At 70.6% G+C, this 56,812-nt stretch carries 56 protein-coding genes (2 of these 56 only partly in view); 41 read left to right on the top strand and 15 right to left on the bottom strand.

Features of this window, described 5'->3' with window-relative positions:
• From ftsW to ACZ7M2_RS01855, 9 genes are all read left to right on the top strand, one after another.
• Positions 1 to 916, top strand: the 3' portion of a protein-coding gene (ftsW, locus tag ACZ7M2_RS01895) for a putative lipid II flippase FtsW (RefSeq protein WP_471593748.1). Its footprint begins 452 nt before the window's first position; the window shows 916 of its 1,368 coding nt (coding positions 453-1,368); the start codon falls outside the window, past its left edge; the stop codon is at positions 914 to 916.
• Positions 917 to 922: 6 nt separating this feature from the next.
• On the top strand, positions 923 to 2,014 hold the full coding sequence (murG, locus tag ACZ7M2_RS01890) for an undecaprenyldiphospho-muramoylpentapeptide beta-N-acetylglucosaminyltransferase (RefSeq protein WP_054231490.1): 1,092 nt from the start codon (positions 923 to 925) through the stop codon (positions 2,012 to 2,014).
• Positions 2,015 to 2,039: 25 nt separating this feature from the next.
• Positions 2,040 to 2,834: a cell division protein FtsQ/DivIB gene (locus ACZ7M2_RS01885; protein WP_471593747.1), complete on the top strand. Its 795-nt coding sequence runs from the start codon at positions 2,040 to 2,042 to the stop codon at positions 2,832 to 2,834.
• A gap of 275 nt (positions 2,835 to 3,109) precedes the next feature.
• Entirely contained in the window at positions 3,110 to 4,303 is a 1,194-nt protein-coding gene (gene ftsZ, locus ACZ7M2_RS01880; protein WP_471593746.1) for a cell division protein FtsZ, read from the top strand.
• Between the two features lie 26 nt (positions 4,304 to 4,329).
• Positions 4,330 to 5,037, top strand: a complete 708-nt coding sequence (gene pgeF, locus ACZ7M2_RS01875; protein WP_471593745.1) for a peptidoglycan editing factor PgeF — start codon at positions 4,330 to 4,332, stop codon at positions 5,035 to 5,037.
• Between the two features lie 6 nt (positions 5,038 to 5,043).
• Positions 5,044 to 5,763: a YggS family pyridoxal phosphate-dependent enzyme gene (locus ACZ7M2_RS01870; protein WP_471593744.1), complete on the top strand. Its 720-nt coding sequence runs from the start codon at positions 5,044 to 5,046 to the stop codon at positions 5,761 to 5,763.
• A 129-nt stretch (positions 5,764 to 5,892) separates the two neighbouring features.
• Positions 5,893 to 6,534, top strand: coding sequence for a cell division protein SepF (locus tag ACZ7M2_RS01865; RefSeq protein WP_054231485.1), 642 nt, complete (start codon positions 5,893 to 5,895; stop codon positions 6,532 to 6,534).
• Between the two features lie 51 nt (positions 6,535 to 6,585).
• The gene (locus ACZ7M2_RS01860; RefSeq protein ID WP_075026383.1) at positions 6,586 to 6,870 is read left to right on the top strand and encodes a YggT family protein; all 285 of its coding nucleotides are present in this window, start codon (positions 6,586 to 6,588) and stop codon (positions 6,868 to 6,870) included.
• 46 nt (positions 6,871 to 6,916) lie between these two features.
• The gene (locus tag ACZ7M2_RS01855; protein WP_143601379.1) at positions 6,917 to 8,167 is read left to right on the top strand and encodes a DivIVA domain-containing protein; all 1,251 of its coding nucleotides are present in this window, start codon (positions 6,917 to 6,919) and stop codon (positions 8,165 to 8,167) included.
• Between the two features lie 255 nt (positions 8,168 to 8,422).
• On the opposite strand, the gene ileS is transcribed toward ACZ7M2_RS01855, so the two are convergent.
• A complete protein-coding gene (ileS, locus tag ACZ7M2_RS01850) occupies positions 8,423 to 11,566 on the bottom strand; it encodes an isoleucine--tRNA ligase (RefSeq protein ID WP_471593743.1) in 3,144 nt (1,047 codons plus the stop codon).
• 629 nt (positions 11,567 to 12,195) lie between these two features.
• Here ileS and ACZ7M2_RS01845 point away from each other — a divergent pair.
• The 5 genes from ACZ7M2_RS01845 (at position 12,196) to ACZ7M2_RS01825 (ending at position 17,097) form a co-directional block, all read left to right on the top strand.
• A complete protein-coding gene (locus ACZ7M2_RS01845; RefSeq protein ID WP_471593742.1) occupies positions 12,196 to 13,155 on the top strand; it encodes a TraR/DksA family transcriptional regulator in 960 nt (319 codons plus the stop codon).
• Between the two features lie 92 nt (positions 13,156 to 13,247).
• Entirely contained in the window at positions 13,248 to 13,856 is a 609-nt protein-coding gene (lspA, locus tag ACZ7M2_RS01840; protein WP_471593741.1) for a signal peptidase II, read from the top strand.
• A gap of 116 nt (positions 13,857 to 13,972) precedes the next feature.
• Entirely contained in the window at positions 13,973 to 14,917 is a 945-nt protein-coding gene (locus ACZ7M2_RS01835) for an RluA family pseudouridine synthase (RefSeq protein WP_471593740.1), read from the top strand.
• Positions 14,914 to 15,402: a GNAT family N-acetyltransferase gene (locus ACZ7M2_RS01830; RefSeq protein ID WP_352046583.1), complete on the top strand. Its 489-nt coding sequence runs from the start codon at positions 14,914 to 14,916 to the stop codon at positions 15,400 to 15,402. The genes ACZ7M2_RS01835 and ACZ7M2_RS01830 overlap by 4 nt, the downstream gene beginning before the upstream one ends.
• Positions 15,403 to 15,510: 108 nt before the next feature.
• Entirely contained in the window at positions 15,511 to 17,097 is a 1,587-nt protein-coding gene (locus ACZ7M2_RS01825; RefSeq protein ID WP_471593739.1) for a Na+/H+ antiporter, read from the top strand.
• Positions 17,098 to 17,348: 251 nt separating this feature from the next.
• On the opposite strand, the gene ACZ7M2_RS01820 is transcribed toward ACZ7M2_RS01825, so the two are convergent.
• Positions 17,349 to 18,500: a mechanosensitive ion channel family protein gene (locus ACZ7M2_RS01820; protein ID WP_471593738.1), complete on the bottom strand. Its 1,152-nt coding sequence runs from the start codon at positions 18,498 to 18,500 to the stop codon at positions 17,349 to 17,351.
• Positions 18,501 to 18,599: 99 nt separating this feature from the next.
• Between ACZ7M2_RS01820 and ACZ7M2_RS01815 the strand changes: the two genes are divergently transcribed.
• Positions 18,600 to 19,169 carry a dienelactone hydrolase family protein gene (locus ACZ7M2_RS01815; RefSeq protein ID WP_352046580.1) on the top strand — a complete coding sequence of 190 codons (570 nt, stop codon included), beginning with the start codon at positions 18,600 to 18,602 and terminating at the stop codon, positions 19,167 to 19,169.
• Positions 19,170 to 19,293: 124 nt separating this feature from the next.
• Here the strand turns inward: ACZ7M2_RS01815 and ACZ7M2_RS01810 are convergent, their stop codons facing one another.
• The 5 genes from ACZ7M2_RS01810 to ACZ7M2_RS01790 all read right to left on the bottom strand — a co-directional run bounded on the left by ACZ7M2_RS01810 (position 19,294) and on the right by ACZ7M2_RS01790 (position 24,534).
• Positions 19,294 to 19,647: a hypothetical protein gene (locus ACZ7M2_RS01810; protein WP_075026377.1), complete on the bottom strand. Its 354-nt coding sequence runs from the start codon at positions 19,645 to 19,647 to the stop codon at positions 19,294 to 19,296.
• Positions 19,648 to 19,744: 97 nt separating this feature from the next.
• Positions 19,745 to 21,415 (bottom strand): alkaline phosphatase D family protein, encoded by a 1,671-nt coding sequence (locus tag ACZ7M2_RS01805; protein ID WP_471593737.1) that lies wholly within the window; start codon positions 21,413 to 21,415, stop codon positions 19,745 to 19,747.
• 92 nt (positions 21,416 to 21,507) lie between these two features.
• Positions 21,508 to 22,317: a thioredoxin domain-containing protein gene (locus tag ACZ7M2_RS01800; protein WP_471593736.1), complete on the bottom strand. Its 810-nt coding sequence runs from the start codon at positions 22,315 to 22,317 to the stop codon at positions 21,508 to 21,510.
• A 94-nt stretch (positions 22,318 to 22,411) separates the two neighbouring features.
• Entirely contained in the window at positions 22,412 to 23,098 is a 687-nt protein-coding gene (locus ACZ7M2_RS01795; protein ID WP_471593735.1) for a hypothetical protein, read from the bottom strand.
• Between the two features lie 92 nt (positions 23,099 to 23,190).
• Positions 23,191 to 24,534, bottom strand: coding sequence for a DUF2252 domain-containing protein (locus ACZ7M2_RS01790; RefSeq protein ID WP_471593734.1), 1,344 nt, complete (start codon positions 24,532 to 24,534; stop codon positions 23,191 to 23,193).
• Between the two features lie 324 nt (positions 24,535 to 24,858).
• Between ACZ7M2_RS01790 and dnaE the strand changes: the two genes are divergently transcribed.
• The gene (gene dnaE, locus ACZ7M2_RS01785; RefSeq protein WP_471593733.1) at positions 24,859 to 28,398 is read left to right on the top strand and encodes a DNA polymerase III subunit alpha; all 3,540 of its coding nucleotides are present in this window, start codon (positions 24,859 to 24,861) and stop codon (positions 28,396 to 28,398) included.
• A 102-nt stretch (positions 28,399 to 28,500) separates the two neighbouring features.
• Here dnaE and ACZ7M2_RS01780 read toward each other — a convergent pair whose 3' ends face one another.
• Complete coding sequence (locus ACZ7M2_RS01780; protein WP_167552113.1) at positions 28,501 to 28,677, bottom strand: hypothetical protein; 177 nt, start codon at positions 28,675 to 28,677, stop codon at positions 28,501 to 28,503.
• A 234-nt stretch (positions 28,678 to 28,911) separates the two neighbouring features.
• Between ACZ7M2_RS01780 and ACZ7M2_RS01775 the strand changes: the two genes are divergently transcribed.
• From ACZ7M2_RS01775 to ACZ7M2_RS01760, 4 genes are all read left to right on the top strand, one after another.
• Complete coding sequence (locus ACZ7M2_RS01775) at positions 28,912 to 30,129, top strand: NYN domain-containing protein (RefSeq protein WP_352046572.1); 1,218 nt, start codon at positions 28,912 to 28,914, stop codon at positions 30,127 to 30,129.
• Positions 30,130 to 30,296: 167 nt separating this feature from the next.
• Complete coding sequence (locus tag ACZ7M2_RS01770; protein ID WP_352046571.1) at positions 30,297 to 31,319, top strand: ABC transporter ATP-binding protein; 1,023 nt, start codon at positions 30,297 to 30,299, stop codon at positions 31,317 to 31,319.
• A gap of 151 nt (positions 31,320 to 31,470) precedes the next feature.
• Positions 31,471 to 32,292, top strand: a complete 822-nt coding sequence (locus ACZ7M2_RS01765) for an ABC transporter permease (protein WP_471593732.1) — start codon at positions 31,471 to 31,473, stop codon at positions 32,290 to 32,292.
• A gap of 34 nt (positions 32,293 to 32,326) precedes the next feature.
• Positions 32,327 to 32,992, top strand: a complete 666-nt coding sequence (locus ACZ7M2_RS01760) for an AAA family ATPase (protein WP_471593731.1) — start codon at positions 32,327 to 32,329, stop codon at positions 32,990 to 32,992.
• A 280-nt stretch (positions 32,993 to 33,272) separates the two neighbouring features.
• Here the strand turns inward: ACZ7M2_RS01760 and ybaK are convergent, their stop codons facing one another.
• The 4 genes from ybaK to ACZ7M2_RS01740 all read right to left on the bottom strand — a co-directional run bounded on the left by ybaK (position 33,273) and on the right by ACZ7M2_RS01740 (position 37,323).
• Positions 33,273 to 33,776, bottom strand: coding sequence for a Cys-tRNA(Pro) deacylase (gene ybaK, locus ACZ7M2_RS01755; RefSeq protein ID WP_054231469.1), 504 nt, complete (start codon positions 33,774 to 33,776; stop codon positions 33,273 to 33,275).
• A 13-nt stretch (positions 33,777 to 33,789) separates the two neighbouring features.
• On the bottom strand, positions 33,790 to 34,530 hold the full coding sequence (locus ACZ7M2_RS01750; RefSeq protein WP_471593730.1) for an LON peptidase substrate-binding domain-containing protein: 741 nt from the start codon (positions 34,528 to 34,530) through the stop codon (positions 33,790 to 33,792).
• Between the two features lie 11 nt (positions 34,531 to 34,541).
• Positions 34,542 to 35,573, bottom strand: coding sequence for a hypothetical protein (locus tag ACZ7M2_RS01745; protein ID WP_471594499.1), 1,032 nt, complete (start codon positions 35,571 to 35,573; stop codon positions 34,542 to 34,544).
• A 172-nt stretch (positions 35,574 to 35,745) separates the two neighbouring features.
• Positions 35,746 to 37,323, bottom strand: coding sequence for an oxidoreductase (locus tag ACZ7M2_RS01740; protein ID WP_471593729.1), 1,578 nt, complete (start codon positions 37,321 to 37,323; stop codon positions 35,746 to 35,748).
• Between the two features lie 192 nt (positions 37,324 to 37,515).
• On the opposite strand from ACZ7M2_RS01740, the gene hisD reads away from it, so the two are divergent.
• The 10 genes from hisD (at position 37,516) to ACZ7M2_RS01690 (ending at position 45,217) form a co-directional block, all read left to right on the top strand.
• A complete protein-coding gene (gene hisD / locus ACZ7M2_RS01735) occupies positions 37,516 to 38,838 on the top strand; it encodes a histidinol dehydrogenase (protein ID WP_471593728.1) in 1,323 nt (440 codons plus the stop codon).
• Positions 38,835 to 39,950 carry a histidinol-phosphate transaminase gene (locus ACZ7M2_RS01730; RefSeq protein ID WP_471593727.1) on the top strand — a complete coding sequence of 372 codons (1,116 nt, stop codon included), beginning with the start codon at positions 38,835 to 38,837 and terminating at the stop codon, positions 39,948 to 39,950. Before hisD ends, ACZ7M2_RS01730 begins: the two co-directional genes overlap by 4 nt.
• The gene (hisB, locus tag ACZ7M2_RS01725; protein WP_054217455.1) at positions 39,947 to 40,540 is read left to right on the top strand and encodes an imidazoleglycerol-phosphate dehydratase HisB; all 594 of its coding nucleotides are present in this window, start codon (positions 39,947 to 39,949) and stop codon (positions 40,538 to 40,540) included. The genes ACZ7M2_RS01730 and hisB overlap by 4 nt, the downstream gene beginning before the upstream one ends.
• A gap of 4 nt (positions 40,541 to 40,544) precedes the next feature.
• Entirely contained in the window at positions 40,545 to 40,709 is a 165-nt protein-coding gene (locus ACZ7M2_RS01720; protein ID WP_054231464.1) for a hypothetical protein, read from the top strand.
• Positions 40,700 to 41,347 carry an imidazole glycerol phosphate synthase subunit HisH gene (gene hisH / locus ACZ7M2_RS01715; protein ID WP_352046563.1) on the top strand — a complete coding sequence of 216 codons (648 nt, stop codon included), beginning with the start codon at positions 40,700 to 40,702 and terminating at the stop codon, positions 41,345 to 41,347. The genes ACZ7M2_RS01720 and hisH overlap by 10 nt, the downstream gene beginning before the upstream one ends.
• Entirely contained in the window at positions 41,344 to 42,069 is a 726-nt protein-coding gene (priA, locus tag ACZ7M2_RS01710) for a bifunctional 1-(5-phosphoribosyl)-5-((5-phosphoribosylamino)methylideneamino)imidazole-4-carboxamide isomerase/phosphoribosylanthranilate isomerase PriA (protein WP_067363806.1), read from the top strand. Before hisH ends, priA begins: the two co-directional genes overlap by 4 nt.
• Positions 42,066 to 42,479 carry a RidA family protein gene (locus ACZ7M2_RS01705; RefSeq protein WP_471593726.1) on the top strand — a complete coding sequence of 138 codons (414 nt, stop codon included), beginning with the start codon at positions 42,066 to 42,068 and terminating at the stop codon, positions 42,477 to 42,479. Before priA ends, ACZ7M2_RS01705 begins: the two co-directional genes overlap by 4 nt.
• The gene (hisF, locus tag ACZ7M2_RS01700; protein WP_352046561.1) at positions 42,476 to 43,231 is read left to right on the top strand and encodes an imidazole glycerol phosphate synthase subunit HisF; all 756 of its coding nucleotides are present in this window, start codon (positions 42,476 to 42,478) and stop codon (positions 43,229 to 43,231) included. Before ACZ7M2_RS01705 ends, hisF begins: the two co-directional genes overlap by 4 nt.
• Before the next feature lie 133 nt (positions 43,232 to 43,364).
• Positions 43,365 to 43,955, top strand: coding sequence for an ArsR/SmtB family transcription factor (locus ACZ7M2_RS01695; protein WP_471593725.1), 591 nt, complete (start codon positions 43,365 to 43,367; stop codon positions 43,953 to 43,955).
• Positions 43,956 to 43,969: 14 nt separating this feature from the next.
• Positions 43,970 to 45,217, top strand: coding sequence for an MFS transporter (locus ACZ7M2_RS01690; RefSeq protein ID WP_471593724.1), 1,248 nt, complete (start codon positions 43,970 to 43,972; stop codon positions 45,215 to 45,217).
• 9 nt (positions 45,218 to 45,226) lie between these two features.
• Here the strand turns inward: ACZ7M2_RS01690 and ACZ7M2_RS01685 are convergent, their stop codons facing one another.
• Positions 45,227 to 45,862 (bottom strand): TIGR03085 family metal-binding protein, encoded by a 636-nt coding sequence (locus tag ACZ7M2_RS01685; RefSeq protein ID WP_471593723.1) that lies wholly within the window; start codon positions 45,860 to 45,862, stop codon positions 45,227 to 45,229.
• Between the two features lie 119 nt (positions 45,863 to 45,981).
• On the opposite strand from ACZ7M2_RS01685, the gene hisI reads away from it, so the two are divergent.
• From hisI to lgt, 11 genes are all read left to right on the top strand, one after another.
• Complete coding sequence (gene hisI, locus ACZ7M2_RS01680; RefSeq protein WP_471593722.1) at positions 45,982 to 46,407, top strand: phosphoribosyl-AMP cyclohydrolase; 426 nt, start codon at positions 45,982 to 45,984, stop codon at positions 46,405 to 46,407.
• Between the two features lie 11 nt (positions 46,408 to 46,418).
• Positions 46,419 to 47,906, top strand: coding sequence for an anthranilate synthase component I (locus ACZ7M2_RS01675; RefSeq protein WP_471593721.1), 1,488 nt, complete (start codon positions 46,419 to 46,421; stop codon positions 47,904 to 47,906).
• Between the two features lie 96 nt (positions 47,907 to 48,002).
• The gene (locus ACZ7M2_RS01670) at positions 48,003 to 48,656 is read left to right on the top strand and encodes a TIGR02234 family membrane protein (protein WP_471593720.1); all 654 of its coding nucleotides are present in this window, start codon (positions 48,003 to 48,005) and stop codon (positions 48,654 to 48,656) included.
• Between the two features lie 169 nt (positions 48,657 to 48,825).
• Positions 48,826 to 49,077 carry an HGxxPAAW family protein gene (locus ACZ7M2_RS01665; RefSeq protein ID WP_352046554.1) on the top strand — a complete coding sequence of 84 codons (252 nt, stop codon included), beginning with the start codon at positions 48,826 to 48,828 and terminating at the stop codon, positions 49,075 to 49,077.
• 114 nt (positions 49,078 to 49,191) lie between these two features.
• A complete protein-coding gene (locus ACZ7M2_RS01660; protein ID WP_471593719.1) occupies positions 49,192 to 49,644 on the top strand; it encodes a DUF2752 domain-containing protein in 453 nt (150 codons plus the stop codon).
• Between the two features lie 158 nt (positions 49,645 to 49,802).
• Positions 49,803 to 50,612 carry an indole-3-glycerol phosphate synthase TrpC gene (gene trpC, locus ACZ7M2_RS01655; protein WP_352046552.1) on the top strand — a complete coding sequence of 270 codons (810 nt, stop codon included), beginning with the start codon at positions 49,803 to 49,805 and terminating at the stop codon, positions 50,610 to 50,612.
• Between the two features lie 67 nt (positions 50,613 to 50,679).
• Positions 50,680 to 50,904 carry a tryptophan biosynthesis modulator TrpM gene (trpM, locus tag ACZ7M2_RS01650; protein ID WP_471594498.1) on the top strand — a complete coding sequence of 75 codons (225 nt, stop codon included), beginning with the start codon at positions 50,680 to 50,682 and terminating at the stop codon, positions 50,902 to 50,904.
• A gap of 195 nt (positions 50,905 to 51,099) precedes the next feature.
• Positions 51,100 to 52,392, top strand: a complete 1,293-nt coding sequence (gene trpB, locus ACZ7M2_RS01645; RefSeq protein WP_382190626.1) for a tryptophan synthase subunit beta — start codon at positions 51,100 to 51,102, stop codon at positions 52,390 to 52,392.
• Positions 52,389 to 53,204 carry a tryptophan synthase subunit alpha gene (gene trpA, locus ACZ7M2_RS01640; RefSeq protein WP_471593718.1) on the top strand — a complete coding sequence of 272 codons (816 nt, stop codon included), beginning with the start codon at positions 52,389 to 52,391 and terminating at the stop codon, positions 53,202 to 53,204. The genes trpB and trpA overlap by 4 nt, the downstream gene beginning before the upstream one ends.
• Positions 53,205 to 53,321: 117 nt before the next feature.
• Positions 53,322 to 54,098, top strand: coding sequence for a DsbA family protein (locus ACZ7M2_RS01635; RefSeq protein WP_471593717.1), 777 nt, complete (start codon positions 53,322 to 53,324; stop codon positions 54,096 to 54,098).
• A gap of 191 nt (positions 54,099 to 54,289) precedes the next feature.
• Complete coding sequence (gene lgt, locus ACZ7M2_RS01630; protein WP_471593716.1) at positions 54,290 to 55,360, top strand: prolipoprotein diacylglyceryl transferase; 1,071 nt, start codon at positions 54,290 to 54,292, stop codon at positions 55,358 to 55,360.
• A 58-nt stretch (positions 55,361 to 55,418) separates the two neighbouring features.
• Here lgt and ACZ7M2_RS01625 read toward each other — a convergent pair whose 3' ends face one another.
• Both ACZ7M2_RS01625 and ACZ7M2_RS01620 read right to left on the bottom strand, forming a co-directional pair.
• Positions 55,419 to 56,255 (bottom strand): HpcH/HpaI aldolase/citrate lyase family protein, encoded by an 837-nt coding sequence (locus ACZ7M2_RS01625; RefSeq protein WP_471593715.1) that lies wholly within the window; start codon positions 56,253 to 56,255, stop codon positions 55,419 to 55,421.
• Positions 56,252 to 56,812, bottom strand: partial view of a CaiB/BaiF CoA transferase family protein gene (locus ACZ7M2_RS01620; RefSeq protein ID WP_471593714.1) — the 3' end only. Its footprint extends 660 nt past the window's final position; 561 of the gene's 1,221 nt are visible here — the last part of the coding sequence; the start codon falls outside the window, past its right edge; its stop codon occupies positions 56,252 to 56,254. Before ACZ7M2_RS01620 ends, ACZ7M2_RS01625 begins: the two co-directional genes overlap by 4 nt.

Raw genomic sequence — 56,812 nt, 5'->3', positions numbered from 1 at the left:
GATCCAGCCCAGCGAGTTCGGCAAGCTCGCGCTCGTGCTCTGGGGTGCCGACCTGCTCGCCCGCAAGCAGGACAAGGGCATGCTCGCGCAGTGGAAGCACATGCTGGTGCCGCTCGTCCCGGGCACCTTCCTGCTGCTCGGGCTGATCATGCTCGGCGGCGACATGGGCACGGCGATCATCCTCACCGCCATCCTCTTCGGCCTGCTGTGGCTGGCCGGGGCGCCCACGAGGCTGTTCGGCGGCGTGCTGGCGGTCGCCGTGACCATCGGTTTCATCCTGATCAAGACGAGCCCCAACCGGATGTCCCGGCTCGCCTGCATCGGCGCCACCGAACCCGGCCCGAACGACACCTGCTGGCAGGCCGTGCACGGTATCTACGCGCTGGCTTCCGGCGGACTGTTCGGTTCCGGCCTCGGTGCCAGTGTGGAAAAATGGGGACAACTCCCGGAAGCGCACACCGACTTCATCTTCGCCATCACCGGGGAGGAACTCGGCCTCGCGGGGACGCTGTCGGTGCTCGCCCTCTTCGCGGCTCTAGGCTATGCGGGTATCCGCGTGGCCGGACGCACGGAGGACCCCTTCGTGAGGTATGCCGCGGGAGGCGTGACCACCTGGATCACGGCCCAGGCCGTGATCAACATCGGTGCGGTGCTCGGTCTGCTGCCGATCGCCGGAGTCCCGCTCCCGCTGTTCTCCTACGGAGGGTCCGCCCTGCTGCCGACCATGTTCGCCATCGGGCTGCTGATCGCCTTCGCACGCGACGAGCCCGCTGCGCGGGCGGCGCTTGCGATGCGGCAACCCCGCTTTGGTAGAAAGCGTGCTGCGGTGAGAGGCTCCGCGGGGGCCGCGGGGCCTCGGAGATGGAACACGATGCGACGGCGTGCCTCGGCGGCGCGTTCGTCCGGAGAGCGGTGAATTTCGGTGCATGTCGTACTCGCCGGCGGGGGGACCGCCGGCCACATCGAGCCCGCGCTCGCCCTCGCGGACGCCCTGCGCAGGCAGGACCCGACCGTGGGGATCACGGCCCTGGGCACGGAACGCGGACTTGAGACCCGGCTCGTACCGGAGCGGGGCTACGAACTCGCGCTGATCCCCGCCGTTCCGCTGCCCCGCAAGCCCACCCCCGAGCTGATCACCGTCCCGGGGCGGCTGCGCGGCACGATCAAGGCGGCCGAGCAGGTCCTGGAGCGCACCAAGGCGGACGCGGTCGTCGGCTTCGGCGGCTATGTGGCGCTGCCCGCCTACCTCGCTGCCAAGCGCCTCGGCGTGCCGATCGTGATCCACGAGGCCAACGCCCGGCCGGGCCTCGCCAACAAGATCGGTTCCCGGTACGCGGCGCAGGTCGCCGTCTCGACCCCGGACAACAAGCTGCGCGGCGCCCGCTACATCGGTATCCCGCTGCGCCGCTCGATCGCCACCCTCGACCGGGCCGCCGTACGCCCCGAGGCGCGCGCCGCGTTCGGTCTCGACCCCTCGCTGCCGACCTTGCTGGTTTCCGGCGGCTCCCAGGGCGCACGGCGCCTCAACGAGGTCGTCCAGCAGGCGGCTCCCTACCTCCAGCAGGCCGGTATCCAGATCCTGCACGCGGTCGGCCCGAAGAACGAACTGCCGCAGGTCCACCAGATGCCGGGAATGCCCCCGTACATCCCGGTACCGTACGTGGACCGGATGGACCTCGCGTACGCGGCGGCCGACATGATGCTCTGCCGCGCGGGCGCGATGACCGTCGCCGAACTCTCCGCCGTCGGGCTGCCGGCCGCCTACGTCCCGCTGCCCATCGGCAACGGCGAACAGCGGCTGAACGCCCAGCCGGTGGTCAAGGCCGGTGGCGGGCTCCTTGTCGACGACGCGGAGCTGACGCCTGCGTGGGTTCAGCAGAACGTGCTGCCCGTGCTCGCCGACCCGCACCGGCTGTACGAGATGTCCCGCGCCGCCAGCGAGTTCGGCCGCCGGGACGCCGACGACCTGCTCGTCGGCATGGTGTACGAGGCGATCGCCTCTCGCCACCGCTAGGACCGCATGAGGGAAGGCAGGGAGCGTGGCCGGACCGACGACCGCCGAGCGCGGTGAACGGCAGAAGTTGGAGTCCGGCTCGCCCCGCCGCAGGCGGTTGCGTCGCCTTCGTATGCTCATCATCCTTTTGATCGCGGTGGTGTTGGCGACGGCGGCCGTGCTCTGGCTGCTCTACGGCTCGCCGTGGCTGCGGGCCGAGAAGGTGTCGGTCTCCGGGGTGCGGGTCCTGACGGACCGGCAAGTGCGCGACGCGGCCGACGTGTCGGTCGGATCGCCGCTGATTTCCATCGATACCGACACCATTGAGGCGCGATTGCGCCGGAAATTGCCCCGAATTGACTCGGTTGATGTCGTCCGTTCCTGGCCGCACGGAATCGGGCTGAAAGTGACCGAACGCACCCCGGTACTCATTCTCGAAAACACCGGAAACGGCGGCAAGTGCGTCGAAGTGGACGCCAAGGGTGTGCGTTTCGCGACGGTTTCGGCTGCCCCGAGGGGTGTGCCCACACTGGAATTGGCCGTGCCCGCGAAGTCCAGGGCGGCCGTTCTGCGCCGCTTCCCGGTCGACCGGCTGGTGCGCGAGGCGGTGGGGGTGGCCGGGGACATTCCGGCCGCTGTCCGTCGCGACACCCGGATCGTCAAGGTCCGTTCGTACGACTCGATCTCGCTGGAGTTGAGCGGCGGACGCAGCGTCGAGTGGGGGAGCGGCGAGAAGGGCGGCGCGAAGGCCAGGACGCTCACCGCTCTCATGAAAGCAGCTCCGGGGGCCCGGCACTTCGATGTGAGTGCCCCCATCGCGCCTGCGTCATCGGGGAGTTGACGCACATCAGCGCAGGCCAGCACCCTGGTTGGGCAGCGCTACGGCTGATCACATAGGGTGAAAAGAAAAACGGGAGGTTCGGCGTGTTCGTTGAACGTGCGCCACTTGTCGACTTAGTGTCCTGTTCGGAAGAGTCCAAGGAACAGACACACTGGTAACCCTAAACTTCAGCGTTAGGGTTCGGGTCGGCGTTCGGACCGTCCCATTCGGCATCAGTCGTCGGATCGCGAGCGTGCGAGGCGACGACACGTAACTCGAGGCGAGAGGCCTTCGACGTGGCAGCACCGCAGAACTACCTCGCAGTCATCAAAGTCATCGGTGTCGGCGGCGGTGGTGTCAATGCCATCAACCGGATGATCGAGGTCGGTCTCAAGGGCGTCGAGTTCATCGCCATCAACACGGACGCGCAAGCTCTGTTGATGAGCGACGCCGACGTCAAGCTCGACGTCGGCCGCGAACTCACGCGCGGACTCGGCGCCGGAGCCAACCCGGCCGTCGGCCGCAAGGCGGCCGAGGACCACCGCGAGGAGATCGAGGAGGTCCTCAAGGGGGCCGACATGGTCTTCGTGACGGCCGGTGAAGGCGGCGGCACCGGCACCGGCGGCGCGCCCGTCGTGGCCAACATCGCCCGCTCGCTCGGCGCCCTCACCATCGGCGTGGTCACCCGCCCCTTCACCTTCGAAGGACGGCGTCGCGCCAACCAGGCCGAGGACGGCATCGCGGAACTCCGCGAAGAGGTCGACACCCTCATCGTCATCCCGAATGACCGGCTGCTGTCCATCTCGGACCGCCAGGTCTCCGTCCTCGACGCCTTCAAGTCGGCGGACCAGGTCCTGCTGTCCGGTGTTCAGGGCATCACCGACCTCATCACCACGCCCGGTCTGATCAACCTCGACTTCGCCGACGTCAAGTCCGTGATGTCCGAGGCGGGTTCCGCGCTCATGGGCATCGGCTCGGCCCGCGGCGACGACCGCGCCGTGGCGGCGGCCGAGATGGCGATCTCCTCGCCGCTCCTGGAAGCCTCCATCGACGGCGCACGCGGCGTCCTGCTCTCCATCTCCGGCGGCTCCGACCTCGGTCTGTTCGAGATCAACGAGGCTGCCCAGCTGGTCAGCGAGGCCGCACACCCCGAGGCCAACATCATCTTCGGTGCGGTCATCGACGACGCGCTCGGCGACGAGGTGCGGGTCACCGTGATCGCCGCAGGCTTCGACGGCGGCCAGCCGCCGGCCAAGCGGGACAACATCCTCGGCTCCACCTCCGCCAAGCAGCGCGAGGAGCCCGCGCCGATGCGGGCCGCCGAGAGCCGCCCGTCCTTCGGCTCGCTCGGCAGCGTCACGCCGAAGGAGGCCCCGGAGCCCACCCCGGAGCCGGTCAACGAGGTCCAGGTCGCTCCGCCGGTCCCGCCGTCCCGCGCCTACTCGGACAGCGCGGCCGAGGAGCTGGACGTGCCGGACTTCCTGAAGTGATAGGACATCGCTCCGAAACGAGCACCGTGAGCGGCGCGCACTTCGCCTTCACCGACCGGTGGGGCGGGGTGAGCGCCGTTCCGTACGAGGAGCTCAACCTCGGCGGAGCGGTCGGCGACGACCCCGACGCCGTACAGACCAATCGTGAACTGGCCGCCAAGTCGCTCGGACTGGACCCGGCCCTGGTCGTCTGGATGAACCAGGTGCACGGGCCGGACGTGGCGGTGGTCGACGGACCGTGGCTCTCCGCGGAGATCCCGTCCGTCGACGCGATCGTGACCGCGCGGCGCGGGCTCGCCCTCGCCGTCCTCACCGCCGACTGCACGCCCGTGCTGCTGGCCGACCCGGTCGCCGGGATCGCGGCCGCCGCCCACGCGGGACGGCCCGGCATGGTCGCCGGGGTCGTCCCCGCCGCCGTACGGGCCATGGTGGAACTCGGCGCCGAGCCCGAGCGGATCGTCGCCCGCACCGGACCCGCGGTCTGCGGCCGGTGCTACGAAGTGCCGGACGAGATGCGCGCCGAAGTCGCCGCCGTCGAGCCGGCGGCGTTCGCCGAGACCAGCTGGGGCACTCCCGCGGTCGATGTGACCGCCGGAGTGCACGCACAGCTGGAACGGCTCGGGGTGTGCGACCGGGCGCAGTCGCCGGTGTGCACGCTGGAGTCGGACGACCACTTCTCGTACCGACGGGACCGCACCACCGGGCGGCTCGCGGGCTATGTCTGGCTGGACTGATGGGGCATGACGGAACGTAAGGCTCAACTCGCCGAAAATCTGGCGAAAGTGGAAGAGCGCATCACGGCGGCCTGTGTGGCCGCCGGGCGCAAGCGTGAAGAGGTGACCCTGATCGTGGTCACCAAGACCTACCCCGCCGGCGATGTGCGGATCCTGTCGGAGCTCGGTGTGCGCAACGTCGCCGAGAACCGGGACCAGGACGCGGCGCCCAAGGCCGCGGCTTGCTCGGATCTGCCCCTCTCGTGGCATTTTGTCGGTCAGTTGCAGACCAACAAGGTCCGTTCTGTGGTCGGTTACGCGGATGTGGTGCAGTCCGTGGATCGTGCCCGGCTTGTCACGGTCCTGTCGACGGAAGCGGTGCGGGTGGAGCGCGAGGTGGGCTGCCTCATCCAGGTCGCACTGGACGCGCAGGAGAGCGGCCGGGGTGAGCGGGGAGGCGTCGGAGTCGGCGGAATCGAAGAGTTGGCCGACCTCATCGCCGGGGCACCCGGGCTCCGGCTCGACGGACTCATGACCGTCGCACCGCTCACCGGGGCGTACGCCGGGCGCCAACAAGCGGCGTTCGCGCGGCTGATGGATTTGTCGACTGCTATGCGCCGCACGCATCCGGCTGCGAACATGGTGTCTGCAGGGATGAGTGCGGACCTCGAGCAGGCCGTGGCGGCCGGAGCGACACATGTACGCGTCGGTACGGCGGTACTCGGAGTCCGACCCGGGCTCGGGTAACGTCGCCAAGAAGTCGGACCACAGCAGAAAATATGGTCATTACCGCCACTGGCGGGCATAACGACCTCGTGGATCGCGGGCACTTGGCAATTCGTCAGCCGATCCACCACAGAGCGGAGGACTCAGAGCATGGCCGGCGCGATGCGCAAGATGGCGGTCTACCTCGGCCTCGTGGAGGACGATGGGTACGACGGCAGGGGTTTCGACCCCGATGACGAGTTCGAGCCCGAGCTCGACCCGGAGCCCGAGCGTGACCGGCGGCGGCACGAGCCGCCCCACCAGTCGCATCAGGCACATCAGTCCCAAAGGGATGAATCGGTACGGATGGTGCAGCCTCCGGCGCCTCGCGATCCGGTGCCGCATTCCGCTTCGCTCACTGCGGAATCCAGCCGTCCGGCGCGCATCGCGCCCGTGGCATCCATCACACAAGAACGCGCAAGCCTGGAGAAGAACGCACCGGTGATCATGCCCAAGGTCGTGTCGGAACGAGAGCCGTACCGGATCACCACGCTTCACCCGCGGACCTACAACGAGGCCCGTACCATCGGGGAACACTTCCGTGAGGGCACCCCGGTGATCATGAATCTGACTGAGATGGATGACACAGATGCGAAGCGACTTGTCGACTTTGCGGCCGGTTTGGTGTTTGGTCTCCACGGCAGCATCGAGCGGGTGACGCAGAAGGTGTTCCTGTTGTCGCCTGCTAACGTCGATGTCACGGCGGAGGACAAGGCCCGCATCGCAGAGGGCGGGTTCTTCAACCAGAGCTGAGACGCAGGACCGGATCAAGGCAAGGAAACAGGGGAGAGGGAAGCACGGATCATGAGCGTGGTCGGGCAGGTTCTCTACGTCGCGCTGACGTGTTTCCTCGTCGTGTTGATTTTCCGGTTGGTCATGGACTACGTCTTCCAGTTCGCCCGCTCATGGCAACCCGGCAAGGCGATGGTGGTCGTTCTCGAGGCCACCTACACTGTCACCGATCCACCGCTCAAGCTTCTGCGGCGGTTCATTCCGCCGCTGCGTCTCGGGGGCGTGGCGCTCGACCTGTCCTTCTTCGTACTGATGATCATCGTCTACATCCTGATCTCCGTCGTGAGCCGGCTGTGAACGATACGGTCTTGCCGAATGCCGACGACTACGTTGAGGTGAAGAGATGCCGTTGACCCCCGAGGACGTGCGGAACAAGCAGTTCACGACCGTCCGCCTCCGAGAAGGCTATGACGAGGACGAGGTCGATGCCTTCCTCGACGAGGTCGAAGCCGAACTGACGCGACTGCTCCGCGAGAACGAGGACCTGCGCGCCAAACTGGCGGCGGCCACGCGCGCGGCTGCGCAGAACCAGCAGCAGGGCATGCGCAAGCCGCCCGAGCAGCAGGACCAGCAGGGCCCGCCGCAGGGCATGCGAGGTCCCGGTGCGCCCGTACCCGCCGGCATATCGGGCCCGCCGCAGCAGCAGATGGGTGGCCCCATGGGTGGCCCGCCCCAGCTGCCGAGCGGTGCGCCGCAGCTGCCCGCGGGCCCCAGCGCCCAGGGCGGCCAGCAGGGCCAGGGCCCCATGGGTCAGGGTCCGATGGGCCAGGGCCCCATGGGTCAGGGTCCGATGGGTCAGGGCCCCATGGGTCAGGGTCCGATGGGTCAGGGTCCGATGGGGCAGGGCCCCATGGGTCAGGGCCCCGGTCAGCAGATGCAGCAGCAGATGCCGGGCCAGATGCAGCCTCAGATGCAGCAGCAGATGGGTGGCCCGATGGGCGGCCCCATGGGTGGACCCATGGGCGGTCACGGCCCGCAGATGCCGCAGCAGGGTCCCGGTGGCGACAGCGCCGCGCGTGTCCTCTCGCTGGCTCAGCAGACCGCCGACCAGGCGATCGCCGAGGCCCGCTCCGAGGCCAACAAGATCGTCGGCGAGGCCCGCAGCCGCGCCGAGGGTCTCGAGCGTGACGCCCGTGCCAAGGCCGACGCGCTGGAGCGGGACGCGCAGGAGAAGCACCGTGTCGCGATGGGCTCCCTGGAGTCCGCCCGCGCCACGCTGGAGCGCAAGGTCGAGGACCTGCGTGGCTTCGAGCGCGAGTACCGTACGCGTCTGAAGTCCTACCTGGAGTCGCAGCTGCGCCAGCTGGAGACGCAGGCGGACGACTCGCTCGCCCCGCCGCGCACTCCGGCCACGGCCTCCCTGCCGTCGCCCTCCGCGCCCTCGATGGCTCCGGCCGGCGCGAGTGCGCCGTCGTACGGCGGTCAGGGCATGGGCGGTGCCCCGGCACCGGCGGCGCCCTCCTACGGCGGGCAGCAGCAGATGTCGCCGGCCATGACCCAGCCGATGGCTCCGGTACGGCCCCAGGGGCCGTCGCCGATGCAGCAGGCCCCCTCGCCGATGCGTGGGTTCCTCATCGACGAGGACGACAACTGACGGCCTTGAGTACGCCTTAGGCGTCGGCAGCGTTCAGGGCGGAGCCCCGGATCTTTCCGGGGCTCCGCCCTTTTGCCGTGCCGTTTCGGGCGGGGAGGTTTCGGGCGCGCGTGCGGTTCCTTGGGGCATCTGTACGGGGTACGCAACGCCGAAGGCCGGGGCCCACCAAGATCTTTGGTGGGCCCCGGCCTTCGTTCTTCGGCTGCGGGCCGGTGGGGGCTGGTCGCGCGGTTCCCCGCCCCCCTGGGGCAGGTGCTACGCCTTGCGGAGGCGGAAGGTGAGGGACAGGCCCTCGTCGGTGAACGGGGCGCCGTAGGTGCCGTCGGCCTCGCCCTGGGCGAAGTCGGTGGCGAGGACCTCGTCGGCGATCAGCGCGGCGTGCTCGTTCAGGGCGGCGATGACGGCCGGGTCGGTGGACGTCCAGCGCAGAGCGATCCGGTCGGCCACGTCGAGGCCGCTGTTCTTGCGGGCCTCCTGGATCAGCCGGATCGCGTCACGGGCGAGACCCGCCTGCCGCAGCTCCTCGGTGATCTCCAGGTCCAGAGCGACCGTGGCACCCGAGTCGGACGCCACCGACCACCCCTCGCGCGGGGTCTCCGTGATGATGACCTCGTCCGCGGCCAGCGTCACCGTCTCGCCGTCGACCTCCACCGAGGCGGTGCCCTCGCGCAGGGCGAGGGAGAGGGCCGCCGCGTCCGTCTCGGCGATCACCTTGGCGACCGCCTGGACGCCCTTGCCGAAGCGCTTGCCCAGCGCGCGGAAGTTCGCCTTGGCCGTGGTGTCGACCAGCGAGCCGCCCACCTCGGAGAGGGAGGCGAGGGAGGTGACATTCAGCTCTTCGGTGATCTGCGCGTGCAGCTCCCCGTCGAGCGACTCGAAGCCGATCGCCCCGACCAGCGCGCGGGACAGCGGCTGGCGCGTCTTGACGCCCGACTCCGCGCGCGTGGCGCGGCCCAGCTCCACCAGACGCCGGACGAGGACCATCTGCCTCGACAGCTCCGGGTCGATGGCGGACAGGTCCGCCTCCGGCCACGAGGACAGGTGTACGGACTCGGGGGCGCCCGGCGTCACGGGGACGATCAGGTCCTGCCAGACCCGCTCGGTGATGAACGGGGTCAGCGGGGCCATCAGCCGCGTGACCGTCTCCACGACCTCGTGCAGGGTGCGCAGCGCGGCCTTGTCGCCCTGCCAGAAGCGGCGGCGGGAGCGGCGCACGTACCAGTTCGAGAGGTCGTCCACGAACGCGGAGAGGAGCTTTCCGGCACGCTGGGTGTCGTACGCCTCCAGTGCCTGGGTGACCTGATCGGTGAGCGCGTGCAGCTCGGACAGCAGCCAGCGGTCGAGGACCGGGCGGTCGGCCGGGGCCGGATCGGCCTCGGAGGGGGCCCAGTCGGAGGTGCGGGCGTACAGGGCCTGGAAGGCGACCGTGTTCCAGTAGGTCAGGAGCGTCTTGCGCACCACCTCCTGGATGGTGCCGTGGCCGACGCGGCGGGCCGCCCAGGGGGAGCCGCCGGCCGCCATGAACCAGCGCACCGCGTCCGCGCCGTGCTGATCCATCAGCGGGATCGGCTGCAGGATGTTGCCCAGGTGCTTGGACATCTTGCGGCCGTCCTCGGCGAGGATGTGGCCCAGGCACACGACGTTCTCGTACGACGACTTGTCGAAGACGAGGGTGCCGACCGCCATGAGGGTGTAGAACCAGCCGCGGGTCTGGTCGATGGCCTCGGAGATGAACTGCGCCGGGTAGCGGCTCTCGAAGAGCTCCTTGTTCTTGTACGGGTAGCCCCACTGCGCGAACGGCATCGAACCCGAGTCGTACCAGGCGTCGATGACCTCCGGCACGCGTGTCGCCGTCCGCCCGCAGCCGTCCTGCGGGCACGCGAAGGTGATCTCGTCGATGAACGGGCGGTGCGGGTCCAGGTTCGACTGGTCGGTGCCCGTCAGCTCGGAGAGCTCGGCGCGGGAGCCGACACAGGTGAGGTGGCCTTCCTCACAGCGCCACAGCGGGAGCGGGGTGCCCCAGTAGCGGCTGCGGGACAGCGCCCAGTCGACGTTGTTGTTCAGCCAGTCACCGAAGCGGCCGTGCTTGACGGACTCCGGGAACCAGTTGGTCTTCTCGTTCTCCTGGAGGAGACGGTCCTTGATGGCGGTGGTGCGGATGTACCAGGACGGCTGCGCGTAGTAGAGGAGCGCGGTGTGGCAGCGCCAGCAGTGCGGGTAGCTGTGCTCGTAAGGGATGTGCTTGAAGAGCAGACCGCGCTGCTGGAGGTCCTCGGTGAGCTTTTCGTCCGCCTTCTTGAAGAAGACACCGCCGACGAGCGGAACGCTCTCCTCGAAGGTGCCGTTCGGGCGGACGGGGTTCACCACCGGCAGTCCGTACGACCGGCAGACCTTGAGGTCGTCCTCGCCGAAGGCGGGGGACTGGTGGACCAGACCCGTGCCGTCCTCGGTCGTCACGTACTCGGCGTTGACCACGTAGTGGGCCTCGGCCGGGAACTCGACCAGCTCGAACGGACGTTGATAGGTCCAGCGCTCCATCTCGGCGCCGGTGAAGGTCTCACCGGTGGCCTCCCAGCCCTCGCCGAGCGCCTTCTCGACGAGCGGCGAGGCGACGACGAGCTTCTCCTCACCGTTCGTCGCGACGACGTAGGTGACCTCGGGGTGCGCGGCGACCGCGGTGTTGGAGACCAGCGTCCACGGGGTCGTCGTCCACACCAGGAGCGAGGCCTGGCCGGCCAGCGGACCGGAGGTGAGCGGGAAACGGACGTACACGGACGGGTCGACGACCGTCTCGTAGCCCTGTGCCAGCTCGTGGTCCGACAGACCCGTCTCGTCGCGCGGGCACCACGGGGCCACGCGGTAGTCCTGGACGAGCAGACCCTTGTTGAAGATCTCCTTGAGCGACCACCACACGGACTCCACGTACTCGGGGTCCATCGTGCGGTACGCGTCGTCCAGGTCGACCCAGTAGCCCATGCGGTTCGTGAGCTCGGTGAACGCGTCGGTGTGACGGGTCACGGACTCGCGGCACTTGGCGTTGAACTCGGCGATGCCGTACGCCTCGATGTCCTGCTTGCCGGTGAAGCCGAGCTCCTTCTCCACCGCGAGCTCGACCGGGAGGCCGTGGCAGTCCCAGCCGGCCTTGCGGGCCACGTGATAGCCGCGCATGGTGCGAAAGCGCGGGAAGACGTCCTTGAAGACGCGCGCCTCGATGTGGTGGGCGCCCGGCATGCCGTTCGCGGTGGGCGGGCCCTCGTAGAACACCCACTCGGGGTGGCCCTCGGACTGCTCAAGGCTCTTGGCGAAGATCTTCTGCTCGCGCCAGAAGTCGAGCACGGCGTGCTCGAGCGCGGGCAGGTCGACCTGGGCGGGCACCTGGCGGTACGTCGGCGTTGTCATCAGCGAGCTTCCTCCGGCGGACTTTCTGCCTTCCGTCCGGAGGGACGAGAGCCTGAGCAGCCATCTCCTGGATGCTGCGGACGCCGTGCGCGGCGCGCTCCCGCGGTACCACCCTCCTTGGCTCCCCGGTGCGTGCTGTGCACCAGTGAGCCCCCTCATTGGGGTCGCGATGCCGGTTCTACCGGCCGCTGCTCACTCGCTGCGGCTTTCTTCCGGCGGCTCCGGGGTGATCTTCGCGTCGCGCTCGCCCCCGGGCTTCCACCGTCCCCGGGTCGCTCCTGGCCGCGTACGCCGCTACTCGTCCCCATCCACGCTTCTCGCTGCGCCCAGTGTACGGCGCCGCGCGGACAGCGGCCGACCGGTTTTCCGGGGTGCGCCGCCGGGGACGTCCGGGGCGTCCCGCGGCCTGCGCGGTGACCCGAACGGCGAGGCACGGGCGTCCGGATCCTGGGACGCCGGACCTGGCGGATTACCTGGCGGGGAGCTGGGCACAACGCATGCAGGTTCCTCGCGAGGGACCCGCGGGGCGGACGAAACGTTGGTGCGCCCGGTTGCCGCGGACAAGAAGTCGATTTATCGTCCCAGCACGATTTGCGCGCAAAATCACAATATGTGAAGGAGCCGCGGCCATGGTGGCGAAGAAGACCGCCGTACAGCAGTCGGCGTCCAGCAGATCCACGGGTCCGGCGGCCAAGGACGTGGGTGGCAAGAAGAGCGCGTCGGTGGCGCCCGCGGCGCATGCGGCCAATCCGGTGAACACCGCCACGAAGACCGCCGCGAAGCCGCCCACCGAGACGGCCACGAAAGCCGCTGTCGGCAAGAAGGCGGCGGCCACCGGGAAAACGGCCGCTACGAAGGGAGCCACCAAGAAAGCGGTCGCCAAGAAGGCGGGCGCCAAGAAATCCGTGGCCAAGGAAGCGGTGACCAAGGATGCGGTGACCAAGGAAACGGTCGCCCGGAAGGCGGTGGCCAAGAAGGCCGACGGCAAGAGCGTGGCCAGGAAGAGCAGCGGCACGGCAAGGAAAAGCACCAGCACGGCGAAGAAGTCGGTCGCTTCCGCGGCCGAAGGCGCGGCCAAGGCCGCGAAGACGACGGGAGCCACGACGGTGGTTGCGAAGAAGACTCCTGGCACGGCCACGGCGGCGCAGAACCCCACCGCTGTCCCCAAGGCGCGGATCGCCGCGGTGGAGCCCGGCGAGCTCGCGGTGCGCCCCGGTGAGGACCCCTGGACCCCGGAGGAGGTCGCGGAGGCGCGCGCCGAACTCCAGTCCGAGGCGCTGCGGCTGAGCACCGAGATCTCGTCGTCCGAAGAGGCGATCGCGGGCCTGATGCGCGACTCCGGCGACGGAGCGGGCGACGATCAGGCGGACACCGGCACGAAGAACATCACACGCGAGCACGAGATGGCCCTGGCGGCCAACGCGCGCGAGATGCTGGAGCAGACCGAGCGAGCCCTGGAGCGGCTCGACGCGGGCACCTACGGGCTCTGCGAGAACTGCGGCGATCCCATCGGCAAGGCGCGGATGCAGGCCTTCCCGCGAGCCACCCTGTGCGTCGAGTGCAAGCAGAAGCAGGAACGCCGCTACTGATTCGCGCGGGAGGGCTCCTGCGCACGTGGGCGCCGGGGGGTGTGCCGTACCCTCGTCCTCAGTCAGGCACCTAGGTCGAGGGACTCACTCACGTGGCAGAGGCGGAGCGCATCATCGGTACGCCGGATACCCCAGGAGCGGGGGGCGCCGAGCCGGAGCAGTCCGGCGTGGAAGGGACCGTGGAAGGGACCGGGGCCCCGGCCGAGGGGCCCAGGGGCAGGCGCAGGGTCGCCGTCCTGTTCACGGTCGCCGCCCTGGCGTACGCCCTCGACCTGGTCAGCAAGCTGATCGTGGTCGCGAAGCTGGAGCATCACGCGCCGATCCAGATCATCGGGGACTGGCTGAGGTTCGAGGCGATCCGCAACGCGGGTGCGGCCTTCGGCTTCGGCGAGGCGTTCACGATCATCTTCACGGTGATCGCCGCGGCCGTGATCGTGGTGATCGCGCGGCTCGCGCGCAAGCTCTACAGCCTGCCCTGGGCGATCGCGCTCGGTCTGCTGCTGGGCGGTGCCCTCGGCAACCTGACCGACCGGATCTTCCGCGCGCCCGGGATCTTCGAGGGCGCGGTCGTGGACTTCATCGCGCCCAAGCACTTCGCGGTCTTCAACCTGGCCGACTCGGCGATCGTCTGCGGCGGCGTCCTGATCGTGCTGCTGTCCTTCCGCGGGCTCGACCCGGACGGCACGGTCCACAAGGACTGACCGGCCGCACGGAGTGGCGTACGGGACGTCTGGAAGGACGTCTGGAGGCAGGTCCACGGGCACTGCTGTTCGGGCGGTGGTCCGGCGGTGTCCGACCCGTCCGGCATACTCGACGGGTGAGCACCATTCCCGAGATCCGCAACCTGCCCGTGCCCGACGGCCTGGAGGGCGAGCGCGTCGACGCCGCCATCTCCCGCATGTTCGGCTTCTCCCGCACGAAGGCCGCCGAGCTCGCCGCGGCGGGGAAGGTCACGGTCGACGGCTCGGTGGTCGGAAAGTCCGAGCGGGTGCACGGCGGCGCCTGGCTCGAAGTGGAGATGCCGCAGGCTCCCGCCCCCGTGCAGATCGTCGCCGAGCCCGTCGAGGGCATGGAGATCGTGCACGACGACGACGACATCGTCGTGATCATCAAGCCGGTCGGTGTCGCCGCGCACCCGAGCCCCGGCTGGAGCGGTCCGACGGTGATCGGCGGCCTCGCGGCGGCCGGATACCGGATCTCGACCTCGGGTGCCGCCGAGCGGCAGGGCATCGTGCACCGGCTGGACGTCGGCACCTCCGGGCTGATGGTCGTGGCCAAGTCGGAGCGCGCGTACACCTCACTGAAGCGGCAGTTCAAGGAACGCACGGTCGACAAGCGCTACAACGCGCTGGTCCAGGGGCACCCCGACCCGATGAGCGGCACCATCGACGCACCCATCGGCCGGCACCCCAACCACGACTACAAGTGGGCGGTGACGGCCGAGGGCAAGCCGTCCGTCACGCACTACGACCTGATCGAGGCGTTCCGGGCGGCCAGCCTGCTCGACATCAAGCTGGAGACCGGCCGCACCCATCAGATCCGTGTCCACATGGCGGCCCACCGCCACCCCTGCGTGGGGGACCTGACCTACGGCGCGGACCCGACGATCGCCAAGCGGCTCGGTCTGACCCGGCAGTGGCTGCACGCGGTGCGGCTCGGCTTCGAGCACCCCGGGGACGGGCAGTGGGCGGAGTTCGAGAGCGGCTACCCCGAGGACCTGCAGAAGGCGCTCGACAAGGTGCGTGAGGAGAGCTACGCGTGAGCGGCTCGGACGGGGCGCGGGACGGCGCCTACGTGGTGCGCGTGGCCGAGGACGCCGCGGACCGTGAGGCGTGCTTCGCGGTGCGCAAGGAGGTCTTCGTCGGCGAACAGGGCGTCCCCGAGGACATCGAGTACGACGCGTACGACGCCGGTGCCCTGCATGTGCTGGCGATCCGCGAGGACGGGGTGCCGCTGGGCACCGGACGGCTCCTGTACGGCTCGGAGGCCGCCGCGAAGACCGACGGCGACCTGACGGTCGGCTCGCTCGGCCGGCTCGCCGTGACGAAGGCGGCGCGCGGGCTCGGCGTCGGCGTGGCCCTCGTACGGGCCATCGAGGACGCGGCACGCGCGCGTGGCCTCGCGGCGGTGGACCTGCACGCGCAGACGCAGGCGATGGGGTTCTACGAGCGGCTCGGGTACGTGGCGTACGGCGAGGAGTTCCTCGACGCCGGGATCGACCACCGGGCGATGCGCAAGGCCGTGTGAGACGGGGTTCGTCGCACGCGGGTTGCCGGGCGGGCATTGTCGTAGGCGCGTGGCAGGCTTGAGGTCTGGCTCTTCCTTGATCGCCTAGACCTTGCCGGAGCGCTGACCGTGGATCAGTTGGCCCTGTTGTTCGTGCTGCTGCTCGGGGCCGTGGTGAGCGTCCCGGTGGGGGACCGGTTCGGGCTGCCGGCGCCTGTCCTGATGACGCTCCTCGGGATCGTGCTGGCCGTGCTGGACTTCGTGCCCAACGTGGACGTCCCGCCGGAGCTGATCCTGCCCCTGCTGCTGCCTCCGCTGCTGTACGCCTCGGTGCGACGCACCTCGTGGAGACAGTTCGCCGCCAACAAACGGCCGATCTTCCTGCTCGCCGTGGCGCTGGTGTTCGTCACCACGGCGGTTGTGGCCTTCGTCGCGAGCGCCATCGTGCCGGGGCTGCCGATCGCCGCCGCCGTCGCCCTGGGCGCGCTGGTGGCGCCGCCCGACCCGGTCGCCGCGACAGCCGTCGCGGGGCAACTGGGGCTGCCCCGCCGACTGGTGTCGATCCTGGAGGGCGAGGGGCTCTTCAACGACGTGACGGCCATCGTGCTCTACCACGTCGCGATCGCCGCCGCCGTGAGCGGCACCTTCTCGCCGTGGCGGGCCGGGCTCGATCTCGTGCTGTCCGCCGTGGTCGCGGTCGCCATCGGGCTGGCGCTGGGGTGGGCGGCGAACAAGCTGATGTCGCTGCTCGGTGACGCCACGCTGCAGATCGGGATGACGCTGCTGGTGCCCTTCGCGTCGTACGTCCTTGCGGAGGAGCTGCACGGGTCGGGGGTGCTCGCCGTGCTCACCACCGCGCTGTTCCTCGCGGAGTACGCCACCGATGCCGACGACGTCTTGACGCGGCTCGCCGGGTACACGTTCTGGGACGTGGTGGACACGCTGGTCACCGGGGTCGCGTTCGGGCTGATCGGGCTCGAGCTGCACAACGCGATCAGGACGGCGTCGGGGCGGTGGGGCGAGATGCTGGGCTGGGCCGCCGCGATCGTCGCCGTCGTGGTGTTCGTACGGCTGGCGTATCTGATGCCGGCGACGTGGCTCACGAAGCGGCTGCACGCGAAACGGGACTACGACGAGGAGATTCCGACCTCGTGGCGGGAGACCGTGATCATGTGGTGGTCGGGGATGCGGGGAGTCGCCTCCGTGGCCCTCGCGCTGGCCATTCCGCTGAAGATGGACGACGGGTCGCCGTTTCCCGACCGGGACGAGATCATCTTCATCGCGTTCGGGGTGATCATGGCCACGCTGGTGCTCCAGGGGCTCACGCTGCCGTGGCTGGTGCGCAGGCTCGGGGTGCGGGCCGACGAGAGCGTCGAGAAGGCGTTCGAGAAGGAGCTGGCGGTTCGGGCGGCGAAGGCGGCGAAGCGGCGGCTCAAGGAGATCGAGGAGGTGGAGGAGCTGCCGGAGGAGCTGTCCGAGCAGCTGATTCGGCGGGCCTTCGACATCGGGACGCGGATCAGTCCGGATCTGGGGGACGAGGAGCGGCGGGAGGCGCATGAGCAGCGGGCTCGACGGGTGAAGCGGTTGCGGCGGATTCAGGGGGAGATGTTGAGCGCGGCGCGGCATGAGGTGTTGTCGGCGCGGAGTGAGCCGGGGGCGGATCCGGAGATCGTGGACCGGGTGCTGCGGCACCTGGACGTACGTAGTTTGCGTTGAGAGTGTTCTCCCGCCCACGCACCGCCCGTTTCCACCCTGCTGACAAGTGACGGTCGCTTGTGGGGGTGATGCGCCGTCGGCGGCTGCGGGGGAGAGGCACACGGATACTCTGCGCCGCCTGCCGCCTGCCGCCTGCCGCCTGCCGCCTGCCGCCTGCCGCCTGCCGCCTGCCGCCTGCCGCCTGCCGCCTGCCGCCTGCCGCCTGCCGCCTGCGGGGGGTGCGAGGGTGCGGGGGTCGGGTCCTGGGGTGGTCAGGCTCGGCCTGGGCCCGTTCGTGGGGGGTCGGGGGTGTGGGGGGTCGTGGGGGCGGCTATCGCGCCGTCGGTGTCGTCGTGGTCCGGACGGTGGGGGCGGCCGTTGGGCCAGCTCAGGGGCAGGATCGCCTCGGCCGTGTTGACGCGGGGGAGGGCGTAGGGGTGTATGTCGGTGAGCCAGCGGATCATGCGCTCGCGCACCGTGACCCGTACCGTCCAGATGTCGTCCGCGTCCTTCGCGGTCACCAGGGCGCGCACCTGCATGGTGTTGGGGGTGGAGTCGGTGACGGCGAGGCCGTAGTCGCGGCCGTCCCAGGCCGGGCACTCGCGCAGGATGTCGCGGAGCTGCTCGCGCATCGCCTCGACGGGTGCCGAGTGATCGACGTGGAAGAAGACGATGCCGGTCATCTGGGGGGTGCCGCGGGACCAGTTCTCGAAGGGCTTGGATGTGAAGTACGAGACAGGCATCGTGATCCGGCGCTCGTCCCACGTGCGTACCGTCAGGAACGTCAGTGTGATCTCCTCGACGGTGCCCCACTCGCCGTCCACCACGACCGTGTCGCCGAGGCGCACCATGTCGCCGAAGGCGATCTGCAGCCCGGCGAAGAGATTCGCCAGCGTGGACTGGGCGGCGACACCGGCGACGATGCCGAGGATGCCGGCCGAGGCCAGCAGCGAGGCACCGGCCGCGCGCATCGCGGGGAAGGTGAGCAGCATCGAGGCGACGGCCACCACGGCGACGACCGCGGACACCACCCGTTGGATCAGCGTCACTTGCGTGCGCACCCGGCGCACCCGCGCCGGGTCGCGGTGGGCGTTCGCGTAGCGGGTGTAGGAGGTCTCGACGATCGCCGTCGCGATGCGGATCACGAGCCACGCGGCGGACCCGATGAGGATCAGGGTCAGGGCGCGGCCGACGCCGACCCGGTGTTCCACGAGCAGCTTCGCCTGGTCGTACGAGCCGCGCAGCAGGGCGGCGAACAGCACGAGCTGGAAGGGGACCCGTGCGCGGCGCAGCAGGCCCCACAGGGAGGTCTCTTGGTGTCGGGCGTCGGCCTTGCGCAGTACGCGGTCCACGGCCCATCCGATGAGCAGCGTGAGCACGACCGAGCCACCGACGACGATCAGGGGACGCAGTACGTTCTCCATGCCTGAGACCGTAACCGGCTTGGGGCCGCCCTGAACATGTCGCCCTGGTCCCCGGTCCTCGATCCGGGGCTGTCAGTCCTGGCTGGCACCATGGGGCGCATGAACATCATGCTCTTTCACTCGACCTACGGGCCCCGGCCCGCGGTGCGCGCGGCGGCCGACCGGCTGCGTGCCGCGGGGCACGAGGTGTGGACGCCGGACCTCTTCGAGGGCCGCACCTTCGAGACCGTGGAGGAGGGCATGGCCTTCAACGACGGGATCGGCAAGGAGGAGCTGCTCAGACGCGCCGTCCTGGCCGCCGCCCCCTATTCCGAGCGCGGCCTGGTGTACGCGGGGTTCTCGCTCGGCGCCTCCATCGCGCAGACCCTGGCGCTCGGCGACGAGAAGGCCCTTGGGCTGCTGCTCCTGCACGGCACGTCGGACATCGCCGAGAGCGCGTCGGTGGACGAGCTGCCGGTCCAGCTGCACGTCGCGGAGCCGGACCCGTTCGAGACGGACGACTGGCTGAGCGCCTGGTACCTGCAGATGCAGCGGGCGGGGGCGGACGTGGAGATCTACCGGTACGCCGGTGCCGGGCACCTGTACACCGACCCCGGCCTGCCCGACTACGACGAGGAGGCCGCTGAGGCCACCTGGCGGGTGGCGCTCGGCTTCCTGGACTCGCTGTAGCGGTCCGCCGCACCGGGGTGACAGGCTTCCAACAGACGGGCCCGGGTCATCTGTTGGATGACCCGGGCCCGTCTGTTCCACTTAGGTCACCTGCGACTACCGGCGTTGTGGAACGTCGGAGAACCTAGCCCGGGAAGCACTCCTTGGGCGGGTGCACCAGCGACGGGAAGTGACCGGACCACACCCAGGACGTCGGCTTGGAGTCGTAGATCCTGAACCACCGCTCCCCCGAGGGGGTCTTGGTGGTCGAGCACTGGATCCGCAGGGTCGTGCCCCGCGGCTCCGTACGGTACCTCGTCGACGAGGAGGTGGGCTGGGCGTATATGGGAGAGCTCTCGGCCGTCGTCAGGTTGACGAACGCCGGTGCCGCTGCCGCCGTGGCTTCCTGCGCCTCGGCGGATGTGGCGGTGAGTCCGGCGAGCGCCAGGGCGGCGCCGAGCACTGCGGTCTTCGTCAGGACACTTTGGGGGGTGGCCATGTGACTCCAATCGTGACAGAACTGACGGACCGTCGGTATGACGATCAGACAATGCGCTCGACGCTATCAAGATCTTCCCCACGCCCGGAATTGATTTCTATACCGGGTCGTAGGTGCGCTCGACCTTCTGGGTTCCGGTGCGCGTGCGGTACGAACGAGCCCAGGACGAGGTCGCGTTGGCGTTCGTGCGGTCGGACAGGACGTAGTAGTCCATCTGCGCGCGGTCGGCGGTGATGTCCAGGACGCCGTATCCGTGGCGGTCGGTGTCGACCCAGTGGACGTGCCGGTTGGCGATCTGGATGAGCGGGGCGGCGATCGCGGAGACCGTGCCCTCGGGGACCTTCACGATGTCGTCGAGGTTGTCGGAGGTCACCGAGGTGATCACGAACTCGGTGGCGGCCGACGCGGACAGCGGGTACGTCCCGGCGTCCACCGGCACGTCGTTGGCCCAGGACATGTGGATGTCGCCGGTGAGGAACACCGTGTTGCCGATCGCGTTCGAGCGCAGATGCGCGAGGAGTTCACGCCGGTCGTCGGTGTAGCCGTCCCACTGGTCGGTGTTGACGCCGATGCCGTCCTGCGGCAGGTCCAGCAGCTTGGCGAGCGGCTTGAGCAGGTCGGCGGTGAGCGAGCCGATGACGAACGGCGCGATCATCACCGAGTTGCCGACCAGCCGCCAGGTGGTGTCGGACGCCTTCAGCCCGGCCTTCAGCCAGTCGAGTTGGGCCCGGCCCGTGATCGTACGGTCCGGGTCGTCGACCGTGCCGCTGGCCGTGGACGCCTGCTGGGAGCGGAAGGACCGCAGGTCGAGCAGGGAGAGGTCGGCGAGCTTGCCGAAGCGCAGCCGGCGGTAGGTGGTGCCCGCGATCGCCGGGCGTACCGGCATCCACTCGAAGTAGGCCTGCTTCGCGGCGGCCTGACGTGCCGTCCAGGTGCCCTCGGCGCCCTCGGTGTGGTTGACGGCGCCGCCGGACCAGGCGTTGTCGGCGAACTCGTGGTCGTCCCAGATCGCCACGACCGGCGCCTTGTGGTGCAGGGCCTGGAGGTCCGGGTCGGTCTTGTACTTGCCGTGCCGGGTGCGGTAGTCGGCGAGGGTGATGATCTCGTTCGCGGGGGAGTGCGGCCGGACGACCGTGCCGCGCGCCGCGTACTCGCCGGACTTGTACTCGTAGATGTAGTCCCCGAGATGCAGCCAGGCGTCCAGGTCGTTCCGGGCCGCGAGATGGCGGTACGACGAGAAGTAGCCCGCCTCCCAGTTGGCACAGGTGACGACGCCGAAGCGCAGGCCCGCCACGGCGGCGTTGGCGGCCGGGGCGGTGCGGGTGCGGGCGACGGGCGAGTCGGTGCCGCCCGCGGAGAAGCGGAACCAGTAGTCCGTGGCCGGTTCCAGGCCGCGGATGTCCGCCTTCACGGTGTGGTCGGAGGAGGCCGTCGCGGTGAGGGAGCCCTTGGAGACGATCGTGGTGAAGGCCTTGTCCTTGGCGACGGTCCAGCTGACTTCGGTGTCGGGGCCGACGCCGGAGCCGGGTATCGCCGCGGAGGTGGGCGTCACCCGGGTCCACAGCAGGATGCCGTCCGGGAGCGGGTCGCCGGAGGCGACGCCGTGCAGGAAGGCGGGGGCGTCCGCGGCGGCGCGGGCCGGCAGGGCGGCGACGAGCGGGCCGGCCAGGACAGCGGTCGCCGCCGCGGCCTTGACGACCGTACGGCGGCGGGGCGAGGGAGAGTTGAGGCCCTGGGACGCCTCGGATGATCTGTATCGACTGGTCACGACCGAACAGGTTACTGATCGGTACGCGCGAGAGCGGGCGAACCACGAAAGTTCGCCCGCTCTTCACGCGGAGGCCGGATTCCCCGTCGGCGTCAGCCCTTGAGGGCCGCGTCCACCACCTTGTCGAAGTCGGCCACCGTCAGGAGCGGGGTGCCGCCGTTGAGCTGCTTGCCGTCCATGACGAAGCCCGGGGTGCCGGTCACACCCTCCTTGTTGTCGTCGAAGGTCTTCGACATGGCCATCGCCCAGGCGTCGTAGGTGCCCTTCTTCACCGCGTTCTGGAACGCGGTGTTGCCCTTCAGCGAGGGAACGGTGTCGGCGACCTTGAGGAGGTAGGCGTCGTCCTTGAACTTGTCGGTCGTCTCGTCCGGGTGCCACTTCGTCGAGTACAGCGCGGTCTTGTACTCGAGGAACGCCTCGGAGCTGACGTTCAGCGCGGCGCCCAGGGCGCTCAGCGCGTTCTTGGAGCCCTGGCCGTTGTCCTTGTCGTCGATGAACGTGGCGCCGACGTACTGGAACTTGAACTTGCCGTCGTCGATGTCCTTCTTCACGGTCGAGCCGACGGTCTGCTCGAACTGGGCGCAGACCGGGCAGCGCGGGTCCTCGTAGACCTTGAGGGTCTTCTTGGCGGTGCTCTTGCCGATGACGACGGTGGTGCCCTTGGTGCCGGTGGTGTTGGCCGGGGCGACGACCTTGGCGTCCTTCAGGCCCGCCCAGTAGCTCGGCTTGTTGTTCTGCACGACCGCGTAGCCGACGCCGCCGGCTATCGCGAGGACGGCGACGATGGAGCCGGCCACGATGGCCTGGCGCTTGACCTTGTCGCGCTTGGCCTGGCGCTCGCGCTCGAGGCGCAGCTTCTCCCGGGCCGCCGTCTTCGCCGCCTGGCTGTTTCGCTTGCTCATGTTGGTGATCTCCATGGGGGACGCGTACACGTCGTACGCGGGATACGTAGGGGGGACTGCCGGTGCTCAAGGGCTGTCGCGCAGAAGCGATGGTTCAGGCGAAAGCGGCCGAGAGCGGCGGTCCACGCCGTCCCAGGGAGTGGACGAACAGGCGGGTGCGGGCGCCCGCGCTCCGGCGCGCGGGGCGCGGCAGCCGGCGTACCGGGGCGAGCCGTACGGTCACCGCGGCGACCGCGATCAGCAGGGGCCGGAAGGTGGCCGCGGCCACCGCGCGCAGCAGCTGGTCCAGGGCGCGGTCGCCGCGGCGCAGCCAGGCGGCCGCGAGCAGCCCGACGCTGACGTGGGCGGCGAGCAGCAGCCAGGCGGCGGCCGGGTCGGTCTGCGCGAGCAGGGTGGCGGCACGGTCGCCGCTGCCGCCGGTCACGTGGGCCAGCGGGGTGCCCACGCTGCCGCCGCCGCACAGCACGTCGAAGCCGACCGAGCGCAGCGGGCCCGCGACGGGGCCGCCCGCCCTGCCGTAACAGACGTGCTGGCCCGTGGTGAACACGGTGTCGGCGGTCAGCTCCAGCGGGATGAGCAGGGCGGCGATCCGGCCGAAGCCGCGCTCGCGGCCCGCCAGCGCGTAGGCGATGACGAAGACGGCCGCGGCGATCGCCGCCAGGGTGCCCAGTGGCAGCGGGACCCGGGACAGCAGTACGTGCGACGCGGTGGAGAGCGTCACGACGACAGCCGTGAACAGTGCCGCGCGCACGGCTCTGAGCTGGGTCCCGGGTATGTCCATAGCGGAGCCGAGTGTCCCACGTGCTCCCGTAAGGGCCCCCTAAAGGGTTCCTATGTGTTACGGGAGCGTTGTGGGTCCGTCGTCCGGGGTGCCTACAGGCCCGGGATCCGGCCGTTGCGGAACAGGTCGACGAAGATCTGGTGGTCGGCACGCGCGCGTGCGCCGTAGCTGTGCGCGAAGTCCACCAGGAGGCCCGAGAAGCCGTCCTCGTCGGCGGCGATCGCCGCGTCGATGGCCCGCTCGGTGGAGAACGGGACCAGCTCCGAGTGGCCGCTCTCGTCGTCGGCCGCGGCGTGCATGGTGGCCGTGGCACGGCCGAGGTCGGCGACGACCGAGGCGATCTCCTCCGGGTCGTCGATGTCGCCCCAGTCCAGGTCCACCGCGTACGGCGAGACCTCGGCGACCAGCTGGCCGGCGCCGTCCAGCTCGGTCCAGCCCAGCCACGGGTCGGCGTGCGCCTGCAGGGCACGCTGGGAGATCACCGTGCGGTGGCCCTCGTGCTGGAAGTACTCGCGGATCGAGGAGTCCGTGATGTGCCGGGAGACGGCCGGGGTCTGGGCCTGTTTGATGTAGATCACGACATCGTTCTCCAGGGCGTCGCTGTTGCCCTCCAGAAGGATGTTGTACGAAGGCAGTCCGGCGGAGCCGATGCCGATGCCGCGGCGGCCGACGACGTCCTTCACCCGGTAGGAGTCGGGGCGGGCCAGGGAGGACTCGGGGAGCGTCTCCAGGTAGCCGTCGAAGGCCGCGAGCACCTTGTAGCGGGTGGCCGCGTCGAGCTCGATGGAGCCGCCGCCGGGCGCGAAGCGGCGCTCGAAGTCGCGGATCTCGGTCATCGAGTCGAGCAGCCCGAAGCGGGTCAGCGAGCGGGCGTCACGCAGCGCGTCCAGGAGCGGGCCCTCGGCCGTGTCCAGGGTGAAGGGAGGCACCTCGTCGCTCTTGGCGCCGGTGGCCAGGGCGTGGATGCGCTCGCGGTAGGCCGCCGCGTACACCTGGACCAGCTCGGTGATCTGGTCGTCACTGAGCGCCTTCGCGTACCCGATGAGGGCCACGGAGGCGGCGAAACGCTTGAGGTCCCAGGTGAAGGGGCCGACGTAGGCCTCGTCGAAGTCGTTCACGTTGAAGATCAGGCGGCCGTTGGCGTCCATGTACGTGCCGAAGTTCTCGGCGTGCAGGTCGCCGTGGATCCACACGCGGGAGGTGCGCTCGTCCAGGTACGGTCCGCCGCGCCTCGGCCCGAACCCGATCTCCGCGGTGAGGTCGTGGTAGAAGAGGCCCGCCGTGCCCCGGTAGAACGCGAAGGCGGAGGCCGCCATCTTGCGGAACTTGACGCGGAACGCGGCCGGGTCGGCGGCCAGGAGCTCGCCGAAGGCGGTGTCGAAGACGGCGAGGATCTGCTCGCCGCGTTGCTCGGCGCTGAGCTGCGGGACCGACATCGCTGGGTGCCTCCTGGTGCAGGTGGTGCTTGACATGGGGGAAGGACGTGTCCGTCCGCCGGGACGGTTGCTTCCGTCCTCTCCCAACGGACGAAGGTACGCGGGAGTGCCCGCGCGCCGGGGACGAACGGTACGCGCGCGTGCCCCGCGCCCCGGACGAAGGTACGGGTGATCGGCCCGCCCGTCACCCGACCACCGCCCCTCATTGAGGCGCTTCGCGCCCAGTGTTCGTCTCCAGTGTCAGCGGCGCGTCATAGACTTCGACGCTGTCCCCCCAGACTGTCCGCAGCCTGTCGACGATTGTTCTCCTTGGAGGCCGAAGCCGTGTCAAAGCCGCCGTTCACGCACCTGCACGTCCATACCCAGTACTCGCTGCTGGACGGTGCCGCGCGGCTCAAGGACATGTTCGATGCCTGCAATGAGATGGGCATGACGCACATCGCCATGAGTGACCATGGCAACCTTCACGGGGCCTACGACTTCTTCCACACGGCGAAGAAGGCGGGCGTCACACCGATCATCGGCATCGAGGCGTACGTCGCCCCGGAGTCCCGGCGCAACAAGCGCAAGATCCAGTGGGGCCAGCCGCACCAGAAGCGCGACGACGTGTCCGGTTCGGGTGGTTATACGCACAAGACGATCTGGGCGGCGAACCGGACCGGCCTGCACAACCTCTTCAAGCTCTCCTCGGACGCGTACGCCGAGGGCTGGCTCCAGAAGTGGCCCCGGATGGACAAGGAGACCATCTCCCAGTGGTCCGAGGGGCTCATCGCCTCCACCGGCTGCCCCTCCGGCGAGCTCCAGACCCGCCTGCGCCTCGGCCAGTACGACGAGGCCCTGAAGGCGGCCGCCGAGTACCAGGACATCTTCGGCAAGGACCGCTACTTCCTGGAGCTGATGGACCACGGCATCGAGATCGAGCGCCGGGTCCGCGACGGACTCCTGGAGATCGGCAAGAAGCTCGGCATCCCGCCCCTGGTGACGAACGACTCGCACTACACGTACGCGCACGAGGCGACCGCCCACGACGCCCTGCTGTGCATCCAGACCGGCAAGAACCTCTCCGACCCGGACCGCTTCCGCTTCGACGGCACCGGCTACTACCTGAAGTCCACGGACGAGATGTACGCCGTCGACTCCTCGGACGCCTGGCAGCAGGGCTGCGCCAACACCCTTCTGGTGGCCGAGCAGATCGACACCACCGGCATGTTCGAGGCGAAGAACCTCATGCCGAAGTTCGACATCCCCGAGGGCTACACCGAGGTCACCTGGTTCCAGGAGGAGGTGCGCATCGGCATGGAGCGCCGCTTCCCCGGCGGCGTCCCCGACGACCGCCAGAAGCAGGCCGAGTACGAGATGGACGTCATCATCCAGATGGGGTTCCCGGGGTACTTCCTCGTCGTCGCCGACTTCATCATGTGGGCCAAGAAGCAGGGCATCGCCGTGGGCCCGGGCCGTGGCTCGGCGGCCGGTTCGATCGTCGCGTACGCCATGGGCATCACCGACCTCGACCCGATCCCGCACGGTCTGATCTTCGAGCGGTTCCTGAACCCCGAGCGCGTCTCCATGCCCGACGTCGACATCGACTTCGACGAGCGCAGGCGCGTCGAAGTGATCAGGTACGTGACCGAGAAATACGGCGCCGACAAGGTCGCCATGATCGGCACCTACGGAAAGATCAAGGCGAAGAACGCCATCAAGGACTCCGCGCGCGTCCTGGGCTACCCGTACGCCATGGGCGACCGCCTCACCAAGGCGATGCCCGCCGACGTCCTCGGCAAGGGCATCGACCTCAGCGGCATCACCGACTCCTCGCACCCGCGCTACAGCGAGGCGGGCGAGATCCGCGCGATGTACGAGAACGAGCCGGACGTGAAGAAGGTCATCGACACCGCCAAGGGCGTCGAGGGCCTGGTCCGGCAGATGGGCGTGCACGCCGCCGGCGTCATCATGTCCAGCGAGCCCATCGTCGACCACGCCCCGGTCTGGGTGCGGCACACCGACGGCGTGACCATCACGCAGTGGGACTACCCGCAGTGCGAGTCGCTCGGCCTGCTGAAGATGGACTTCCTCGGCCTGCGCAACCTGACGATCATGGACGACGCCGTCAAGATGGTGAAGTCCAACAAGGGCGTCGACCTCGACCTGCTGGCCCTCCCGCTCGACGATCCGACGACCTTCGAACTGCTCCAGCGCGGCGAGACCCTCGGCGTCTTCCAGTTCGACGGCGGCCCCATGCGCTCGCTGCTGCGCCTGATGAAGCCCGACAACTTCGAAGACATCTCCGCCGTCTCGGCGCTCTACCGTCCCGGCCCGATGGGCATGGACTCGCACACGAACTACGCGCTCCGCAAGAACAAGCTCCAGGAGATCACCCCGATCCACAAGGAGCTGGAGGAGCCCCTCGAAGAGGTCCTGGCCGTCACCTACGGCCTGATCGTCTACCAGGAGCAGGTGCAGAAGGCCGCCCAGATCATCGCCGGGTACTCGCTCGGCGAGGCCGACATCCTGCGTCGTGTGATGGGCAAGAAGAAGCCCGACGAGCTGGCCAAGAACTTCACGATCTTCCAGGCCGGCGCCAAGAAGAACGGTTACAGCGACGAGGCGATCCAGGCCCTGTGGGACGTGCTGGTGCCCTTCGCCGGCTACGCGTTCAACAAGGCGCACTCGGCCGCGTACGGACTTGTCTCGTACTGGACCGCCTACCTGAAGGCGAACTACCCCGCCGAGTACATGGCGGGCCTGCTCACCTCGGTCAAGGACGACAAGGACAAGTCCGCGATCTATCTGAACGAGTGCCGGCGCATGGGCATCAAGGTGCTCCCGCCCAACGTCAACGAGTCGGAGCAGAACTTCGCCGCGCAGGGCGACGACGTGATCCTCTTCGGCCTCTCCGCCGTCCGCAACGTCGGCACGAACGTCGTCGAGTCGATCATCAAGAGCCGCAAGGCCAAGGGGAAGTACGCCTCCTTCCCGGACTACCTCGACAAGGTCGAGGCCGTCGCCTGCAACAAGCGCACCACGGAATCGCTGATCAAGGCGGGCGCGTTCGACACCATGGGGCACACCCGCAAGGGCCTCACCGCGCAGTTCGAGCCGATGATCGACAACGTGGTGCAGGTCAAGCGCAAGGAGGCCGAGGGCCAGTTCGACCTCTTCGGCGGCATGGGCGACGAGGACACCAGCGAGCCCGGCTTCGGACTCGACGTGGAGTTCACCACCGACGAGTGGGACAAGGCCTATCTGCTCGCCCAGGAGCGGGAGATGCTCGGTCTGTACGTCTCCGACCACCCGCTCTTCGGCCTGGAGCACGTGCTGTCCGACAAGGCCGACGCGGGCATCTCCCAGCTCACCGGAGGTGAGCACGCGGACGGCGCGGTCGTCACCATCGGCGGCATCATCTCGGGCCTCCAGCGCAAGATGACCAAGCAGGGCAACGCCTGGGCGATCGCCACGGTGGAGGACCTGGCCGGTTCCATCGAGTGCATGTTCTTCCCGGCGACGTACCAGCTGGTGTCGACCCAACTCGTCGAGGACGCGGTCGTCTTCGTCAAGGGCCGCCTCGACAAGCGCGAGGACGTGCCGCGGCTGGTCGCGATGGAGCTTCAGGTCCCCGACCTGTCGAACGCGGGCACCAACGCACCCGTGATCCTCACGATCCCGGCGCTGAAGGTCACCCCGCCGATGGTGAGCCGCCTCGGCGAGATCCTCAGCCACCACAAGGGCGAGAGCGAGGTGCGCATCAGGCTCCAGGGCCCGCGCAAGACCACCGTGCTGCGGCTCGACCGGCACCGGGTGAAGCCGGATCCGGCGCTGTTCGGCGACTTGAAGGTGCTGCTGGGCCCGTCCTGCCTCGCGGGCTGACGGATCAGCTGACAGGATCAGATGATGTACGCGAGGGGCGCATCCGTTGCCGGATGCGCCCCTCGGTGTGTGCCTGGGCTTCAACAGCCCTTACGCGTGACCTCAGTTGTGGCCGAAGCGCTTCTGGTGCTTGCGCGCGACATCCGCCGGGCTGCCCTGGGCCTGCGACATCGGCGTGTGAGCCTCCGTCGAGGACCGCTGCGCCTGCTCCTGCGCACGCTCGGCCTGCGAGGAGCGGTCCTGCTGGCCGCCCTGCTTGCGGTTCTTGTTCTTGGCCATGGTGATTGCCTCCTGTGGGGCCCTAGGGGTCAGGGCCGGATCCAGATTCACATTCACATAGCCTGACAAGCAGTGCATTTCGGAGAATTACCCTGTGTAATAAGCCCTGTCGGAGCGTTATCCCCCGATTCGCCACGCCGAAGATCGAGTTCGGGCCGTTAACCTCCGCGCCGTCGGGCAGACTCGAAGGAAGCCCGAAGCAAACCTCCCGGAACCGGAAAGAGGGTGGACCGCGTGGACCGCTGCATCGTCCTGGTGGACGCCGGGTATCTGCTCGGGGCTGCTGCCAGTCTCCTCGCCGGGGAGCCTTCGCGATCCCGGATCACCGTCGACCACGCCGCCCTCATCCAGGGCCTGCGCGAGCGCGCCGAGTCCGACACGGAGCGGCCCCTGCTGCGCATCTACTGGTTCGACGGCGCGCCCGACCGCGTACCGCAACCTGAGCACCGCCGGCTGCGCGTGATGCCGCGGGTCACGGTGCGCCTCGGCGCGCTGACCCGCAGCGACGGGCGGTGGGCGCAGAAGGGCGTCGACGCCGCCATGCACGCCGAGCTGACCGAGCTGGCCCGCAACCGCGCCTGCTCCGACGTGGTCCTGGTGACCGGCGACGGGGACCTGCTGCCGGGCATGATGGCCGCCAAGGAGCACGGCGTCGCCGTACACCTGTGGGCCGTGCAGGCCGCGGACGGCGACTACAACCAGTCCGAGGACCTGGTCGCCGAGGCCGACGAGCGCCGGGTGCTGGACCGGGCGTGGATCACCAAGGCCGTACGGGCCAAGGACCTCGGCGGGATCTGTGCGCCGCAGCCCGTGCCGCGCCCCGAGATCGCCGCGATCCTCTCCGCGCCGCTGCCCGACTCGTCGCTCGCCGGTGCGGCCGAGCGGCCCTCCGAGACCGCGGAGCACAGCCCCGTCGCCGAGTCGCCGAACGGGGCCGAGGAGCGGGTTCCCGCCCCCAAGGGCGTGCCGACGCCCAAGGACCTCGCCGCACTGCGCGCACCGGGCGTCCAGGCCCCCCAGCACCCCGCGAGCGCGACGCTGCGGTGGTCGTCCGACAAGGGGTGGATCGAGCGCCCCGGGGGCGCCACGGAGTCCACGGAGGCCGCCGCGCTGCCCACCCTCGCCCAGCTCACCTCCGCCGAGCAGCGCTGGGCCGACCGCGAGGAGGACATCACCACGGTCGGCGGCGATCCGTACGAGGTGGGGCAGGTCTTCGCGCGCCGCTGGATGGAGCGGCTCACCGACCCGAGCCATCTGCAGAAGCTGTCCACGATGTACCCGCGGGTCCCGCACCGTGTGGACGGTGAGCTGCTGCGGTACGCGGCGCGCTTCGGGCTGCTCGCCCACAAGGACGACCAGATCGACGAGCACGACCGGTATGCGATCAGGGCGGGGTTCTGGCGGGAGATCGATGTGCGTACGGCGGCGGAGCACGCCCCTGCCGGGGAGTGAGCCCGGGCAGGGGCCGGACCCCGGGTGTGCTGCTCGGCTGCGGGTGGGCGTGGACGCTTCCGCGGGGCGCCGGACCTTTGAGAACCGGTCCAGGACGGCTCGTGGACCGGCTGAGGCGAGGGCCCCGGGCGCATAACGGGGCATCGGACCCCGTAGGCTCGTCCTTCGTGAGTACGCGCACGGCACAGGCAGTCCGGGACGGGCACAGGGGCGAGGTCGTGTGCTCGGTGCGCGCGCTGACCAAGACCTACCCGGCCGTCCGTGGACGCCGTGGCAGCCCCGGTACGCCCGAGGTGCGGGCCACCGACGGGGTACGGCTGGACATCAGGCGCGGCGAGATCTTCGGACTGCTCGGGCCGAACGGCGCCGGGAAGTCGACCCTCGTACGCCAGCTGACCGGGCTCATGCGCCCCGACAGCGGCAGTGTCGAGATCCTCGGGCACGACATCGTGCGTCACCCCGAGCGGGCGGCGCGCATCCTCGCTTACCTCGGACAGGAGTCCACCGCCCTCGACGAGCTGACCGTGTCGCTGGCCGCCGAGACGACCGGACGGCTGCGCGGGCTCGAACTGCGCGAGGCGCGGGCCGAGCGGGACGCCGTGCTCGACGAGCTGGGCCTCACCCCGATCGCCTCCCGCCCCCTGAAGAAGCTGTCCGGCGGACAGCGGCGGCTGGCGTGCTTCGCCGCTGCGCTGGTCGGGCGGCGGCCGCTGCTCGTCCTCGACGAGCCGACCACCGGCATGGACCCCGTGGCCCGGCGGGCCGTGTGGTCCGCCGTCGACCGGCGCCGGGCCGAGCACGGCGCCACCGTGCTGCTGGTCACCCACAACGTCATCGAGGCCGAGACCGTGCTCGACCGGGTCGCCGTCCTCGACCGGGGCCGCGTCATCGCCTGCGACACGCCGGCCGGGCTGAAGGAGCGGGTCGCGGGCGAGGTGCGGGTCGAACTCGTCTGGCGCGAGAGCGCGCCGCTGGACGTGCCCGAGGTCGCCGCGCTGCGCGCCCGGGCCGTCGAGTCGGGCCGCCGCTGGACCCTGCGGCTCGCCCCGGAGGAGGCCCGTGCGGCCGTCGCCACGGTCACCGGAGGCGCCGCGTTCGCCGCGCTCGACGACTTCACGCTGGCCACGCCGAGCCTGGAGGACGTGTACCTCGCGCTCGGCGGCAATGCGCAGGGGTTGGTGAAGGCGTGAGCGCGCGGGGTCTGGAATCCGTAGGGGAGTCTGTACGGACGGGGAGGGACGTCGTGGGTGTGGGAGTCGGCGTGGGAATGGGCGTCGGAAACGCCGGAAACGCCGGAAACAGGGACAGGACGGCTGCCGGAGTGAAGAGGAGCAGCTCGACGTGAGTGTCGTACCCGCTGAGGTGCTGCCGGGCAGTGCGCCGTCCGTGGCCGAGGACGCCGGTGACGCCGCCGAACTCGGGCCGCGGGCGCGGCTGTGGCCCTCCCTCGCCGCCATGTACCGGGCCCAGCTCTCCCGCGCGCGCGTGGCGCGGATTCCGCTGCTGTTCGTGGCCACGGTGCAGTCCGTCGGCATCATGGTCATGATGCGTGGCGTGGTGGACGGCGGGGGCGAGGCCCGGTCCATCGTGGCCGGGGCGTCGGTCCTGGTCGTCGCCTTCGTCGGGCTCAACCTGCTGGCGCAGTACTTCGGACAGCTGCGGGCCGGCGGCGGGCTCGACCACTACGCGACCCTGCCGGTGCCGCCGGCCGCCGTCGTGCTCGGTGCCGCGGGCGCGTACGCGTCCTTCACCGTGCCCGGGACCGTGGTCACCGCCGTCGTCGGCTGTGTCCTCTTCGGGCTGCCGATGGCGCATCTGTGGGTGCTCGTCGCGGTGATCCCGCTCGCAGGCGCCGCGCTCGCCGGGCTAGGGGCGGCGCTCGGACTGCTCGCGCCTCGGCCCGAACTCGCCACACTGCTCGGCCAGCTGGGGATGTCGGCGGCGCTGCTGCTCGGGGTGCTGCCGGCGGACCGGCTGCCCACGGTGGTGCAGTACGCCCGTGATCTGCTGCCCTCCACCTACGGCGTCGAGGCCTTCGCGCGGAGCTTCGGGGCGCACCCCGACTGGGCCTTCGTCGTCGGTGACCTCACCGTCTGCGCGGGCGTCGGGATGGCCTCGCTGGCGGTGGCGACCTGGGCGTACCGCCGGGCGGCCGTCCGGTGACGCGGCCGACAGCGGGGCCTGGCACGATGTCAGTGTGACCGCACCGCTGACGCCGCCTCCGCCGCCGCATGAACCGCCCTCCGACGACGCCCATGTCTGGCAGGCTCCGCCCGCCGGGGGCCTCGCGGGGACCGTCGGGTACGAACAGGACGGGCCCGGGATGAAGACCGAAGTGAAGGAGGCCGCCGTCGTCACGGTGGCGGTGGCGCTCGCGGGAGTACTGCTCGGTGTGCTGTGGTGGTGGCTGGCGCCGCATGTGCCGTTGATCGCGGACGACAGCGCGGTGTATCTGAAGGACACCGAGGGCGAGCAGGCCATCGGGGTCGACGGGACGTTCACGCTGCTCGCGCTGGCGTTCGGTGCGGTCAGTGCGGTGGCGGTGTTTCTGGTGCGGCGGCGTGGGGGTGTGCCGCTCGTGGTCGCGCTGGCGGTGGGGGGTGTGCTCGGGTCGCTGCTCGCCTGGCGGATCGGGATCTGGCTCGGGCCGACGCAGAACGTGGTCGCCCATGCCAAGCAGGTGGGCAAGGGGGTGACGTTCTCCGCGCCGTTGAAGCTCGGGGCGAGGGGGGCGTTGCTGGCGTGGTCCCTGGCGGGGCTGGTGGTTCATCTCGGCCTGACCGCGTTGTTCGGTCCCCGGGACCCGGATCCCTACGCGAGCCCGTACGGCGCTCCGACCCCACCGGCGCCTCCGACGGCCTGACCCGGCCTTCTCCCGCCCCCACCCGTCCCATCCTTCCGGGGCTCCGCCCCGGCCCCCGCCAGGGGCGCTGCGCCCCTGGACCCCCGTCCCAGGGGCGCGGGGAAATGCGCGCCCAGCCCCCGCCCGCGGACGAGGAACTCACCCCAGGGGGCCGGGCGCGTGGGTCATGGAGGCCGGTGGCCGTGGTTCGAGCGGCCCTTCTTCGTGCGCCACTTGCGTTTGCGGGTTCGTTTCGACATGCCTCTCGTGCTTAACGCAGGACGACGCGTCCGTCGAGGGGTCACGCACGGGCGACCGGCGCGGACACCGCTTCCGTGAGGTGTGCCAGGTCGTCGGGGGCGAGCTCCACCTCGAGGCCCCGGCGGCCGGCCGAGACGCAGATCGTGGCGTGGTGGTGGGCCGAGGCGTCCAGGACCGTGCGGAGTCTCTTGCGCTGGCCCAGGGGGGAGATGCCGCCGCGGACATAGCCCGTGGTGCGCTCGGCGGCCGCCGGGTCGGCCATGGCGGCGCGTTTGCCGCCCACCGCCGTGGCCAGGGCCTTCAGGTCCAGGGAGCCCGCCACGGGGACCACGGCGACCACGAGGGAGCCGTCCACGTCCGCGACCAGGGTCTTGAAGACGCGGTCGGGGGAGACGCCCATCGCCTCGGCGGCCTCCTCGCCGTACGAGGGGTGCGCGGGGTCGTGCTCGTAGGCGTGGACCGTGTACGCGACGCCCGCCGCCGTCAGGGCGACCGTCGCGGGCGTGCCCCCGGACTGCTGCTGCTTCTTCGACTTCTTCGCCAAGGTGTCGGGGCCTTCAGTTGAGACTTGTCGGGTTGCGCGTCAGTTCCGCCGCGGGCAACGACGGCAGATTACGGATGATGGCGGTCTCGGCGCGCAGGAGTTTCAGCTCTTCGTGCAGGCGGGTGGCCGTGTCGGGGGCCTGGAGCAGCTTCTGCTTGGCCGGGATGTCGAGCATCACGGCGGCCGCCACCAGGTAGGAGACCACCGCCGGGTCGTCCGGCAGGTCCGCGCCGGTGGACAGTGAGCGTTCGCGGGCGCCCGCCAGCCGCTTCTGGTACTGGCGGAAGGCCCGCAGGACGCCCTCGGCGAGCGCGCCCGCCTCCTCGCCGGGATCCTCCGGAAGTTCCTCCAGTTCGGCCGTCAGGAACGCGCCGGAGGCGTCCACGGACAGGAGCCGTACCCGCGTGGTGCCGGTGGCCAGTACCTCGAAACTGCCGTCGGCGCGCTCCCGGATGGTGGCCGCGTCCGCGACGCAGCCCACCTCGTGGAAGGCCTTGAGCGGGTCGTCGCCGAACCCGGCAGCGGCACCGCGTTGCGGCAGCGCCGTCTGGTCCGGCATACCGGGTGCGGTGTGCGCGACCTCGTAGCCGTCGCGGATGGCGACGACGGCGAAGCGGCGCGGTTCGTCCTCGGGGGTCTTCAGCAGTTCGCGCATCATGGCGCGATAGCGCTCCTCGAAGATGTTCAGGGGAAGCACGAGACCCGGGAACAGAACCGAGTTCAGGGGGAAGAGCGGGAGCCGGACGGTGGTCACGACGCGAAAGCCTAATGGTCGCCGGAGCGAGCACGTCCGCCGTGCTCACTCCGTGGATGGAGGGGGATGTTCGAGGCGACCTCCAGGCGGACTCCGTCGCGCAGTTCCAGGAACTGGCTCAGCGGGTCGTCGGAGACCCGGTCCCAGGGGAACGAGGTCGCGTACGGGCCGATCAGACGGAGCTGGTCCAGGGCGTCCTGCCAGCGCTCCAGCCTGATCAGGACGTAGGTGAGGAGGTTGCGCACCTCCGCGGGCCACGGGTCGGCGGGTGCGTATGCCGCCGAGACCGCGATCGCGAGGTCGGCCGCCTCGTCGAGCCGCTCACGCGGGATGACGGCCCGGCCGCCCTCGGTCAGATAGGCGAAGGCCGCGCGCACCGGAAGCGCCTGTACGAGTGAGCCGGGCAGCGCGTCCTGCGCGGCCCGCTCGGCGAAGTCGAAGCACTCGCGGTGGGAGCCGTACCAGGCGGCCGACAGGTACTTCAGGGCGGCCACATGGCAGCCGTAGTGGTGCGGGGAACGGCGTACGGCCTCGGCCCACAGCTTCTCGAACTCGGTGTGCCCGGCGTTGGTGCCACGGGCGTGGTCGAGCGCGATCCGCCAGGGCACCGGGTCGCGCGGGTCGCCCTCGGCGGCGGCGGCGATCAGCGGGCCGACCTCGCGCAGCAGCTCGGCCCGGGCGGGCGACTCCCACCAGCGGCGCACCGCGAGCTCGGCCTTGACCAGGAGCGCGTCCGGGTCGTGCGGGGACTCGCTCTGCCAGGTCTGGAGCCATTCGTCGCGGGTGCGCGCGAACGCGGCGAGGCGCCTCGCGTACCGGTCGCGGTTCTCCCACTCGGCGGCCTCGCGGGTGGCGGCGAGCAGTTTGGCCGCGATGTCGTACTCACCGCGGGCCGCCGCGACGAGGGCCGGGGCGAGCCGTTCGTCCGGGGCGTCCAGCAGTACCTCGTCGTCGGTGGGCAGTCCGGCGGCGAGGCGCGAAGTGTTCTTGACCATCCGGGCCGTACGGATGAACGCGCGCAGCAGTGCCATGGTGTCGACCATTGAAAGCCGCAGGTCGGAGCTGTACCAGAGGGTGTGCGGTGACACTTTCGTAACCCTCGTTTGGTTGTATGTCAGATGGTCAAGGGTGAGTAAAAAGTGACTGTTGTTCTACTATTGAACACCTGTCAACAGTATGGCCGGATGTCGCCCCTACCAGGCCCCGCCGGGCCCCTCAGCTGCGGCGCAGCAGCCGCGTCGCCCCCGCCGCCACCGTCGTCGCCAGGATCCAGCCCAGGAGGATCACCACCGCGGCCAGCCACTGCCAGCCGCCGCGCAGCTGCCAGACGTCCACCTGGCCGAGGTCGATCACCGGCAGCAGAAGGTCGAGGGCGAACAGCGCGGCGTTCCACGGCGGATGCCCGCCGTTCGCCGGGGTGTGGGTCGCGTGCGAGAAGGCGATCGAGGACGCCGCCCACAGCACCGCCATCCACAGGGCGGCCCGGCCGGGCCGGTACCCGTAGGCGACCGTCCAGTCCTGCGCGTACCCCCACAGCTTGGCCGCGAGCGGCAGGGTCTCGCGGCGGCGGCGCTGCTTGGCGAGCAGCACCTCGCGCGCGTCCTCGTCCTCGCCGGAGTCGCGCAGCACGGTGGCCAGCCGCTCGTACGGCTCCGGGCTGTACTCCGCGGTCGCCGCCGCCACCCACTCCAGGCGCCGGGTCAGCGGGAAGCCCCCCTGCGGTACGAGGTTCTCGTAGCTGAAGCCGCCCATGTGGAGGTTGCCCGGGCCCGGCCAGCTGTCAGCCCGGTCGACGAGATTGACGATCCGCGCCCCCGACAGGACCACCTTGCCCCGCTCGGGACGCTCCCCGAGAAAGCGCAGCTCGGGCGTCTGCACCCGCAGCAGGGACAGCTCCTGGTCGTCGTCGAAGGTGAAACGGGCCCGCTCGAAGTCGAGGGCGTCCCCGAACCGTCCGTCGTCGAGGCGGATCCCGCCCTGGCACTCGAAGCGCTGCACCAGCGTCCCGCGCGCCGGGGTGGTGCCGCTGGTCAGCAGGGGATTGCCGAGGCCCGCGGGGGTCATGTAGAGCGTGCGGTTGACGGTCAGCTGGGGAGCGTTCAGCGCAAGCCGCGAGTACGGGTTGTTCAGCTTGCTGCCGCGCAGACTGAGTGAGACACCGACGGTGGCGCCGCGCAGGCTCAGCTCGCCGTGCGACTCCAGCATCTCGGCCTGCAGGTCCTGCCCCACCGTCATGCCGTCGCCGGTGAGTGAGCGGCCGCGCCGGTCCCGGTAGACCACGGCCTGGTTGAGCAGCAGATCTGTACCGATGTGCGCGTCGGTCAGCCGCACCCCGTTGTGGAAGCGGCAGCGGGGCAGATGCAGATCGCCCTCGGTGTGCACCCGGGCCGCCTCCAGGCGCGGCACCGAGCAGTTGACCAGACGTACGGTCGTGAAGTGCGCCTCCGGCAGCAGGATCTCCTTCTCGAACCGGCAGCCCTTCAGCTCGACGTACGGCACCACCGTGCCACCCGCGAGATCGAGGACGTCCGTGATCTGTACGCCGGTCAGCTTCAGGGAGGCGACCCGGCCCTGGAGGGCGGGCGGCCCGTCGAGCAGCAGCCATGCCACGATCCGGGCCCGGACACCGCGCTCGGGCCCCCAGGGATGGCCGCCGTGCGGATCGTCCACGGTCATGTCGCCGCTGCGCAGGTCGTACACGCTGCCGTTGCGGAAGGCCTGCCACATCCCGGCCTCGGCGGCGGTCAGCTCGTCCGGCAGGTCCCCACCGCGGAGGCCGGCACCCTCGGTCACGTCACGTCCCTCCCTCCCCAGCTACTCGCGGGTTTCGTACAGCCGTTCATGCCCGCTGTGTGACGGGCCGAACGCTATTGGTGACGGAGATCTCCAGGGGGAGCCTGGGACGGCTTGTATCAGCCATTGATACAGGCGTCCGGCGCCTTATCGCCGTCTGAGAGAATTGGGACCGTGCTGCAATCTCTACGTATGGCCCGAATCGATCTGCGCGGCGACGCCCTCCCCGAGGGCTCCGCCCTGCGCGACCTGCTGCCCCGAGCCGACTTCGACGTTCAGGCCGCCCTGGAGAAGGTGCGTCCGATCTGCGAGGCCGTGCATCATCGTGGCGACGCGGCACTGATCGACTACGCGGAGAAATTCGACGGGGTGCAGCTGGAGTCCGTACGGGTTCCGGCCCAGGCCCTCGCCGAGGCCCTGGAGCAGCTCGACCCGGCCGTGCGCGCGGCCCTGGAGGAGTCCATCCGCCGCGCCCGCCTGGTCCACCGCGAGCAGCGCCGCGCCGCGCACACCACCCAGGTCGCGCCGGGCGGCTCGGTCACCGAGAAGTGGGTGCCGGTCGAGCGCGTGGGCCTGTACGCCCCCGGCGGCCGCTCCGTGTACCCGTCATCCGTGATCATGAACGTGGTCCCGGCCCAGGAAGCCGGGGTCGGTTCCATCGCGCTCGCCTCTCCGGCCCAGGCCGAGTTCGGCGGGCTGCCGCACCCGACGATCCTGGCCGCCTGCGCGCTGCTCGGCGTCGACGAGGTGTACGCGGCGGGCGGCGCCACCGCCGTCGCGATGTTCGCGTACGGCACCGAGTCCTGCCCGCCCGCCAACATGGTCACAGGGCCCGGCAACATCTGGGTCGCCGCCGCCAAGCGGTACTTCGCAGGCAAGATCGGCATCGACGCCGAGGCCGGTCCCACCGAGATCGCGATCCTCGCGGACGAGACGGCCGACCCGGTGCACGTGGCCTCCGACCTGATCAGCCAGGCCGAGCACGACCCGCTCGCCGCCGCCGTCCTCGTCACGGACTCCGTCGAGCTGGCGGAGGCGGTCGAGAAGGAGCTGGAGCCGCAGGTCGCGGCCACCAAGCACATCGAGGACCGGATCGTCCCCGCGCTCCGCGGCAGGCAGTCCGCGATCGTCCTCGTCGACGGCGTGGACGAGGGACTGCGGGTCGTCGACGCGTACGGCGCCGAGCACCTGGAGATCCAGACGGCGGACGCTGCCGCCGTCGCGGACCGGGTCAAGAACGCGGGCGCGATCTTCGTCGGCGCCTGGGCGCCGGTGTCGCTGGGCGACTACTGCGCGGGCTCCAACCACGTGCTGCCCACCGGCGGCTGCGCCTGCCACTCCTCGGGGCTGAGCGTCCAGTCCTTCCTGCGCGGGATCCACATCGTGGACTACACGCGCGACGCCCTCGCCGAGGTGGCGCACCACGTGGTGACGCTCGCGGAGGCGGAGGACCTGCCGGCCCACGGGGCGGCGATCAAGGCTCGTTTCGGGTGGAAGGTTCCAGAGAGCAAGTGACCGGTATCGACGATCTTCCCGTACGGGACGAGCTGCGCGGCAAGTCCCCCTACGGCGCGCCCCAACTCGACGTGCCCGTACGGCTGAACACCAACGAGAACCCGTACCCGCTGCCCGAACCGCTCGTCGAGCGGATCGCCGAGCGGGTCCGCGAGGCCGCCCGCAACCTCAACCGCTACCCCGACCGTGACGCGGTGGAGCTCCGTACGGAGCTGGCCAAGTACCTGACGAGGACAGGCGGACACCGGGTCGGCGTCGAGAACGTCTGGGCGGCCAACGGCTCGAACGAGGTCATCCAGCAGCTGCTGCAGACCTTCGGCGGCCCCGGCCGTACGGCGATCGGCTTCGAGCCCTCGTACTCGATGCACGCGCTCATCGCGCGCGGCACCGGCACGGCCTGGATCTCGGGTCCGCGCAGCGAGGACTTCACGATCGACCGGGCCGCCGCCGAGCGGGCCATCGCCGAGAGCCGCCCGGACGTCGTCTTCATCACCACCCCCAACAACCCCACGGGCAACGCGGTGCCGCGCGAGACGGTCCTCGCCCTGTACGAGGCCGCGCAGGCCGCCAGGCCGTCCATGGTCGTGGTCGACGAGGCGTACATCGAGTTCAGCCACGGCGACTCGCTGCTGCCGCTGATCGAAGGCCGGCCCAATCTCGTCGTGTCGCGGACGATGTCGAAGGCGTTCGGCGCGGCCGGACTGCGCCTCGGCTATCTCGCCGCGCACCCCGCGGTCGTCGACGCGGTCCAGCTCGTACGGCTGCCCTACCACCTGTCGGCCGTCGCGCAGGCCACCGCCCTCGCCGCCCTGGAGCACACCGACACGCTGCTCGGATACGTCGAGCAGCTGAAGGCCGAGCGGGACCGCCTGGTCGCCGAACTGCGTGCGATCGGGTACGAGGTGACCGAGTCCGACGCGAACTTCGTCCAGTTCGGGCGATTCGACGGCAAGGGCGGCTCCCACGAGGCCTGGCAGAAGATCCTCGACCGGGGCGTCCTGGTCCGGGACAACGGCGTACCGGGATGGCTGCGGGTCTCCGCCGGCACCCCGGCCGAAAACGACGCGTTCCTGGACGCGGTCCGTGAGTTGAAGAAGGAGCAGAGCGCATGAGCCGCGTCGGAAGAGTGGAGCGGACGACCAAGGAGACGTCGGTCCTCGTCGAGATCGATCTCGACGGGTCCGGCAAGGTCGAGGTGTCGACGGGCGTCGGCTTCTACGACCACATGCTCGACCAGCTCGGCCGGCACGGTCTGTTCGACCTGACCGTGAAGACCGAGGGCGACCTGCACATCGACTCGCACCACACCATCGAGGACACCGCCCTCGCGCTCGGTGCCGCCTTCAAGCAGGCACTCGGCGACAAGGTGGGTATCTACCGCTTCGGCAACTGCACGGTCCCGCTGGACGAGTCCCTCGCCCAGGTGACCGTCGACCTGTCGGGCCGCCCCTACCTCGTGCACACCGAGCCCGAGAACATGGCGCCGATGATCGGCGAGTACGACACGACGATGACCCGGCACATCCTGGAGTCCTTCGTCGCCCAGGCCCAGATCGCACTGCACGTGCACGTGCCCTACGGGCGCAACGCGCACCACATCGTGGAGTGCCAGTTCAAGGCGCTCGCCCGGGCGCTGCGGTACGCCTCCGAGCGCGACCCCCGCGCCGCCGGCATCCTCCCCTCCACGAAGGGCGCACTGTAAAACCATGACAGGCCTCAACACCATCCTCATCGTCGTCGGGCTCTTCCTCCTGGGCGGTGTCTACTCCTTCGTCAAGCAGAAGATGCCCGCGAGTCTCATCGTGCTGCTCTCCATCGGCGCCGCGATGTGTCTGATCGCGGGCGTCATGAGGCTGGAGGTGTGGAATTGACCGCTCCTAAGAAGGTCGTCGTCTTCGACTACGGCTTCGGGAACGTGCGTTCCGCCGAGCGTGCCCTCGCGCGCGCGGGCGCCGAGGTCGAGATAACGCGTGACTTCGACCAGGCCATGAACGCGGACGGGCTGCTGGTGCCCGGCGTCGGCGCCTTCGCCGCCTGCATGAAGGGCCTCAAGGACGCCCGCGGCGACTGGATCATCGGCCGCCGTCTGTCCGGTGGCCGCCCGGTGATGGGCATCTGCGTCGGTATGCAGATCCTCTTCGCGCGCGGCATCGAGCACGGCGTGGAGACCGAGGGCCTCGACGAGTGGCCCGGCACGGTCGAGCCGCTCCAGGCCGACATCGTGCCCCACATGGGCTGGAACACGGTCGAGGCCCCGGCCGGCTCCCAGCTCTTCGCGGGCCTCGACGCCGACGCGCGCTTCTACTTCGTGCACTCCTACGCCGTCCACGACTGGTCCCTGGAAGTGGGCAACCCGGCGCTGCGCGCACCCCTGGTGACCTGGTCGACGCACGGCAAGCCCTTCGTGGCGGCCGTCGAGAACGGCCCCCTGTGGGCCACGCAGTTCCACCCCGAGAAGTCCGGCGACGCCGGAGCCCAGCTCCTCACCAACTGGATCGGAACACTGTGAGCAAGCTCGAACTCCTCCCCGCCGTCGACGTCCGCGACGGCCAGGCCGTCCGGCTCGTGCACGGCGAGTCCGGGACGGAAACTTCTTACGGCTCCCCCCTTGAGGCCGCCCTCGCCTGGCAGAGCTCGGGTGCCGAGTGGCTGCACCTCGTCGACCTGGACGCCGCGTTCGGCACCGGCGACAACCGCAAGCTGATCGCCGAGGTCGCCGGCGCCATGGACATCAAGGTCGAGCTGTCCGGCGGCATCCGCGACGACGACACGCTCGCAGCGGCCCTCGCCACCGGCTGCACGCGGGTCAACCTCGGCACCGCCGCCCTGGAGACCCCCGAGTGGGTCGCCAAGGTCATCGCCGAGCACGGCGACAAGATCGCGGTCGGTCTCGACGTACGCGGCACGACGCTGCGCGGCCGCGGCTGGACCCGCGACGGCGGCGACCTCTACGAGACGCTGGAGCGCCTCAACGCCGAGGGCTGCGCGCGCTACGTCGTCACGGACATCGCCAAGGACGGCACGCTGCAGGGCCCGAACCTGGAACTGCTGCGCAATGTGTGCGCCGCGACGGACCGCCCGGTGGTCGCGTCGGGCGGGGTCTCCTCCCTGGACGACCTGCGCGCCATCGCCGAGCTCGTGCCGCTGGGCGTCGAGGGCTCCATCGTCGGCAAGGCCCTCTACGCCAAGGCGTTCACCCTGGAAGAGGCCCTGGAGGCGGTAGCCAAGTGAGCGACGTACGACGTGTCACGACCGGCGCGCCCTGGGAGGACGCCTTCGGCTACTCCCGCGCGGTGGAGCTGCCGAACGGCCTGGTGCTGGTCGCAGGCTGCACCTCCGTGATCGACGGAGCGATCGTCGACGGCGACCCGTACGAACAGGCGGTCAACTCCTTCAACGTCGCGTTCGCCGCGTTGCGGGAGCTCGGCCTCGGCCGTGACGACGTCGTCCGTACGCGCATGTACATCACCCACGCCCGGGACGTGGAGGAGGTCGGACGCGCCCACAAGGAGCTGTTCGACACCGTGCGTCCCGCCGCGTCCATGATCATCGTCTCCGGCTTCGTGGACTCGCGACTGGTCGTCGAGGTCGAGGTGGAGGCGTTCCGCTCCGGCGGAGAAGACGGAGTGTCCGCAGCATGACCCTCGCCGTACGAGTCATCCCCTGCCTGGACGTGGACAACGGCCGGGTCGTCAAGGGTGTCAACTTCCAGAACCTGCGGGACGCGGGCGACCCCGTCGAGATGGCCAAGGTGTACGACGCCGAGGGCGCCGACGAGCTGACGTTCCTGGACATCACCGCGTCCTCGGGCAACCGCGAGACCACCTACGACGTGGTGCGCCGCACGGCCGAGCAGGTCTTCATCCCGCTCACCGTGGGCGGCGGCGTACGCACCGCCGAGGACGTCGACAAGCTGCTGCGGGCGGGCGCCGACAAGGTCGGGGTCAACACGGCCGCGATCGCCCGGCCCGAGCTCATCCGGGAGATCGCGGAGCGGTTCGGGCGGCAGGTGCTGGTGCTGTCGGTGGACGCCAGGCGCACTCCCGGGGGGACCTTCGAGGTCACCACCCACGGCGGGCGCAAGGGCACCGGCATCGACGCGGTCGAGTGGGCGCACCAGGCCGCCGAGCTGGGCGCGGGCGAGATCCTGCTCAACTCGATGGACGCGGACGGCACGAAGGACGGCTACGACATCGAGATGATCGAGGCCGTCCGTAAGCACGTCACCGTGCCGCTCATCGCCAGCGGGGGCGCGGGCCGGCTCGCCGACTTCCCGCCCGCCATCGCCGCGGGCGCCGACGCGGTGCTCGCCGCGTCCGTCTTCCACTTCGGGGATCTGCGGATCGGCCAGGTGAAGGACGCGCTGCGGGGGGCGGGGCGCCCCGTTCGCTGACGTCGGACACTTGACGGCGCTGTCGCCGTGAGCCCCGGTCACTGGGTGGCCGGGGCTCGCTTGTGGGTAGATGCGAAAGATAAGTTGCGCAAAATCTGTTGTGCAATTTTTCTTTCGTATCTACGGTGAGCTCATGGCCGAGAAGGAGAACCTCCGCCGCATCGCGGACATGGGCACGCTCAAGGCGATAGCCCATCCGCTGCGGATGCAGCTGTACCGGGCCCTGTACGTGGCCAGGACCGCGACCGCGTCCCAACTGGCCGAGCAGGTCGACGAGGCGCCCTCACTGGTCAGCTACCACCTGCGCAAGCTCGCCGAGCACGGGCTGATCGAGGAGGCCGAGCCCCGGAGCGAGGACGGCCGCGAGCGCTGGTGGCAGCCCTCTTCGGAGGGCGTGAGCATCCACGACGAGGACTTCCGGGACGCGCCCGAGAAGAGGGCCATGCATCTGGCGGCCACCCGGCTCTTCCACGAGCAGCGCAGCGACATGTACCGGCGCTACCTCGACGAGCGTCCCACCTGGGCCCCGGAGTGGAACACCGCCGCTCCGGACAACGAGTCCCTGCTGCGACTGACGGCGACAGAACTGTCCGAGCTCGGTGCGGAGCTGCTCGCCCTCATCAAGAAGTACGACGAGAAGAGCCGCGCCGACGAGGCGGCCGGTGCCACGGAAGGCCGCGAAAACGTGGCGCTGCATGTGTACGGCTTCCCGTTCCGCCCCTGAGAGGACGTACTCCAGTGACCGCGACCGTCATAGGCTCCGCCCCCGCGCACACCGACCGTCCGGCCCACCGTGACGGCAATGTGCTGCGCTGGCTGGGCGCCTACACGTCGTCGATGATCGGTGACAACGTCTACTACATCGCGTTGTCCTGGGCGGCCGTGCGGGCAGGCACTCCCTCGCAGGCCGGACTGGTGTTGGCCGTGAGTGCCGTGCCGCGGGCCCTGCTGATGCTGGGCGGGGGAGTGCTCGCCGATCGGTTCGGGCCGCGCCGGGTCGTCATCGGCAGCGACGCGGTGCGCTGCGCGGCCGTCCTCGCGGTGGCCGCACTGCTGCTCGTGGTCGGTCCCGGCCTGTGGCCGCTGACGCTGCTCGCCCTCGTCTTCGGCACCGTCGACGCCGTCTTCATGCCCGCCGTGGGCGCTCTCCCGGCCCGGGTCACCGGTCATGGTCAGCTCGCCCGCGTGCAGGGTATGCGGGGCCTCGCCATCCGCTTCGCCAATGTCGTCGGGGCGCCGCTCGGCGGCCTCGCCGTGGCGCTCGGCGGCTCGGCGACGGCGTTCGGCCTGGCGGGCCTGCTGATCGCCGTGTCCGTGCCGCTGCTCGTCTCCGTACGGATGAGGGAACTGCCCGCCGACGACAAGGCCGCGGAGCGCACCGCCTGGCGGGACCTCCGTGACGGCCTCGGCTACATCAGGCGACACCGCGTCCTCGCCCCGCTCATCGCGGCCATCGCCCTCGGTGACTTCGGCTTCGTCGGGCCGCTCAACGTGGGCCTGACCCTGCTGGCCGACCAGCGCGGTTGGGGCGCCGCCGGGATGGGCTGGGTGGTCGCCGGGTTCGGGACCGGTGCGGGCGTCGCCGCGCTGCTGCTGACCGTGCGCGGGCACCTGCCGCACGCGGGACGTCTGGCCGGGGTGGCGATCCTGGGGGGCTCGGTCGCGATCGGCGCGCTCGCCTATGCGCCGAGTGTCGCCGCGGCTGTCGGTGTCGCCCTGCTCGTGGGTCTGCTCGCGGGGCTCAGCGGAGCCTTGTGCGGCGCCCTGCTGCAGACCCATGCGGACCCCGCCTACCTGGGCCGCGTCACCGCCGTCGCGGGCCTCGTCAGCCTCGGTCTCGCCCCGCTGAGCATGCCGGCGGCCGCCGCCGCGATCGGCTGGTGGGGCACCGGACCGGTCTTCGTGGCCAGTGCCGCGGTCTGCGGCCTCGGCGGGGTCCTCGCGCTGTGCGTCCGCGACCTGCGCCGCGCCGAGCTGCCGAGCTGAGCAGGCCGCTCAGAGACCCAGCTGCCTCGTCTCACTCAGCTTCGCGATCGCGTCCTTGTCGCCCTCCAGCTCCACGTCGGCCGTCTTCTGCCGGCCGAGGGCGAACATCAGCAGCTCCGAAGGCTCGCCGGTCACCGTCACGACCGGTGTGCCCCGGTGGGCGACCGCCGTCTGGCCGTCCGGGCGGCGCAGCACCAGGCCGGTCGGGGCGCCACGGCCGGCGAGGCGGGCGGTGCGCTCCAGGCGGGACCACAGGGCGTCCTGGAAGACCGGGTCCAGCGGGCGCGGCGTCCAGTCCGGCTGGGCCCGCCGCACGTCCTCGGTGTGGACGTAGAACTCCACCGTGTTCGACGCCTCGTCGACCTGCTTCAGCGCGAAGGGCGAGAAGCGGGGCGGCCCCGTACGGATCAGCTGGATCAGCTCCTCGTACGGCTTCTCGGCGAACTCCGCCTGCACCCGCTCCAGACGCGGCGCGAGCTGTTTGAGCAGCAGCCCGCCCGCGGCGTCCGCGCGGCGCTCGCGCACCACCACGTGCGCGGCGAGATCACGGGTGTTCCAGCCCTCGCACAGGGTCGGGGCGTCCGGTCCCTCGGCCTCCAACAGGTCGGCGAGGAGAAGTCGTTCACGCTTGGCATGGGTCGACATGCCAGCAAGCCTACGACCGTCCCCGGAGCCGGCCCAGTGGACATCGGCGTTCAGGGGCGCACGGTCCGGCCTGTGGACAACGGGCGGGCGCGTCCCACGGGCGCGGCACAATGGTCGGCATGACCAGCACGCCCCCGCCCAGCACTCCCAGCGGCCTGGATCCCGAGATCGCCGCGCGCCTCAAGCGCAGCGTCGACGGACTCGTCCCCGCCATCGCCCAGCAGTACGACACCGGTGAGGTGCTGATGCTCGGCTGGATGGACGACGAGGCGCTGCACCGCACGCTCACCACGGGCCGCTGCACGTACTGGTCGCGCAGCCGCCGGGAGTACTGGGTGAAGGGCGACACCTCCGGCCACTTCCAGTGGGTGAAGTCCGTGGCCCTGGACTGCGACGCCGACACGATCCTGGTCCAGGTCGACCAGGTGGGCGCCGCCTGCCACACGGGCGCCCGTACCTGCTTCGACGAGGACGTGCTCCTCAAGGAGGCGGCCTCCGCGGACACCCAGGGCGCCGATTCCGGCGTACCGTCACTGGATCAGTAAGGTCAGCCGCCATGGACCTCGAGACGTTCCGCAAGCTGGCCACCGACCGCCGTGTCATCCCCGTCAGCCGCAAGCTCCTCGCCGACGGCGACACGCCGGTCGCGCTCTACCGCAAGCTGGCCGCCGAGCGCCCCGGCACCTTCCTCCTGGAATCCGCCGAGAACGGCCGCGCGTCCTTCTCGTGGTCCCGGTACTCCTTCATCGGCGTCCGCAGCCAAGCCACCCTGATCGAGCGCGACGGGCAGGCCCACTGGCTCGGCACCCCGCCCGTCGGCGTCCCCGTCGAGGGGGACCCGCTGGCCGCCCTGCGCGCCACCATCGAGGCCCTGCACACACCGCACGGAGAGGGTCTGCCCCCGTTCACCGGCGGCATGGTCGGCTACCTCGGCTACGACATCGTGCGCCGCCTGGAGAAGATCGGCCCCGGCGAGCGGGACGATCTGAAGCTGCCCGAGCTGACCATGCTGCTCACCAGCGACCTCGCCGTCATGGATCACTGGGACGGCTCGGTCCAGCTGATCGCCAACGCGATCAACCACAACGACCTCGACACGGGCGTCGACGAGGCCTACGCGGACGCGGTCGCCCGCCTCGATGCCATGGAGGCCGACCTCTCCCGCGCGGTCTCCCAGCCGCCCGCCGCGCTCCCGCCCTCCGAGCTGCCCGAGTACACCGCCCTGTGGGGCGGCCCGGACTTCCAGGACGCCGTCGAGGACATCAAGGAGCGCATCCGGGCGGGCGAGGCCTTCCAGGTCGTCCCCTCCCAGCGCTTCGAAACGCCGTGCACGGCAAGCGCGTTGGACGTCTATCGCGTACTGAGGGCGACCAATCCCTCCCCGTACATGTACCTCTTCCGCTTCGACGGCTTCGACGTCGTCGGCTCGTCTCCCGAGGCCCTGGTCAAGGTCGAGGACGGGCAGGCGATGGTGCACCCCATCGCGGGCACCCGGCCGCGCGGCGCCACCGTCCAGGAGGACCAGGCCCTCGCCGACGAACTGATCGCCGACCCCAAGGAGCGCGCCGAGCACCTGATGCTCGTCGACCTGGGGCGCAACGACCTGGGGCGGGTCTGCGAGCCCGGCTCCGTCGAGGTCGTCGACTTCATGTCCATCGAGCGCTACTCGCACGTGATGCACATCGTGTCCACCGTGACCGGACGCGTCGCGGCGGGCCGTACGGCCTTCGACGTGCTCACCGCCTGCTTCCCGGCCGGCACCCTCTCCGGCGCCCCCAAGCCGCGCGCGATGCAGATCATCGACGAACTCGAACCGTCCCGGCGGGGACTGTACGGCGGCTGCGTCGGCTACCTCGACTTCGCCGGCGACTCCGACACCGCCATCGCCATCCGTACGGCCCTGCTGCGCGACGGCACCGCGTACGTCCAGGCGGGCGCCGGCATCGTCGCGGACTCGGACCCCGTCGCCGAGGACGACGAGTGCCGCAACAAGGCCGCCGCGGTCCTGCGCGCGGTGCACACCGCCAACCGGCTCGGCCGGTAGCAGGCGGCGGAATCCGGGTTCTGCCCTACGAGTTCGGGCGATAGGACGAGGGTCACGTGAACCCCGGGTGACGGTTCGCCCGGGGTTCAGGCGATAGTGGACTACGTGACAGCTGTACCTCCCCCCCGATCCGAAGCCGCGGGACCCGCCCGGTCCGGCCGCCGAAGCCTCGCCGTCGCCCTGCTCAGCGGCGCCCTCGGCGCGGCCGTGGCGCTGCTCTCCACCCGGCAGAGCTGGTCGGCGGGCACCGCGACGGTGGCCGGCGGCGCCTTCCCGCTGACCGCCAAGGGCAGCGACGTCACGGGCGTGCCCGCGGCGCTCGCCATAGTGGGCCTCGCCGCACTCGTCGCCGTCTTCGCCGTCCGCAGTTCCGGGCGCTTCCTCGTCTCCGCCCTGCTCGCGCTCTCCGGCGCGGGCACGGTCGTGGCGGCGGTGCTCGGCGCGAACGACAGCTCCGCCCTCGACGAGAAGGCCGCGGCCGCCTCCGGCGACACCGCCGCCACCGCGAGCGCCCTCAGCCACACCGCCTGGCCCTACGCGGCCGCGGCGGGCGGCGCGCTCATCCTCCTCGCGGGGCTGCTCGCGCTGCGCTACGGACGGCTGTGGCCCGCGATGTCCGGCCGCTACGAGCGCGACGGGACGCCCCGGCCGCGCAAGGCCAGGCCGGTCGACCCCGACCGGCCCGAGGACATCTGGAAAGCGCTCGACCGGGGCGAGGACCCGACGGGACCGGATCCGGCCGGGACCTAGGACCGGAATCGGGCAGACCGGGCCGGGCCCTACGGCCCGGGACCTTGGTCGTGACGTGCAGAATGTGACGTGGCAGTCGCCACCCCGCGCTCCCGCCCCAGGCGTGCGTACGGGAGAATGGACGATGAGCGTCCGACTCACACACGTAATCAGCAACGAGGAGCAAGTCATGGCGGGCAGCAGCCACGGTCACACCCCGGCCGCCTGGACCGGTGTCATCATCGCCTTCATCGGTTTCTGCGTCGCGGGTGCCTTCATGGTGATGGCCAACCCGCTGGGCTTCTGGGCCGGCATGGTCATCGTCGTCCTCGGCGGTGTCGTCGGCATGGCCATGCGCGCGGCGGGCCTCGGCCAGCCGAAGAGGACCGCGGCCCCGGTCGCCGCGCACCCGGTCCGCGAGGCCGTCGGCGCCGAGAGCTGACCCCCCAGGGCTTCTCGAGAGGCGGTCCCGGCACTCCCGCCGGGACCGCCTCTCGCGCGTCCGCCCGGGGCACGCCGCACCCGCGGCGAGCGCGCCACGCCCGGGACGGGCAGAATGCGACGGGTGAACGCCGAAACCCGGAGGGTGACAGGGCCCCGACCTGCTGAGCGGGTCGTGGCGCGGCGGCTCGTCGTCCCCGCGGGGATGCTCGCGGCCGTCGCCGGCGCCTTCGCGTACGTCGGGGCCGTGGACCCCAACCAGCCCGGGCACTACCCCGTCTGCCCGCTGCTGCGCTACACGGGCCTGTACTGCCCCGGCTGCGGCGGTCTGCGCAGCGCGCACGCCTTCGTGCACGGGGATTTCGCGGCGGCTTTCACGGACAACGCGCTCGCCGTCACGGGCTACTTCGTCTTCGCGGTGGTGTGGACCGTCTGGGCGGTCCGCTCGGCGCGCGGACGGCCGCTGCGGATCGACCTGGGGCCCGTGCACCTGTGGAGCGCGGGTGTGTTGCTCCTGGTCTTCACCGTTGTCCGGAACCTGCCCTTCGGCGGCTGGCTGCACCCTTGATCAAATGGCAAACGTCCAGGTAGTGGGACCGGCGTCAACCGGATGTGAAGCCTAGGCCTTCCTCCGGATACCATCGGAGTGACCCGTCATGACCGTCGGAACGGCGGTCTGGGGTCGACAGGCTCAACCGTTCACCGTCAGGGAAGGGGGCCGCTCGCGTGAGTGTGCTCGACGAGATCATCGACGGAGTCCGTGCCGACCTCGCGGAGCGGCAGGCGCGCGTCAGCCTCGACGAGCTCAAGGAGCGCGCGGCCAAGGCTCCCGCGGCCAAGGACGGCCTGGCCGCCCTGCGCGGCGACGGCGTCAAGGTCATCTGTGAGGTCAAGCGCTCCAGCCCGTCCAAGGGCGCGCTCGCCGCGATCGCCGACCCCGCGACCCTGGCCGCGGACTACGAGGCGGGCGGCGCGGCCGTCATCTCGGTCCTGACCGAGCAGCGCCGCTTCGGCGGCTCGCTGGCCGACCTGGAGGCCGTCCGCGCCCGGGTCGACATCCCCGTGCTCCGCAAGGACTTCATCGTCACGTCGTACCAGCTGTGGGAGGCCCGCGCGTACGGCGCCGACCTCGCGCTGCTGATCGTGGCCGCCCTCGACCAGGCCGCCCTGGAGTCCCTCATCGAGCGCGCGGAGTCCATCGGGCTCACACCGCTCGTCGAGGTGCACGACGAGGACGAGGCCGAGCGGGCGGTGGACGCCGGGGCGAAGGTCATCGGCGTCAACGCGCGCGACCTCAAGACCCTCAAGATCGACCGCACCACCTTCGAGCGGGTCGCTCCCGAGATCCCGTCCGGCCTCGTCAAGGTCGCCGAGTCCGGCGTCCGCGGGCCGCACGACCTCATCGCGTACGCCAATGCCGGCGCCGACGCGGTCCTGGTGGGCGAGTCCCTCGTCACGGGCCGCGACCCGAAGACGGCGGTCGCCGACCTCGTCGCGGCCGGGGCACACCCCGCGCTGCGCCACGGACGGAGCTGACACCCCGGTGTACAGCGCGCCCCACGCCACCGCAGACACCCGTCCGGGCCCACGCCCCGACGGGGGAGTGGCGTGCGTGCGGGCGGCTGCCGCCGGGACGCGCGATCCCTACGCCCGCCTGGCCCGCGGCTGCCGGCCGCGCGGCTGCCGGGCACCGGCCCGCCGCGTCCACGGGCGCCGCGTGCGGTATGTCATCGGTGACGAACCGGGCCAGGTCAACGGCATGCGATGGCCCGTCGGCGCACGCGTATCAGGCGCTGTTCCGGGCCCGCCGCACCCCGCGGTGAGCTGACGGCTCCCCGGCTCGGCCGGGGGTTCCCGGCTGCCGCTTTCCGTGTGCCCCGGCTCGTTTCCCGAGGATTTCGTCTCCGGGAAACGGCGGGTGGGCGGGAAACGAACGGTGCCGTCCGGGCAACCTGTGCGTGTGCGACCGACGTGACCCCTGTCCGACCTGTAACCGGGGCTGTCGCCCCTGCGAGGTATCCGCATGCCCAGCGAGTTCTTCATTCCCGACCCCGAGGGTCAAGTTCCCACCGCCGAGGGGTACTTCGGCGCGTTCGGCGGCAAGTTCATCCCGGAGGCGCTGGTCGCCGCCGTGGACGAGGTCGCCGTCGAGTACGACAAGGCGAAGGCGGACCCCGAGTTCGCCCGCGAGCTCGACGACCTGCTCGTCCACTACACCGGGCGCCCGAGCTCACTCACCGAGGTGTCCCGCTTCGCCGAACACGCCGGTGGCGCGCGCGTCTTCCTCAAGCGCGAGGACCTCAACCACACCGGGTCCCACAAGATCAACAACGTGCTCGGCCAGGCCCTCCTCACCAAGCGGATGGGCAAGACCCGCGTCATCGCCGAGACCGGCGCCGGTCAGCACGGCGTGGCCACCGCCACCGCCTGCGCGCTCTTCGGCCTCGAGTGCACGATCTACATGGGTGAGATCGACACCCAGCGGCAGGCGCTCAACGTGGCCCGCATGCGCATGCTGGGCGCCGAGGTCATCGCCGTGAAGTCCGGCTCCCGCACCCTCAAGGACGCCATCAACGAGGCCTTCCGGGACTGGGTCGCCAACGTCGACCGCACGCACTACCTCTTCGGGACCGTCGCGGGGCCGCACCCCTTCCCCGCCATGGTCCGCGACTTCCACCGGGTCATCGGCGTCGAGGCCCGGCGGCAGATCCTGGAGCGCGCCGGACGGCTCCCCGACGCGGCCATCGCCTGCGTCGGCGGCGGCTCCAACGCCATCGGCCTCTTCCACGCCTTCATCCCGGACGCGGACGTACGCCTCATCGGCTGCGAGCCCGCCGGACACGGCGTGGAGACCGGGGAGCACGCCGCGACCCTGACCGCCGGTGAACCCGGCATCCTGCACGGGTCGCGGTCGTACGTCCTCCAGGACGAGGAAGGGCAGATCACCGAGCCCTACTCCATCTCGGCGGGCCTCGACTACCCGGGCATCGGACCCGAGCACTCCTACCTCAAGGACAGCGGCCGCGGCGAGTACCGCGCGGTCACCGACGACGCGGCCATGCAGGCCCTGCGCCTGCTCTCCCGCACCGAGGGCATCATCCCGGCGATCGAGAGCGCCCACGCGCTCGCCGGGGCCCTGGAGGTCGGCAAGGAGCTGGGCAAGGACGGGCTGATCATCGTCAACCTGTCCGGGCGCGGCGACAAGGACATGGACACGGCCGCCCGCTACTTCGGCCTGTACGACACCGCCGCCGACGCCGTCGTCGAGCCGGACGCCGACAGTGACACCGCCGAGATCGAGGGGGACGCCAAGTGAGCGGCAACATCCAGCTGTTGAGCGACACCCTCGCCGCCGCGAAGGCGGAGGGGCGCTCCGCGCTCATCGCGTACCTGCCGGCCGGGTTCCCGACGGTCGACGGCGGGATCGCGGCCGTCAAGGCCGTCTTCGAGGGCGGCGCGGACATCGTCGAGGTCGGTCTGCCGCACAGCGACCCCGTCCTCGACGGTCCCGTCATCCAGACCGCCGACGACATCGCCCTCAAGGGCGGCGTCAAGATCGCCGACGTCATGCGCACGGTCCGTGAGGCACACGGGGCCACCGGGAAGCCGGTGCTCGTCATGACGTACTGGAACCCCATCGACCGCTACGGCGTCGAGCGCTTCACCGCCGAACTGGCGGAGGCGGGCGGCGCGGGCTGCATCCTGCCCGACCTGCCCGTCCAGGAGTCGGCGCTGTGGCGTGAGCACGCGGAGAAGCACGGCCTCGCGACCGTCTTCGTCGTCGCGCCCAGCAGCAAGGACGCCCGGCTCGCCGAGATCACCGCGGCGGGCAGCGGCTTCGTGTACGCGGCCTCGCTGATGGGCGTCACGGGCACGCGGGAGTCCGTGGGGGCCCAGGCCCAGGACCTGGTGCGGCGCACCAAGGCCACCACCGAGCTGCCGGTCTGCGTCGGCCTCGGTGTCTCCGACGCCACCCAGGCGGCCGAGGTGGCCGGCTTCGCCGACGGCGTGATCGTCGGCTCGGCCTTCGTCAAGCGGATGCTGGACGCGGCGGACGAGGCCGCGGGCCTCGACGCGGTCCGCGCCCTCGCGGGCGATCTGGCGAAGGGCGTGCGCGGCACGGCCTGAGGCACCTTCCGCCGCGTACGTGTCCCGTTGCGCACGTAACGGACAATCCACTCACTCGAACGGGTGGACCTGGGACCGGGGAGGCGCGCTGCGCCTCCCCGGTTCGTTCTGCCGGTTGTGAGCGAGAAGAACCGTGACGGAAAGCGCACCGCCCGCGAGCGGATGGCGGTCGAGCGAGAGAAGCAGAAGTCCGCGGACAAGCGCCGCCGGGCGCTGATCGTGGGCGCGTCGGTGGTGTGCGTCCTGGCCCTTGCCGGGGTGGTGGGCGTCCTTGCCGCCAACTCGGGCAAGGACAAGAAGAGCGCCGCGTCGGGCCCGGCCGTGTCGCCCTCGGGTGCGACCGGCAAGGACGGCCTCGCGATCCCCGTCGGCAAGGACGGCGCCAAGTCGACCCTCACGGTCTGGGAGGACTTCCGCTGCCCGGCCTGTCAGGCCTTCGAGACGGTGTACCGCCCGACGATCCACGAGCTGGTGGACGCCGGAAAGCTCAGGGTCGAGTACCACCTGGTCACGCTCATCGACGACGGCAGGGGAGGCAGCGGCTCCCGGCACGCGGCCAATGCCGCGGCCTGCGCGCAGGACGCCGGAAAGTTCACGGCGTACCACGACGTGCTGTACGAGAACCAGCCCAGCGAGACCACCGACGACTTCTCGAACGACGGCAAGCTCATCGAGCTGGCGGGCAAGGTCGACGGCCTGGACACCCCCGCCTTCCAGAAGTGCGTCAAGGACGGCACGCACAACAGCTGGGTCGTGAAGTCGAACGCGGCCTTCCAGAGCAGCGGATTCCGGGGCACGCCGACCGTGCTGCTGGGCGGCAAGAACATCTACGAGGACCAGACGATGACCCCCGCGAAGCTCAAGCAGATGGTGGAGGCGGCGAACAAGGGCTGAGCCCCGCGTCGGCCCTGTGCCCCCGGCTCGGACACGGGCCGGGGGCGACTCATGTCGTCGCTCACGTCCTGACCCGAGTTGTGGCCTCTGTCACAGCCCCTGTCGGGGCCTCTGTTCAGGGCTCCTGTTATGGACCCGTAGCCGGGCTGCTTGCCGTGGGTCCGGTCCGGCAGGGTAGCGTCGACCCTGCCATGGATATCGCCTACATTCCCAGCCCGTCGCACGGTGTGGTGCACCTCGGCCCCATCCCGCTGCGCGGCTACGCGTTCTGCATCATCATCGGCGTCTTCGTAGCCGTCTGGCTCGGCAACAAACGCTGGATCGCCCGGGGCGGGCGGCCGGGCACGGTGGCCGACATCGCGGTGTGGGCCGTCCCGTTCGGCCTTGTCGGCGGCCGGCTCTACCACGTGATCACGGACTACGAGCTGTACTTCAGCGACGGCCGTAACTGGGTGGACGCCTTCAAGGTGTGGCAGGGCGGCCTCGGCATCTGGGGCGCGATCGCGCTCGGTGCGGTGGGCGCGTGGATCGGCTGCCGCCGACGCGGCATCCCGCTCCCCGCCTGGGCCGACGCCCTCGCCCCCGGCATCGTCTTCGCCCAGGCCATCGGGCGCTGGGGCAACTGGTTCAACCAGGAGCTGTACGGCAAGCCGACGGACGTGCCGTGGGCGCTGCACATCACGTCCTCCACGGACGGGCGCGTGCCGGGGTACTACCACCCGACGTTCCTGTACGAGTCCCTGTGGTGCGTCGGCGTCGGCTTCCTCGTCATCTGGGCGGACCGCCGCTTCAAGCTGGGCCACGGGCGGGCGTTCGCGCTGTACGTCGCCGCGTACTGCGTCGGCCGCGGCTGGATCGAGTACATGCGCGTCGACGACGCCCACCACATCCTGGGCCTGCGTCTCAACGACTGGACCGCGATGGTGGTCTTCCTCCTCTCGGTGACCTACATCGTGGTGTCGGCGAGGCTGCGGCCGGGACGCGAGGAGGTCGTCGAGCCGGACGGGGACACCCCCGACGGGGATGCGGTCGACCTCGACAAGAAGGCCGACAGCGAGGCCGACAGCAAGGCTGACGACGAGGCCGACGAGACGACCCACAAGAAGTCCGACGGCAAGAAGCTCGACGTCAAGAAGCCCGACGCGAAGACGGACACCGAGTCCGACGAACCCGCGCAGTCCGCGGAATCCGAGGAGCTCGTGGAGCCAGAGGAGTCCGTGGAGGCGACGAGGGGCGAGGCCGAGTCGGCCAAGAAGATCTGAGTTCCTCCGGTACGTCGAAGGGGGGCGCCGCGTCCGAGGACGCGGCGCCCCCCTTCGCTCATTTCCGGCGGGAGAGCGCCAGCGTGCGGCGGGCGCACGCCACGACCGCCGCGTCCACGAACCGGCCGTCGGGCAGGGCCTGGGCGCCCGGCTCGGTGGCGGCGGCCTTGACGATGAGCTCGGCGGTCTCGACCTCGGCCGGGGTCGGGAGATAGGCGTGTTCGATCACCGGGAGCTGGCGGGGGTGGATGGCCGCGCGGCCGAGGAAGCCCAGGGTGCGCCCGTGGGCACAGGAGGCGGCGAGGCCTTCGAGGTCCCGGATGTCCGGGTAGATCGACTGCGTGGGCGGCGCGAGGCCGGCGGCCCGGGCGGCGACCACGATCCGGGCGCGGGCCCAGTCCAGGCCCGCGTCCTCCCGTACGCCCAGGTCGGCCCGTAGATCCGCCTCCCCCAGTCCGATGCCGCGCACCGCCGGGTGGGCCGCGGCGATGGTGAAGGCGTGTTCGACACCGAGGGCGGTTTCCAGGAGGGCGTACAGGGGGATCGCGCCTCCCTCGGAGGGGGCCGAGTGCTCCGCGACCCGGACGACGTCGGCCGGGGAGGTCACCTTGGGCAGCCGGAGGCCGGAGAGTCCGGGGAGCGGGGCGAGCGCCCTCAGGTCGGCCTCGGCGAAGGGACCGTCCAGCGCGTTCACGCGGACGTGGACGGGGACCGGGGGAGGGTCCGAGAGCAACTCGGCGGTGGCGGCGCGGGCGTACTTCTTGCGGTGCGGGGCGATCGCGTCCTCCAGGTCGATCAGGACGACGTCCGCGCCGGAGACGAGGGCCTTGGCCACCACTTCCGGTCGGTCTCCGGGGGCGTAGAGCCAGGTGAGCGGGAGGGCCGGGATCCTCATAGGGCGCCTTCCGATCTGAGGGTGGTGATCTCGGCCTCGGACAGGCCGAGTTCGGTGAGGACGGCGTCCGTGTCGGCGCCGTGGGGGCGGCCCGTCCAGCGGATCGCGCCGGGAGTGGTGGAGAGCCGGAAGAGCACGTTCTGCATGCGCAGGGGGCCGAGTTCGGGGTCGGCGACGGTGGTGATCGTGTCCAGGGCCGCGTACTGCGGGTCCTCCATCACATCCCGTACGTCCTGGATCGGGGCCACCGCCGCCTCCGCCTTCTCGAAGGCGTCCAGGACCTCGGCGCGGCGGTGGCGGGCGATCCAGGAGCCCACCGCCTCGTCCAGGACGTCCGCGTGGCGGGCCCGGTCGGCGCCCGTCGCGAACCATGGTTCCTCGATCAGCTCCGGGCGTCCGACCAGCCGCATCAGCCGCTCGGCGATCGACTGGGCGGAGGTCGAGACGGCGACCCAGGAGCCGTCCGCCGTGCGGTAGGTGTTGCGGGGCGCGTTGTTCGCGGAGCGGTTGCCGGTGCGGGGCTGGACGTAACCCAACTGGTCGTACCAGAGCGGCTG

Source organism: Streptomyces sp. NPDC111507 (genome assembly GCF_055638955.1).
Note: the sequence above shows the minus strand (reverse complement) of the source record. Positions and strands in the feature narration are given on the sequence as shown.

Bases quoted from the DNA above. Each gene is read 5' to 3' on its own strand.
- ACZ7M2_RS01870 (WP_471593744.1), top strand. From the start codon at position 5,044: ATGACGGAACGTAAGGCTCAACTCGCCGAAAATCTGGCGAAAGTGGAA.
- ACZ7M2_RS01865 (WP_054231485.1), top strand. From the start codon at position 5,893: ATGGCCGGCGCGATGCGCAAGATGGCGGTCTACCTCGGCCTCGTGGAG.
- ACZ7M2_RS01860 (WP_075026383.1), top strand. From the start codon at position 6,586: ATGAGCGTGGTCGGGCAGGTTCTCTACGTCGCGCTGACGTGTTTCCTC.
- ACZ7M2_RS01855 (WP_143601379.1), top strand. From the start codon at position 6,917: ATGCCGTTGACCCCCGAGGACGTGCGGAACAAGCAGTTCACGACCGTC.
- ileS (WP_471593743.1), bottom strand. From the start codon at position 11,566: ATGACAACGCCGACGTACCGCCAGGTGCCCGCCCAGGTCGACCTGCCC.
- ACZ7M2_RS01845 (WP_471593742.1), top strand. From the start codon at position 12,196: ATGGTGGCGAAGAAGACCGCCGTACAGCAGTCGGCGTCCAGCAGATCC.
- ACZ7M2_RS01820 (WP_471593738.1), bottom strand. From the start codon at position 18,500: ATGGAGAACGTACTGCGTCCCCTGATCGTCGTCGGTGGCTCGGTCGTG.
- ACZ7M2_RS01815 (WP_352046580.1), top strand. From the start codon at position 18,600: ATGAACATCATGCTCTTTCACTCGACCTACGGGCCCCGGCCCGCGGTG.
- ACZ7M2_RS01810 (WP_075026377.1), bottom strand. From the start codon at position 19,647: ATGGCCACCCCCCAAAGTGTCCTGACGAAGACCGCAGTGCTCGGCGCC.
- ACZ7M2_RS01800 (WP_471593736.1), bottom strand. From the start codon at position 22,317: ATGAGCAAGCGAAACAGCCAGGCGGCGAAGACGGCGGCCCGGGAGAAG.
- ACZ7M2_RS01795 (WP_471593735.1), bottom strand. From the start codon at position 23,098: ATGGACATACCCGGGACCCAGCTCAGAGCCGTGCGCGCGGCACTGTTC.
- ACZ7M2_RS01790 (WP_471593734.1), bottom strand. From the start codon at position 24,534: ATGTCGGTCCCGCAGCTCAGCGCCGAGCAACGCGGCGAGCAGATCCTC.
- ACZ7M2_RS01780 (WP_167552113.1), bottom strand. From the start codon at position 28,677: ATGGCCAAGAACAAGAACCGCAAGCAGGGCGGCCAGCAGGACCGCTCC.
- ACZ7M2_RS01745 (WP_471594499.1), bottom strand. From the start codon at position 35,573: ATGGTCGACACCATGGCACTGCTGCGCGCGTTCATCCGTACGGCCCGG.
- hisD (WP_471593728.1), top strand. From the start codon at position 37,516: ATGGCCCGAATCGATCTGCGCGGCGACGCCCTCCCCGAGGGCTCCGCC.
- hisB (WP_054217455.1), top strand. From the start codon at position 39,947: ATGAGCCGCGTCGGAAGAGTGGAGCGGACGACCAAGGAGACGTCGGTC.
- ACZ7M2_RS01720 (WP_054231464.1), top strand. From the start codon at position 40,545: ATGACAGGCCTCAACACCATCCTCATCGTCGTCGGGCTCTTCCTCCTG.
- hisF (WP_352046561.1), top strand. From the start codon at position 42,476: ATGACCCTCGCCGTACGAGTCATCCCCTGCCTGGACGTGGACAACGGC.
- ACZ7M2_RS01695 (WP_471593725.1), top strand. From the start codon at position 43,365: ATGGCCGAGAAGGAGAACCTCCGCCGCATCGCGGACATGGGCACGCTC.
- ACZ7M2_RS01685 (WP_471593723.1), bottom strand. From the start codon at position 45,862: ATGTCGACCCATGCCAAGCGTGAACGACTTCTCCTCGCCGACCTGTTG.
- hisI (WP_471593722.1), top strand. From the start codon at position 45,982: ATGACCAGCACGCCCCCGCCCAGCACTCCCAGCGGCCTGGATCCCGAG.
- ACZ7M2_RS01675 (WP_471593721.1), top strand. From the start codon at position 46,419: ATGGACCTCGAGACGTTCCGCAAGCTGGCCACCGACCGCCGTGTCATC.
- ACZ7M2_RS01665 (WP_352046554.1), top strand. From the start codon at position 48,826: ATGGCGGGCAGCAGCCACGGTCACACCCCGGCCGCCTGGACCGGTGTC.
- ACZ7M2_RS01660 (WP_471593719.1), top strand. From the start codon at position 49,192: ATGCGACGGGTGAACGCCGAAACCCGGAGGGTGACAGGGCCCCGACCT.
- trpB (WP_382190626.1), top strand. From the start codon at position 51,100: ATGCCCAGCGAGTTCTTCATTCCCGACCCCGAGGGTCAAGTTCCCACC.
- lgt (WP_471593716.1), top strand. From the start codon at position 54,290: ATGGATATCGCCTACATTCCCAGCCCGTCGCACGGTGTGGTGCACCTC.
- ACZ7M2_RS01625 (WP_471593715.1), bottom strand. From the start codon at position 56,255: ATGAGGATCCCGGCCCTCCCGCTCACCTGGCTCTACGCCCCCGGAGAC.